A 43,897-nucleotide genomic window follows, 5' to 3' on the forward strand; every position below is an offset into this window, starting at 1 on the left:
CCCGGCGGGTGCTCGACCAGGTGCGCCACGCCTCCTCGACGACGGAGGTCGACCAGCTCACGGCCCAGGAGCAGCGGATCCTGCACCTGATCGGGGAGGGCATGACCAACCGGGAGATCGCCGACTCGTTGTTCCTGGCCGAGAAGACGGTGAAGAACTACGTGTCGTCGATCTTCGCGAAGCTGGGGCTGCACCGGCGCACGCAGGCCGCGGTGTTCGCCGTCAGGCACCCTGACTGAGCTGGTCGGGCGCTCGGTGCGACGCCGGCTCCCACGGCTCCCGGCGTTGCTCGATGAGCAGGCGCGCCAGCTGCTCGGCCCGGACGGGGAGCTCGTCCGGTGTCGGGTTGCCGACGCGGGCCAGGTGGACGGCCCGCGAGACGCACCGCAGCACACCACCCGCCGGCATGTCGCGGTACTCGCGCGCCAGTCGCTCCGCGAGCGCGAGCAGCTCCTCCCGCCGCTCGTCCGCGCGGCGCGAGGCCGCCACCAGGGATGCCGCCATGCATCGCCTCCGTCCATCGCGAGGTCGGACGACCAGCGTGGGATGCCGGGGGCGCGGCGGGCAGGGCCATAGGTCCCGTGTCGGGCAGGCCCCATGGGGTCGTTCCCTGGTCCGCGCCGGCGGTCGCGCCCGGGTGCCGCTCCCACCGTGTGGGCTGCTCGGTCGTTCTGACCAAGAACAGTTCTGGGTCAGATATATCCTGCGGGCATGAGCCCTGCCTCCGGCCGCTCGGTCGGCGACGCGACGACGCTCGCCGGTCTCGTGACCCGGCTGCGGCGCGCCTTGCGCTCCGGCGTCCGCAGCGAGATCCCGTGGGAGCGGCTGCCCATGGCACAGGTGGAGCTGCTCCAGCGGCTCGAGGAGGAACCCGGCCTGCGCGTGGGGGAGCTGGCCGGCCGCCAGCACCTGGCCACGAACACCGTGAGCACGCTGGTGCAGCAGATGGTCGAGGCCGGCCTGGTCGAGCGCAGTCCCGACGCCGCCGACCGGCGGGTGCTGGTGGTGACTGCCACGAGTGCCGGCCGGAGCGCGTTGCGCGACTGGCAGCGGGCGAACGCACGGCGGATCGAGGCCGGTCTTCGTGCGCTCGATCCGGCCGAGCGCGAGTCGCTCACCCGCGCCATCCCCGCGCTCACCCGGTTCGTCGAGGCGCTCGAGGCGCAGGGGGCGGACTCCTCGCCCTCCGCCACCCGCCCACAGCGCAGGCCGGTACCCGAGGCGCGAGGCACGGAGTCCTCGGCCTCCGCCGCCCGCACTCGGCGCGGATCCAGCCCGAGCTCGTGAGGGCGCGCATGCCGTGGGCGACAGGGCGAGAGCGCCACGCCGGCCCCGGACCCGGTCGTGACGGCCGGGCCGGGCGCCTCGCGCGACTCCTCGTCGGCGCGGTGCTCACGGGGATCGTGGCGGGCCTCGGCGGCGTGCTGCTGCTGTCGCTGCTGCACCTGGTCCAGCACGTGGCGTTCGGCTACACCGAGGAGTCGTTCCTCGCCGGCGTCGAGCAGGCGAGCGCGCAGCGGCGCATCGTGGCGCTGACGGTCGGCGGCGCCGTCGTCGGCATCGGCTGGTGGATCCACCGCAGCATCGTGCGGTCGACGGTGTCGGTCACCCACGCCCTGCACTCCGGCACGGCGCGCATGGCGATCGGCCCCGTCGCCAGCGACGGCGTGCTTCAGGTGGTGGCCGTCGGCGCGGGCGCCTCGCTCGGTCGCGAGGGTGCGCCGCGCGAGCTGGGGGCGGCCTTCGGCGGCAGGATCGGCGCCTGGCTGGGCGTGTCGCTCGCGGACCGTCGCCTGCTGCTGGCGGCCGGTGCCGGCGCGGGGCTGGCCGCCGTCTACAACGTGCCCCTGAGCGGCACGGTGTTCGCGCTCGAGGCGCTGCTGCTCAGCGCCCGGCCGCGCGCGGTCGTCGTCGCGGCGCTGAGCAGCGCCAGCGCCACCGCCACCACCTACGCGCTGCTGGGCCGGGAGCAGACCTACCAACTCCCCGCGCTCGCGCTCTCGCCCGGCCTGGTCGCGGCGGCCGTCGTCGTCGGAGTGCTCGCCGCCCTGGGCGCACAGCCGTTCCGCGCGTCGATGACCCATGCGCGCACCCACGCCCCTCGCGGCTGGCGCTCGGCGGTGGCCATCCCGGTCGCGTTCGCGGCGACCGGCGTCCTCGCGATCGCCTACCCCGAGATCCTGGGCAACGGCAAGGCGCTGGCCCAGGGCCTGTTCTCCTCGCCCGCGACGGCGGCCCTCGCGGCCGGGTTCGTGATCGCGAAGCCCACGGCCACCTGGCTGTGCCTGCGCGCAGGCGCCATCGGCGGCCTGCTCACCCCGGCGTTCGCCACGGGCGCGGCGCTGGGCGCGCTCGTGGCCGCGCTCTGGGGGATCGGCGACCGCGGCAGCGAGACGGCGGAGCTCGCGCTGCTGGGCGCCGCCGCGTTCCTCGCCGTCGCCCAGCGCATCCCCGTGACCGCAGGGCTGCTCGCCCTCGAGTTCACCCACATCGGGCTGGGCTTCGTGCCGCTGCTCGCGCTCACCGTCGCCGTCAGCTGGCTCGTCGGACGCGGCGCCCGGCGCGTGCACCCGCTCTCCTGGCCGCCCGTCACGCGCGTGCGCGCCGCCGTCGGCGCGCGCCGGCACACCGCGGAAGGGCCGGCGACGACCGACCAGCCCGACGACGCCGACCCGGCGTCCGGAACCGGTACGCACGGCCGCGCCTGACACCCAGTCCGGCTCCCGCAGCAACTGGTGACGCGGAGGAGCCCGCACGGCCACGCGAGATGCGCGGCTCGTGCGGGCTCCGTCCTCGTGAGCGAGGCGCCCGGATCCCCGACCAAGTCAGGGACCGGCGGGATCACACGTCGTAGTAGAGCTCGAACTCGTGGGGGTGCGGGCGCAGGGCGATGGGGGCGATCTCCGCGCTGCGCTTGTAGTCGATCCAGGTCTCGATGAGGTCCTCGGTGAACACGCCGCCCTCGGCGAGGTAGGCGTGATCGTCCTCGAGGCGGTCGATGACCGCGGCGAGGCTGCCCGGCACCTGCGGGATCGAGGCGGCCTCGTCCGGCGGGAGGTCGTAGAGGTCCTTGTCGACCGGCGCCGGCGGCTCGATCTTGTTCTTGATGCCGTCGAGGCCGGCCATGAGCATCGCCGCGAAGGCGAGGTAGGGGTTGCCCGACGGGTCCGGCACGCGGAACTCGATGCGCTTGGCCTTGGGGTTGGTGCCCGTCACCGGCACGCGCACGCAGGCGGAGCGGTTGCGCGCGGAGTAGACCAGGTTGACCGGTGCCTCGTAGCCCGGCACCAGGCGGTGGTAGGAGTTCACCGTCGGGTTGGTGAAGGCCAGCAGCGACGGCGCGTGGTGCAGCAGGCCGCCGACGTACCAGCGCGCGGTGTCGGACAGGCCGCCGTAGCCCAGCTCGTCGTAGAACAGCGGCTCGCCGCCCTTCCAGAGCGACTGGTGGCAGTGCATGCCCGAGCCGTTGTCGCCGAAGAGCGGCTTCGGCATGAAGGTCGCGGTCTTGCCTGCGCGCCAGGCGACGTTCTTCACGACGTACTTGAACAGCTGCACCTTGTCGGCGGAGCGGCTCAGCGAGTCGAAGCGGTAGTTGATCTCGGCCTGGCCGCCGGTGCCCACCTCGTGGTGCGAGCGCTCGACCTGGAGGCCGAGGGCGTCGAGCGCCACGCAGATCTCGTCACGCAGGTCGGCGTAGTGGTCGGTCGGCGGGACGGGGAAGTAGCCGCCCTTGTAGCGGGTCTTGTAGCCGCGGTTGCCGCCGTCCTCGATGCGCCCGCTGTTCCAGGCGCCCTCGATGGAGTCGATGTGGTAGTAGCCCTCGTTCTGCTTGGTCTCGAAGCGGACGTCGTCGAAGATGTAGAACTCGGCCTCGGGGGCGAAGAACGCGGTGTCGGCGATGCCGGTGGAGGCCATGTAGGCCTCGGCCTTCGCGGCGACCTGGCGCGGGTCGCGGCTGTAGGGCTCGTTGGTGTACGGGTCGACGATCGAGAAGTTCAGCGCGAGCGTCTTCTCCTTGCGGAACGGGTCGACGAAGGCCGTCGAGACGTCCGGGATGAGCTTCATGTCGGACTCGTTGATCGCCTGGAAGCCGCGGATCGACGAGCCGTCGAACATCTGGCCCTCGGTGAAGAAGTCCTCGCCGACGGACTGGGCGGGCACGTTGAAGTGCTGCTGCACGCCAGGAAGGTCGGTGAAGCGGACATCGACGAAGGCGACGCCCTCGTCCTTGATGAACCGCATGACCTCGTCAGCGTTGTTGAACATCCGTTCCTCCTCGAGGTGTCCCGGCTCTCCCGGTGACGTGGCGCCGCGCCGGCCGCGACGGGCTCGCCGCGGCGTCTGCGGGAAACCTAGGCCGCGGGGGTTTCCCGTCGGTGTCCCGTTTGTTTCCGCTGTGTTTCCGACCGTGACGCCCAGGCGTTGCGCCGCCCGAGCCCTGCTCCGACTGCTCCGACGTGGGCACCGTACTCCCGGCCGCCCGGCACGCCCCGACCGGGCACCCGGCCCGGGCGGCCGGCGCGACGGCTCCGCGGATCAGGGCCCGCCCGCCTCGAACCGGTAGCCGAGCCCCGGCGCGGTGATGAGGTAGCGCGGCCGGCTCGGGTCGGGCTCGAGCTTGCGCCGCAGCGTCGCGAGGTACACGCGCAGGTAGTTCGTCTGCGACTCGTACGCCGGCCCCCACACCTCGCGCAGCAGGTCCGCTCCCGGCACCAGCAGGCCGTCGGCCCGCACGAGCACCTCCAGCACGCCCCACTCGGTGGGCGTCAGGTGGATCTCCCGGCCCGAGGCGCCGGTGACCGTCTTGCGGCCCAGGTCCACCACGAAGTCGTCGGTGCGCACCAGCCCGGCGCCGCCCGCCGGCCCGGCGCGGCGCTGGGCGGCGCGCAACCGGGCGAGCAGCTCCTCCACCCCGAACGGCTTGGTGAGGTAGTCGTCGGCGCCGGCGTCGAGCGCCGTCACCTTGTCGCGCTGGTCGCGGCGGGCCGAGAGCACCACGACCGGTACGTCGCTGACCGCACGGATCCGCTCGAGCACGACCAGGCCGTCGAGGTCGGGGAGGCCGAGGTCGAGCACGACGGCGTCCAGGCGCGACCCCTGCACCCGGGTGACGGCGTCCGCGCCGGTGGCCACCGGGTGCACGGAGTAGCCGCGGGAGCGCAGTGTGAGCGTGAGCGCCCGGCGCAGCTGGTCGTCGTCCTCGACGACGAGCAGGTCGGTCACGGCGCACCGCCGGCCAGCGGGAGGCGCACGCGCACGGTCAGCCCGCCGCCCGGCGTCTCGAGGAACTCCAGCCCCGCGTCCATGGCCCGGCAGAACCCGCGCACGATGTCCAGGCCGAGCCCGGCGCCGGCGTCGGCCCGGCGCCGCGCCGTGGTGCGGTCCGGCACCGCGCCCGGCCCCGGCCCGTGGTCGACGACGTCGAGCTCGACACCGTCGTCGGACGCCGCGGCCCGCACGAGCACGGGTGCGCCGTCCGCAGGCGCGCCGTGGCGCAGCGCGTTGGACACCAGGTTGTCCACGATGCGCTCGAGCAGGACGGGGTCGCACTGCACGAGCGGGAGGGTGTCGCTCACGTCCACCTCGACCTCGTGGCCGGAGCGGCGCGCGAGCAGGGCCGCGGCCACGACGGCGTCCACCGCCGTGGGCTCGGCCACCACCGCGACGACGCCGGCCTCCAGACGGCTCATGTCGAGGAGGTTGGTGATGAGCTCGGACAGCCGCGACGTGGAGGCGTCCACGGTGTCGAGCAGCTCGCGGCGCAGGTCCTCGTCGAGCCGCCCGTCGGGCTCGAGCAGCGCGTCGACGGCCACCCGCAGCCCGGCCAGCGGGGTGCGCAGGTCGTGCCCCACGCTGGCGAGCAGCGCCGTGCGCGCCGCGTCGACCGCGGCGAGCTGCTCGGCCCGACGGCGCTCCACCTCCATGCGGTCGCCCTCGTAGGCGCGGACCACCGCCGAGGCCAGGCTGGCGACGTACTGGGGGTCCTCCGCGAGGCGCGCCGGCCCCTGCCCGACGAGCCGGTAGCCGCCCTGCACGGCGACGTCGAGCGTCGTGCGGTCCGGCGACGGTCCGCCGACGACCAGCAGGTCCGCGGGCGCACCGGCGTCGTCGCCCACGAGGGCCAGGTGGTCGAGCTCGAGGGCGAGCCGGAGCCGTTCGAGCGCGTCCCGCGCGCCGGTGGCGCTGTCCTTGGCCACGAGCTCGCCGATGAGGGCGGCGCGCTCCTCGCTGCGCGCGGCCCGCGCGCGCACCCGGGCGTTGACCTCCACGAGCACCGACGCGACCCCCGCGACGAGCGCGAACACCACGAGCGCCACGAGGTTGTCGGGGCTGGCCACCTCGAAGGTGCCGAAGGGCGGCACCAGGTACCAGTTCACCAGCACCACGGCGGCCAGCCCGGTGACGACGCCGAGCACCGGACCGGTCACGAGGGCCAGGGCCAGCACCACCGCCAGCAGGACGAGCAGCGCGACGGTGAGGTCCACGGGTGCCTGCGACTGGGCCAGGAGGACGGCCACCCAGATCAGCCCGATGCCAATCGTCGCCACGAGGACTCGGGTGCCCCGGGACGCGCGGATCCGCGACCACGGGCCGGCTCCGGCGCTCACGCGAGGGAGTGTGTCACCGCAGGGCCCCCGCAGGCGCCGCCGGAGTGCCGGCGGCGTCGTCGACGAGCAGCGGCACGGCCACGACGATGACGCCGCGCTCGCGCCGCAGCCGCACGTGCAGGCGCAGGGCGCTCTGGTTGTGCAGCAGCGCCTCCCACCAGTGCCCCGGCACGTACTCGGGGATGTAGACGGCCACCATGTCGCGCGGGCTCTCGCGCCGCACGCGTCGCACGTACTCGAGCACGGGCGCGGTGAGGTCGCGGTACGGCGACTCCAGCGACACCAGCGGCACCGGGATCCGCCGGTCGCTCCACGCCTTCTGCAGCGCCTCGGACTCCGCGTCGTCGGACTCGACGTGCAGCGCGACGAGCGTGTCCGGCCGCGACGCGCGCGCGAAGGCCAGCGCCTGCATCGCGGGCGCGTGCAGCCGGGAGACCAGCACCACCGCGTGGACGCGGCTGGGCAGCCGCACGCCGCCGGGGGAGGGGGCCAGGCGCTCGTCGGTGCGGCGGTAGTGCCGGTGGATCGCGACCATCATCGTGAAGAACAGCGGGATCGCGATGATGACGAGCCAGGCGCCGTGGGTGAACTTGGTGACCACAACGATGAGCAGCACCAGCCCGGTCACGAGCGCGCCGACGGCGTTGACCGCGCGCGAGCGCAGCATGGGCCCCCGCTCCTGCCCCGTGGCCGTGCGCAGCTGCGCCGTCCAGCGCTTCACCATGCCGGCCTGCGAGATCGTGAACGAGAGGAAGACGCCGATGATGTACAGCTGCACCAGCCGCGTGACGCTCGCGTCGAACGCCACGATCAGCAGCGCAGAGGCGGCGGCCAGCACGAGGATCCCGTTGCTGAACACCAGCCGGTCGCCGCGACGCCCGAACTGACGCGGCAGGTAGCCGTCGCGGCCGAGCACCGAGCCCATGATGGGGAAGCTGTTGTACGCCGTGTTCGCCGCGAGGACGAGGATCGCCGTCGTGAAGATCTGCAGGGCGTAGAAGCCCAGCGAGCCCGCACCGAACACCGCCTGCCCCAGCTGCGCCAGCACCGTGGGCTGCGCGGCGTCGGCCGGAAGCCCGAGCGTGGCGTTGTCCTCCGAGATGCGCACGCCCGTGCGCACGGCCAGGAACGTGACGCCGCCGAACATCGTGACGGCGAGGGCCCCCATGGCCAGCAGCACGCCGGCCGCGTTGCGCGCCTTGGGCGGGCGGAAGTAGGGCACGCCGTTGGACACCGCCTCGACCCCGGTGAGCGCGGTGCAGCCCGAGGCGAAGGCACGCAGCAGCAGGAACACTGCGGTCGCCCCCGAGACTCCGGCGGCGTGGACGTCGAGCGTCGAGGACTCCGCCACGACGTCCTGGCCGAGGGCCAGCCGCACCCCGCCGACGACGACGAGGAGCAGGACGCTGCCGACGAACAGGTAGGTCGGCGCGGCGAAGGCCCGGCCGGACTCGCGGATCCCGCGCAGGTTGACGACGGTGAGCACCACGACGAGCGCGAGGCTCAGGGCGACCGCGTGCGGCCCGAGCGCCGGGAAGGCGGAGGCGAAGTTGGCCACGCCGGAGGTCACCGACACCGCCACCGTGAGGATGTAGTCGACGACGAGCGCGCTTGCCGCCACCAGGGCCGTGCGCTGGCCGAACTGGTCGCGGGCCACGGCGTACGCCCCGCCGCCGCCGGGGTAGGCGTGCACGGTGCGCCGGTAGGAGGTGACGACCACGACGAGCAGGGCCACCACGGCGAGCGCGATCGTCGGCGTCCAGGCCAGGGCGGCCGAGCCGCCGAGGACCAGCACGAGCAGGATCTCGTCGGTGGCGTAGGCGACGCTCGAGAGCGGGTCGCTGCAGAAGACCGGCAGGGCCAGCCGCTTGCTGAGCAGGGTGTGGTCGGACAGGGCGGTGTCGATCGGCGTCCCCACGAGGGCGCGCTTGAGCAGGCTCACGGATCCGTCGTACGCCGGGGTCGGACCGCGGCGCCACGAGCCTTGACGCCGCCTTGACGAGCCCAGAAGGACGTTGACGCCGCCTTGACGCGGCGGGCCGGCCCCACGCCGCGGTGGCGCGAGCGGTGAGGCGGACGCCGCCGCGGCGCGGCGGGCCCGGCGGTGCCGGGCGCGGCGGCGGCGCCTAGCCTGGCCGGGTGGCACGCGAGGACGGCCCTGCGACGCAGGGGCAGGAGGGCACCGGCGACGGGCAGGACGCACCGCGGGTGCGGATGACGCGCGAGGACCTCGGCTCGTGGCTGTCAGGACCGTCGTCGGTGACGGGCATCGGCCAGGACTACCGCGGCCAGCGGCTCGGTCTGCCCGAGGAGGGCACGGGGTCGCTCGCGGGCTGGGGCCGGCGGCTGGCAGCGCTGCTCGTCGACTGGATCGCCTGCCTGCTGCTCGTCCGCCTGTTCGTGCCGGGCATCGACTACGGCACGTCGGCGTCGAGCCTGGTGACGCTCGGGTTCTTCCTCGCCGAGCTCACGCTCTTCACGTGGGTGGCCGGGGCGTCCTTCGGCCAGCGCCTGCTCGGCCTCGCCGTGGTGCGCCTCGACGGCGGCCGGGTGGGGCTGCTGCGGGCGTTCGCGCGCAGCGTGCAGATCTGCCTGCTCGTGCCGCCGCTGGTGTGGGACCGCGACGGCCGCGGCCTGCACGACCGCTCCGTGGGCACCGCGGTCGTCCGCCGCTGACCCGTCGGGCCGTCGCGTCATGTCACTGGTGAAACGGTCGTCTCCCGGGGCGGGAAGCGACCGTTTCACCAGTGACGTCGGTCAGAGGGGGAGCGTGGCGAGGTCGCGCTCGACCACCTCGCGGTTGTCCGGGTCGGGCTCGAGGGCCAGCTGCTCCACCGCGCGCGCCTTCCAGGCGGCGGCCGCCGCGCGGTCGCCGGCCACGACGTGGGCGCGGGCCAGCGCCTCGTACGCCGAGGCCGTCAGCCACGGCTCGTCGGCGAGCCGCTGCGCCCGGTCCCGGCAGCGCCGCGCGTGCACGAGCGCGGGCTCGGCGCGGCCGAGCACGGCGTAGACCCGGGCGAGCTGCCAGTCGCCGATGGCGAGCTCGCGCGCACCTCCGACCGAGCGCCAGTGGTAGCGGCTCGCGTGGGCGGCGTCGACGAGCTCCTCGTCGTCGTCGGCCGAGCGCGACGGCTGGTCGAGCAGCTCCCACACCCGGTTGAACAGCCCGACCGCCAGGGCACGCCGGGTGGCCTCGTCGAGCTCGCTGCCCGGGGTCGTGGTCATGGGCGTCTCCTCGTGGTCGTGAGGTGGGCGGGCACGAGCGGATTCTGCCCGCCACGCCGGCCCGAGGTCCCGGGTCTCCCGAGGGCGACCCGAGCCCACCCGCATCGGTCGGCGCCGGGCGCCTGAGAGGATCGGGGCGTGGCGGAGACGGCGGACACCGGCGACGTGCTGCTCGCCCCCCGGGTGGACGAGGCCGACGCCCTCACCCCGCGGGGCCGCCTGGCCGCCCGGATGCGCCTGGTGGCGCGCGAGGGCGACGTCGTGTGGCACCTCGGCGACACCGAGCAGGAGTGGACCCTGCCCGACCAGCCGCGGCGCGAGGGCACGCCGGTGCTGGCGGCCGTGGAGTACGCCGACACCTGGCGGCCCGGGCAGCGCGGCGTGCTCCTCCCCGAGGGCTACCTGCTGCTCGTCGCCGACGACGGCACCCCGCTGGCCCGGCTCGCCCGGGTGAGCACGTTCGACCGCGACCTGTACTCCGAGCGCGACCTGCGCCGGATCTGGCCGGACCCGGTGTTCGACCGCCTGCTGGCGCGAGGAGTGGTGCGCCGCACGGTGCAGTACGCCGACACCCGCGAGCTCAACCGGGCGCGGCCCGGAGCGGTGCCGCCCACGAGGTCGATGGTGTTCAGCGGCAGGTCCGTGGCCGTGGGCTGGGTGATCGCGCTGGTGGTGCTGCTCGTGGCCATCCTGATCGCCCGGCGCGGCTGACCGCCGCGACGGGTCACATCTTGGGGAGCCGGGCGCCCTTCGGCAGCGGGCCCTTGGGCACCGGGATCGGCGTGGCGGTGAGGGCGTCGAGGCGGCGGCGCACCGCGGTGACCTGCGCCGGCTTGAGGTTGCGCGGCAGCTTCATCACCTCGCGCTGCAGCTTGCGCAGCGGCACCTGGCCCGGCTCGTTGCCGGCCTGGATCTCGTAGATCGGCGTCTCCCCGACGAAGCGGGCGTGCCGCTTGTGCTCGTTGGCCAGCAGGTTGGCCGCGCGCGACGCGGGCGCCTCGGACACCAGGATCACCCCGGGCCGGCCGAGCACGCGGTGGACGAAGTCCTGGTTCTTGGTCACCGACACCGCGGGCGTGACGAACCAGCCGCTGCGCAGCGCGGTGAGCACGGACGCCGCGGCACCCACCTGGCCCTCGACGGAGTTGTACGCCGCGGTCTCGGCGCGCCGGCCGAACAGGTAGGTGGCCGCGAGGGTGGCGACGAGGATCCCGATGAAGGTCCAGAACCACACGAGGTGGCTCAGGACGCCGATGACGACGAAGACGGCGAGCGGGAGCAGGAAGGCACCCAGCAGCACCCACGGCAGGGCCGGGTCGGCCCGGCGGGTGAGCGAGTAGGTCTCGCGGATCTGGGCGATGCGGCCGCCGCGGCGCGGGGCTGGCGCGGAACTGCTCACGGGTGCGTGCTCCGGGGTCGGGGGAGGACCGGGGTCCTGACGTCGGGCCTCCACCCTAGGTTCTCCCGGTGCGCGGGCCCAACCGCAGCGGGACTCCGGCCGCGTCGGCGGGGCCCGTCGAGGGCCGACGTGGGCGGTTCCGCCGCGTGCGGGGCCGCCGACGCGGCGCGGGCGCCCTCCCGCGCACGGCGGGGGCGGCGTCCCGGGCGCCGCAGGGGTCAGCGGCGGATCTCGCAGACGTCGCCGACGCGCACCTCGCCCGGGTGCTCCACCCAGCCGGTCACCCCGCGCTTGTGGATCGCGGCCTTGGGGAAGGCGGTGGCCGGCGTGCCGTGCACCGCCTCCACCAGGGCGCCCGCCACCGTGCAGGGGTCGTTCTCGCCCCCGAGCACGAGCACGGCGCCGCCCCGCGGGAACACCAGACGCGTCATGGGCGGCAGCGCGGTGAGGCCGGCGGCTCCCGAGAGGTAGACGTTGTCGGCGATCAGGCCGGGTGCCAGCGCCTCGACGCCGAGCGCCGCGGCCACCTCCGCGAGCTCGGCGGCCTCCACGAGCGACACCTGGCGGTGGTTGCGGATCTCGGTGCCCCGCTCGTAGTGCGGGCGCTGGCGCGAGTCCGACCGCATGGTGAGGCCGTGGTGGCGGTCGCCCACCGGGCCGCCCCAGTCGAGCACGAGCGGGTCGACGGGCACGGGCACCTCGGCGTCCGCAGGCCACACGTGCAGGCCGACGACGGTGGCCTCGGGGTAGGGGCGCACGGGGGGCTCCTGACGGGATCGGGCCGCCGCCCGCGGGCGGACGGTCGGGCGCGGAGGAAGGGCGGGGGTCGGGCGGGACCGGACGTCGAGGTGCGGGCGACGGCCGTCCGGGGTCGGTCTCGATCCGGCGGGGGTCAGCCGCCGGCGGCCGACGCGCTCGCGCCGCCGGTGACGATGGCGGCGGTGCCCGTGCCTGCCTCGCGCGCCTCGAGCGCCTGGCGGTGCAGCCGGCCGGCGCGGTAGGACGAGCGCACCAGCGGACCGCTCATCACCCCCGCGAACCCGATGCGGGTGGCCACCTCGGCCAGGGCCACGAACTCCTCGGGACGCACCCACCGCTCCACCGGGTGGTGGCGCGGCGTCGGGCGCAGGTACTGCGTGATCGTCACCAGGTCGCAGCCGGCGTCGTGCAGGTCGTGCAGCGCGGCCACCACCTCGTCGATCTCCTCGCCCATGCCCAGGATCAGGTTGGACTTGGTGACCAGCCCCGCGGCCCGGGCCTGGGTCAGGACGTCGAGCGAGCGCTCGTAGCGGAACGCCGGCCGGATCCGCTTGAAGATGCGCGGCACCGTCTCGAGGTTGTGGGCCAGCACCTCGGGCGCGGCGTCGAACACCTCGCCGAGCAGGTCCGGGCGCCCGGAGAAGTCGGGGATGAGGATCTCGACGCCGGTGCCCGGGCTCGCGGCGTGGATCGCGCGGATCGTCTCCGCGTACAGCCAGGCGCCCTGGTCGGGCAGGTCGTCGCGGGCGACGCCGGTGACGGTGGCGTAGCGCAGACCCATGGTGGCCACCGACTCGGCGACGCGCCGCGGCTCGTCGCGGTCGAGCGGCTCGGGACGGCCGGTGTCGATCTGGCAGAAGTCGCAGCGGCGCGAGCACTGGGACCCACCGATGAGGAACGTGGCCTCGGCGTCCTCCCAGCACTCGTAGATGTTGGGGCAGCCGGCCTCCTGGCACACCGTGTGCAGGCCCTCGGAGCGCACCAGGCCGGTGATGCGCTGGAACTCCGGGCCGGTGCGCAGGGTGGTCTTGATCCACGACGGCTTGCGCTCGATCGGAACCTCGGAGTTGCGCGCCTCGATCCGCAGCATGCGCCGGCCGTCCGGCGCGGTGGCCACCACGGGGTCGGTGCCCTCGGCCAGCTCGGTCATCGTGTCGCCCACCTCTCGAGTCCGTCGGACAGCCGCTGCTCGACGAGCGGGAGGACGTCGGCCACGGTGACCGTGCGGCCGAGCTCCGCCGTCAGGGACGTGACGCCGGCGTCGCTGATGCCGCACGGCACGATGCGGTCGAACCAGGCCAGGTCGCAGTCGCAGTTGATCGCGAACCCGTGCATCGTGACGCCGCGCGAGACGCGCACGCCGATCGCGGCCACCTTGCGCTCGGGCCGCGTGCCCACCAGCGGCAGGTCGGCGGGCACCCACACGCCGCTGCGGCCCTCGACCCGACCGGTGGCCAGGCCGAGCTCGGCGCACACGTCGATGAGCATCGCCTCGAGCCGGCGCACGTGCTCGACGACGTCGACGGGCTCGGGCAGGCGGACGATCGGGTAGCCCACCAGCTGCCCCGGGCCGTGCCAGGTGATCATGCCGCCGCGGTCGACGTCGACGACGGGCGTGCCGTCGGTGGGCCGGTCCTCGGGCCGCGTGCGGCGTCCGGCGGTGTACGTGGGCGGGTGCTCGAGCAGCAGCACGGTGTCGGCCCGCTCGCCGGCGGCGACGTCGTCGAGCACGCGCCGCTGGAGGTCCCAGGCGTCCTGGTAGGGCACCGCCTCCGCGCCGAAGCCGAGCCGCACCACCTCGGTGCCCGACGCCCGCAGCGGGCGGTCGGCGTGGGTCGCGGTCACCGCACCAGCCTAGGCCCGCCGGTTGCGGCCCGCCGACCGCGTGCGCTGCGGGCGAACCCGGACGGGGTGCACCGGCCCCGGACACGCGGACGCCACGGGCTCCCGGTCCTGGAGTACGGGAGCCCGTGGCGCGTCTGCGGCGACCGTGCCGTCATCGACGGCACGGGCACGGATCAGGGGTGCGCGGGGTGCGCGGGGTGCGACTTGTGCCCGGCGTGCGAGGGGCGCGAGTGCGACGGGTGCCCGTGCCGCGTCGGCTCCGTGGTGGTGGTCGCGGCGCTCGGGTCGGTGCTCACGGACGGGTCGGGGGTGGAGCTGGGGCGGCCGTGGTGCGGGACCGTCGCGCAGTACTCCTCGATCGTGCCCGTGACGGTGCCGGGGGCCGCCGAGGCCGCGGCCGCGAGGTTGCGGTAGGCGATCGACTGCGGCGCAAGCCCGCCGTGCAGGTAGGCGTTGCACAGGCCGAAGGCCGCGGGGCCGGTCGCGTCCGGGCCCACCGGGCCGGCCGAGCCGGTCATGGTCGGGTCGGGGGCGTCGGACTGGTCGCCCGAGGCGCCCGTGGTGTCGCTGGAGCTGGTGCTGCCCGACGGGTCGGCGCTGGTGGGGTCCCCGCTGGTGGGGTCGCCGCTCGTGCTCGGGTCGGTCGTGGCGTCGTCGCCCTGGTCGCCCTGGTCGCCCCCCTCGTCGGCGGCCGGGGCGGGCGCACCCGCGAGGGTGTGCGCGACGGACTGGATGGGGGAGGGGAGCACTCCGGCGTAGGCAGCCGCAGCGCCGCCGCCGAGCACGATGGTGCTCGCTCCGACGACCCCGGCGAGGGCCTTGGCGGACAGGGCGGTGATGAGCATGGAGGTCTCCCTGGGTGGTCGGTCCGGTCCCCCGGGGAACGGCAGCCGGTCGCGCCCTGTTACGGGTTTGCCGGTTCTTGTACGGAATTGCGCCGTTCGGGTGACGGATCCCGACCGAGGCCGCCCGACCGCCGGTCAGGCCCGCTGGGCGAGCAGGTCGCGCAGCGTCGCCGCGGTGGGGACCCGCCCGGAGAGCACCACGTCGCCGTCCACGGCCAGGGCGGGAGTCCGCAGCACGCCCCACGCGGCGATCTCGGCCGGGTCGGTCACGTGCTCGACGGCGGCGTCGAGGCCGAGCGACTCGACGGCGTCGCGCGCGGCCTGCTCCAGCGCGCGGCAGTTGGCGCAGCCGGAGCCGAGGATCGTGATCTCCATGGTGGGCTCCCTCAGGTGAGCAGGGCGTTGAACAGGTAGCCGACGGCGACGATGCCCGTCGCGACGACGGCGACGTAGGTGACCAGCAGCGGCACCCGCAGCACCCGCCGGAGCAGGATCAGCTCGGGCAGCGAGAGCGCGACGACGCTCATCATGAACGCGAGCAGGGTCCCCATCGGGAGGCCCTTCTCGTAGAGGGCCTGCACCATCGGCATGATCCCGGCGGCGTTGGAGTAGAGCGGGACGCCGATGGCCACGGCCACCAGGACGCCGGCGGCGTTGCCGGGCCCGGCGTACTCGGCGAACAGGTCCGTGGGCACCCAGCCGTGGATGACCGCGCCGAGCCCGATCCCCAGCAGCAGGTAGGGCCAGATCCGCCGCAGGATGCTCGCGACCTCCTCCACCGACAGCTGCACCCGGTCGTCGAGGGTGAGCCCGGCGGCCGGGTCGACCGGCTGGCCGCGCAGGCGGGTCTCGAAGACGAACGGCTCCACCCACCGCTGCACCCCGAGCCGGCCCAGCACCCAGCCCGCGACGATCGCGACGAGCAGGCCGGTGGCCACGTAGGCGAGCGTCACCTGCCAGCCGAACAGGGTGAGCAGCAGCCCGATCGCGACCTCGTTGACCATCGGCGAGGCGATGAGGAACGACAGCGTGACCCCGATCGGGACGCCGGCCGCCACGAAGCCGATGAACGCGGGCACGGCGGAGCACGAGCAGAACGGGGTGACGACGCCCAGGCCCGCGGCCACCACGTTGCCGACGCCCTCGCGCCGGCCGCCGAGGATCGCCCGGGTGCGCTCCACGCTCATGTACGAGCGCAGGAAGGTGACCACGGCGATCACCAGCACCAGCAGGAACGTGATCTTGACGGTGTCGTAGAGGAAGAAGTGCAGGGTCTCGGTCACCCGCGAGGCCGGGTCCATCCCGGCGAGCCCGTGCAGGAGCCAGTCCCACACGTGCTCGTTGAGCAGGTAGAGCCCGAGCCAGACGACGCCGGCCCCCGCGAGGGCCAGGGCCCGGCCGCGGCGGCTGGCCGGCAGGTGCGGCACCCGCTCGAGCACGCTCATCGCGATCGGCCGCCGGTGGTCGGCAGCGCGGCGGTGAGCCGGTGGTGCGCGTCGGGGGCCAGCCGGTAGTCGACCCAGCGCCCGCGACGGGTCGCCTCGACCAGCCCGGCCTCGCGCAGCGCGCGCAGGTGATAGGAGAGCAGCGTCGGGGAGACGGCGACGTCCGCCTGGATCTCGCAGACGCAGCGCGGCTGTCCCGACAGGCCCGCGAGGATCTGCCAGCGCACCGGGTCGGCGGCGGCCGCGAGCAGCGGCGCCGACCCTCCCGCGCGGGACGATCCAGCCACGGTTGAAGCGTCCGCCCGTCCCGGGGGCGGTCGCGCGGCAGGGGAGCGCGTGTGGCGGACCAGACACGGCCGGCCGGCGGGACGGCGGCGCACGTTGCCGGTCCGCCGCGACAGAGCGGTCGAGGAGGGACGCCGGGGCAGCCTCAGACGGCGAGCCCGTCGACCACCTCGACGGCGGGCAGCTTGGTCAGCTCGCGCGGGTCGAGCAGCAGCTTGCTCGTGCGGTTGCCCCCGCCCATCACGACGCGCGGCCGGTCGAGCACGGCGGCGTCGACGTAGACGGGATGGCCCTCGAGCCCGACGGCCGTCACGCCGCCGATCATCATGCCGGTGACCGCGCGGGTGACCTCGGCGTCGGCGAACGAGAGCCGCTTGACGCCGAGCAGCCCGGCGACTCGGTGGTTGACGTCGAGGCGGGTGGTGCCCAGCGCGACGCACACGGCGTAGCGGACCGGCTCGACCTTCTTGGAGGCCACCAGGATCGTGTTGGCCGAGTCGTCGAGGGAGAACCCGTAGTGCGCGCAGAACGCGGCGGTGTCGGCGAGCTCCGGGTCGCACGCGAGCACCTCGTGCGCGATGCCGTGGGCCGCGAGGGCCGCGGCGACGGCGGGGTCGAGGTGGGGCGCGTCCACGTGCCGCTCAGTCCTCGTCGTCCGGGAACACCGAGCCGGCGCCGACGGGGGAGGCGTCGAGGCGGGCCACCTGCTCGGCGCTGAGCTCGACGTCGGCCGCCGCGGCGCTGGCGTCGGTCGTGGCGGCACGGGTCGAGCCCGGGATCGGCACGACGGTGGACCCGGCCGCCCTCAGCCATGCGAGCGCGACCTGCTGGGCGCTCACCTGGGTGCCGGAGGACGCCGACACCTCGGCGGCGACCGCGGCGAACTCGGGGTGGAGCCGGCCGAGGTCGCGGGCCTCGTCGCCGCCGCCGAGCGGCGACCACGGGAAGTAGGCGACGCCGTGCTCGATCGCCCAGCGCAGCACGTCGAGGTCCTCGCGGTAGCGGGGGCTGCGCTCGTTCTCGACCGCGGCCACCGTGCCCCCGCTCACGTCCCACGCCACGAGGCACTCGTCGAGGTGGACGTTGCCGATGCCGACCACCGGTGCGAACCCGGCCTCCCGGACTGCCAGCAGGTTCTCCACCGTGGTGGCGAAGGGCTGCTGCTCGCGGTTGACGCGGTGCAGCAGGATCGCGTCGGGCACGAGGCCCAGGCGCGAGACGCTCGCCTCGGCGGCGGCCAGCAGGTGCTCGCGGGAGCCGTCGCGGCCCCACACGTCGGGCCCGCCGTCGGCCCCCGGCGCTCGGGTGATGCCGATCTTGGTGACCACCACCAGCGCGTCCCGCCCGCCGGACCAGGTGCGCACGGCCTCGCCCACGAGCTCCTCGTTGTGGCCGTAGCCGTAGCCGTCGGGCGCGTAGATGTCGGCGGTGTCGACGAGGGTCAGGCCGACGTCGAAGGCGTGGTGCAGGACGCCGATCGCCTCGTCGCGCGGCCGGTCGGCGCGGCCCCCGGTGCCGTCGGACAGCGGCATAGCCCCGATGCCGACGGCCGGCACGGGCTTGGCGGTGAGCAGCGGGATCGACAGGTGGCGCACGGGTCCTCCAGGTCTGGGTCGGCCCCGGTGCGGCGGCTCGACCACGGGGTGGTGCGGGCGGTGTGCGGGAGCGGCGTCAGTCGATGCGGCCCGGTGCCAGGCGCGTCTCGACGACGCGGTCGCCGTCGCGCTCGACGCGGTAGGCCGCGGGGCCGGCGAGCGGGTCGACGTCGACGTCCGTGACGACCTCCACGGGCTCCTCGCCCTCGTAGAGGATCCCCACGCGGTCGTCCGTGGCGTAGGACAGCGGCAGCTCGCCCGAGGCGACGAGGGACTGCAGCAGCGGGCGGCGCTGCTCCTCGCTGTCGTAGTGAACGCCGTTGCCGTAGGGCAGCAGCCCGAGGGCCGGCTTGTGCAGGCGCAGCGTGGGGCCGAACGAGTCCGTCGGACCGCCCACGTGCCAGCAGATCGAGCCGGCGCTCACCCCCGCGAGGACGGTGCCGGACTCCCACGCGTCGCGCAGGGCGACGTCCACCCCGTGCAGGCGCCACAGCGCGAGCAGGTTGGCCACGGAGCCGCCGCCGACCCAGACGGCGTCGGCGCGGCCGACGGCCTCCTCGACGGGCTGGTTGGGCATGGTGAACAGGGACAGGTGGTCGACGTCGACGGACAGGCCGGAGAGCGCCTGGTAGTAGCGGGCGAGCCGGGGGCCGTCGTCGCCGCTCGCGGTGAGCACCAGCAGCAGGCGCGGGCGCTGCTTGCCGGTGAGGCGCAGCACCTCGAGGACGGTGCGGCCCGGCGCCGCCGCCTCGTAGCGCTCGGTCGGGAGGAACCCTCCGCTGGTCGCGAGGATGCGTCGCGTCGTCATGCCCGAGAACCTACGCGAGGGCCTCGGCGCGGCTCGTCGGGGTTCCTGGCCGGGTGCGGCGCGGGGCTGTGGACGACGCCGGCGGCGGCGGCGCGCGCCGACCCACCCTGGGCGCATGCCGCGATCCGACCCCGAGCTGCCCGTCGTCGAGCGCACGAGCGTTCCGGGCGGCGACCCCCCGCCCACCGAGCGGCTGGAGGCGCTGAGCCGCGTGCGCGCGCCGGGTCTCTGCCCGCTCGTGAGGGTCGGGTCGGCCGGGGCCGGCACCTGCCTCGTGCACGCCGTGCCGGCAGCTGCCGTCGAGGTGGCGGCGCTGCGCCGCGGCTGGCCGTGGCGCGCCGGCCACGTCGTCACCCTGGCCCTCGGCGTCGCCGACGCGCTCGCGGCGCTGCACGAGGCCGGGCTGGCGCACGGCGCGGTGTCGGCGTCCACGGTGCTGGTGGCGCCGGACGGCTCGGTCCACCTGGCCGGCACCGGGCTCGCGTGGTCGCCACCGCCCGGCGAGCCCGGTGGCCCGAGCCGGGCCGGCGACGTGGAGGGGCTCGGCGAGCTCGCGCGCGACCTGCTCGGCGCCGGCCCCGGCACCTCCGCGCTCGTGCTGACCGCCCTGCGGGCCTGCGACCCGGACCCGGCGCAGCGGCCCGATCTCGCCACGCTGCGCACCGCGCTCGGGCGCTGCGCCCGGCCCGACCCCCTCCTCGAGCTGCTCTGGGACGACGGGCCCCCGCCCGGGCCGGTGCCTCCCGGGGGAGCGGTCACCGCGCGTCCGGCCCGCCCTGCGGGTCGTGACGCCGGGCCCGGTGCAGCGCTCGCCTCGGATCCCGAGCCTCCCGAGCCTCCCGAGCCGTGGCGCCGTCGCCGCGAGCCCTCCCCGCTCCCGCGGCCCGTCCCGCCGGCGCGGCGCACCGCCTCCCGGGGGATCCGCGCCGTCGCCGCGGACGGTGAGCCCCGTGCGGTGCGCGACCCCAGCCGTGCGGGTGCCCGGCGGCCGGCCCGCGCCCCGGCCCCGCCCCGGGCCGGGGGGCGACGAGCACGGCGGTCCCGCGGGCCCGGACGCATGTCCGTCGTGACCGTGGCGGCCGCGGCGGTCGTGTCCCTGCTGCTGCTCGCGGCGCTGCGCGTGCAGAACGGCGCGCTCGCCTCCGACCGTGCCCTCGCGCCGCCGACTGCGTCGGCCCCGGTCCCGCTCCTCTCCGCGCCGTCACCGCCGGGCTCGGCCGCCTCGTCCGGCTCGGCGACCCCGGCCGCGTCCACCGCGTCCACCGCGTCCACCGCGTCCACCGCGTCCACCGCGGGCCCGGCCGCCGCCGCCCCGACCGGGTCCGGGGCACGCGCCTCCGCGGGGCCCGCAGGTGGCGGTGCAGCGGGGGTCCCCGGGCCGTCGGGCCCCGGGCCGGCCGGGCTCGTCGTCGACCGGGCCGACCCGGGGTGGGAGCCCGTGCTCGCGGCGGTGGACGCCGGCCGCCTCGCCGCGCTCGCCACCGGGTCCGTCGAGCGGCTCGCGCTGTGGGTCGACCCGCACGGCTCGGCGTGGGCGGCCGACTCGGCCCTGGCCCGGCGCGTGCACGACCTCGGCGCGGTGCTCGAGGGCGGCGCGCTCGAGGTGATCGAGGTCCGGCCGGTCCGCACGTCGCCCGGCACGGTGGTGCTGCTGGTGCGCGACCGCCGCGACCCCTACACCGTCGAGGTCGACGGCGTGCGCACCGCGGTGCCCGAGCGGGCGGCGCGCTGGTGGCGCGTCACGCTGCGCGCCGAGCAGGACGCGTGGCGGATCGCGGGGGCGGTGCCGGTCGACGCGCCGTGACGCGGCCGGTCGAGCCCGGGTCGAGCCCCGGCCGGGCGGCGTCAGCCGGCGAGGAGGTCGCGCACGATGTCGTCGACGGTCGGGTCCGCGAACTCGAAGCCGGTGTCGAGCAGACGCCGCGGCTCGAGGCGCTGGTCGATGAGCAGCTCCTCGGCGAACTCGCCGAGCACGGCCCGCAGGGCCACCCCCGGCACGAACGCGAGGGTGGGGCGGTGCAGCGCCGACCCGAGGCGCGAGGTGAGGTCGGCGACGGTCACCTGCTCGGGGGCGGCGAGGTTCACCGGCCCGTCGAGCCGCTCGTCGTCCATGAGGTGGCGCAGCGCGGCGACCTCGTCGCGCAGCGAGATCAGCGACCACCACTGCCGTCCGCTGCCGAGCCGGCCGCCGATGCCGGCCCGGAGGATCGGCAGCCAGCGGCCGAACGCGCCGCCGTCGGGGTCGGCCACGACCGCGGTGCGCGGGTGCACCACGCGCACACCGCGCTCGCGCGCGGGCCCGGCGGCCTTCTCCCACGCCGCCGCCACGGTCGCGAGGAACGTGGCGCCCCGGGGCGCCGTCTCGTCGACCGCGCTCGGGCCGGTGTCGCCGTAGTAGCCCCCGGCGCTGCCGGACACGAACACGCGCGGCGGCTGCTCGCACTCCGCGATCGCGGTGGCCAGGCACGTCGTCGACGCCACCCGCGAGTCGAGGATCTGCGCGCGGTAGCGGTCGTCCCAGCGGTGCTCGCCCACGCCGGCGCCGGCGAGGTTGACGACCGCGTGCGCGCCGGACACGGTCGCCCGCAGCGCCGGGGTGGCCCCGCTGCCGCCGAGCGAGGGGTTCCAGGTGACCTCGTCGTCGGCGCGCGCCTCCCGGCGCACGAGCCGCACGACGTCGTGGCCGTCGGCGCGCAGCGCCTCGACGAGCGCGGTGCCGATGAGCCCCGACGAGCCCGCGACGACGACGGTCATGACGGTGCGCCGGCCGACCGTGGCCGGGCGGAGCCGGCGCGTCGCTGCGTCATGTCAGCCCAGGCCGAGCTCGGCCTCGAAGCTGCCGTCCTCGAGCCGGGTCTTCATGGCCATGAGGAAGCGGGCGGCGTCGGCGCCGTCGACGAGGCGGTGGTCGTAGGAGAGCGCGAGGTAGACCATCGAGCGCACGGCGATCGAGTCCGAGCCGGTCTCGTCGGTGACCACCACCGGCCGCTTCACGACCGCGCCGGTGCCGAGGATGGCGACCTGCGGCTGGTTGATGATCGGCGTGTCGAACAGCGCGCCGCGGCTGCCGGTGTTGGTGAGCGTGAACGTGCCGCCGGACAGCTCGTCGGGGCTCACCTTGTTGGTGCGGGTGCGCTCGGCGAGGTCGGCGATCTTGCGCGCGATGCCGCCGATGTTGAGGTCGCCGGCGTCGCGGATCACCGGCACGAGCAGGCCGCGCTCGGTGTCCACGGCGATGCCGAGGTGCTCGCCGTCGTGGTAGGTCACCGTGCCGGCGTCCATGTCGATCGAGGCGTTGAGCTGCGGGAACTGCTTGAGCGCCTCGACGGCGGCCTTGGCGAAGAACGGCAGGAACGACAGCTTGACGCCCTCGGTGGCCTCGAACTGGCCCTTCGCGCGGGAGCGCAGCACCGAGATGCGCGTGACGTCGACCTCGACCACGGTCGTGAGTTGGGCCGAGGTCTGCAGCGACTCGACCATGCGCTCGGCGATCACCCTGCGCAGCCGGCTCATCTTCTCGGTGCGCCCGCGCAGGGGCGACGCCGAGGCCGCGGGTGCGGACGGCGCGGCAGGAGCGGCGGCGGCCGGGGCGCTGGGCGCCGCCGCCTCGCGGGCGCGCGCCGCCGCCTCGAGGACGTCGGACTTGCGGATCCGGCCGCCCACGCCGGTGCCGGTGACGGTGGCGAGGTCGACGCCGTTGTCGGCTGCGAGCTTGCGAACCAGCGGCGTCACGTACGCGTCCGACGGCGCCGCGCTGCCGCTCGCCGCCGGAGCGGGGGCGGCCGGAGCCGGGGCAGCGGGAGCCTGGGCGGCGGGCGCGGGAGCCGGGGGAGCGGCGGGGGCGGGCGCCGGTGCCGCGGGTGCGGCGGGAGCAGGCGCGGGGGCTGCGGGAGCCGGCGCGGGAGCCGCGGCCGCCGGGGCGGGAGCGGCCGGGGCGGGGGCAGGGGCGGCGCCGGCGGCGCCGATGACGCCGAGCTGCGCGCCGACCTCGACGGTGGCGTCCTCGGGCACGGTGATCTCGAGCAGCACGCCGGCGACGGGTGCCGGCAGCTCGGTGTCGACCTTGTCGGTGGAGATCTCCAGCAGCGGCTCGTCGGCCGCCACGGTGTCGCCCACCTGCTTGAGCCAGCGCGTGACGGTGCCCTCGGTGACGCTCTCGCCGAGCGCCGGGAGCACGACCGGGGTGCCGGTGCCGGCACCGGACGTGCCGGGCTCGGGGGCGGCGGGCGCGGCCGGAGCGGCGGGCGGAGCCGCCGGCGCGGGGTCCGCCGCGGCGGGAGCGGGGGCGGGAGGGGCGGGAGCGGCTGGGGCGGGCGCGGCCTCGGCGGCGGGGGCCGCGGGCGCGGCCGGAGCGGCGCCGCCTGCCTCGTCCGCCGAACCGATCACGCACAGCTCGCCGCCGACCGGCACGACGTCGTCCTCAGCCACGGTGATCGAGAGCAGCACCCCGGCCGACGGCGCGGGGATCTCGGTGTCGACCTTGTCGGTGGAGACCTCGAGCAGCGGCTCGTCCACCGCCACCGTGTCGCCGACCTGCTTGAGCCACCGGGTGACCGTGCCCTCGGTGACGCTCTCGCCGAGCTGGGGCATCGTGACGGAGACCGACATGGCCTGGGTGACTCCTTCGGATCGTCGTGCTGCGGAGATCGGGGCTGCGGCGCGGGTCCCATCCTCGCGCCGCGGGCCGCGGCCCGCCGCCCGGTTGGGCGGGTCGGGCCCCGGTGCGGTCAGGAGTGGGAGTGCAGCGGCTTGCCGGCCAGCGCCAGGAAGGCCTCGCCGAACGCCTCGTTCTGGGTGGGGTGCGCGTGCACCAGGCTCGCGACGTCCTCGGGGTAGGCCTCCCAGTTGACGACGAGCTGGCCCTCGCCGATCAGCTCGCCCACGCGGGCACCCACCATGTGGACGCCGACGACGGGACCCTCCTTGTGGCGCACGAGCTTGACGAAGCCGGCGGTGCCGAGGATCTGGGACTTGCCGTTGCCGCCGAGGTTGTACTCGTAGGTCTCGACCGCGTCGGCGCCGTACTTCTCGACCGCCTGCGCCTGGGTGAGGCCCACCGAGGCGACCTCGGGGTCGCAGTAGGTCACCCGCGGGATGCCCGCCTCGTCGATGACGTGCGGCGCGAGGCCGGCGACCTCCTCGGCCACGAAGATCCCCTGCTGGAAGCCGCGGTGGGCCAGCTGGAGGCCGGGCACGATGTCGCCGACGGCGTAGACGCCGTGCACGTTGGTGCGCAGGCGCTCGTCGGTGAGCACGAAGCCACGGTCCATCGCGACGCCCACCTCCTCGTAGCCCATGCCCGACGCGCTGGGCCCGCGGCCGACCGCCACCATGAGGTAGTCGGCCTCGAGGGTGGTGCCGTTCTCCAGCGACACCACGACGCCGCTGTCGGTCTGCTTCACGCCGGCGAACCGGGCGCCCACGTGCGAGGTGATGCCCCGCTTGCGGAACGCGCGCTCGAGCGCCTTCGAGCAGGCCTCGTCCTCGTTGGGCACCAGCCGGGGCAGCGCCTCGACGATGGTCACCTCGGCGCCGAAGGAGCGCCACACGCTGGCGAACTCCACGCCGATGACGCCCCCGCCGAGCACCACGACGCTCGACGGGACGTGGTCGAGGTTGAGGGCCTCGTAGGAGGTGATGACCCGCCCGCCGATCTCGAGGCCGGGAAGGGTGCGGGCGTAGGAGCCGGTGGCGAGCACCACCGCACGGGTGGCGGTGTAGGTGGTGCCCTCGACGTCGACCGTGGTGGGCGAGGTGAGCCGCCCGGCCCCGGCCACCACCGTGATGCCGCGCGACTTCACCAGGCCCTGGAGGCCCTTGTAGAGCCGCGCGACGACGCCCTCGCGGTACGTCGTCACCTGCGGGACGTCGATGCCCTCGAGCGTGGCCCGGACGCCGAACTGCTCGCTCTCGCGGGCGGCGTCGGCCACCTCGGCGGCGTGCAGCAGCGCCTTGGTGGGGATGCAGCCGTAGTGCAGGCAGGTGCCGCCGACCTTGTCCTTCTCGATCAGGGCCACCGACAGGCCGAGCTGGGCGCCGCGCAGGGCCGCGGCGTAGCCGCCGCTGCCGCCGCCGAGGATGACGAGGTCGAACTGGGTCCCGGACACGGGCGCTCCTCGTGGGTGCGTGTGGTCGGACGGCGCCGCGGCACGGCCGGCGGCACGCACGCCCCGTGGTCGGGACGCGGCGTCCATCCTTCCACCACCGCGCGCCGGGCGTGACCACGGGTGAGCACGCCGGCTGCGCCCGCCGCGAACGCCCGCGCGCGCGGGCCGGGCTCAGACCTCGCCGGCGGCGAGCTCCTCGGCCAGGCGCACGAGGGTGCGCACGGCGACGCCGGTGGCCCCGCGCGGGGTGTAGGCGTGGGCCGAGAGCGAGTTGTACGACGGCCCGGCGATGTCGAGGTGGGCCCAGCGCTGGCCCTCCTTGACGAACTCGCGGAGGAAGATCGAGGCCGAGAGCATGCCGCCGTGGCTGCGGCCCACGAGCCCGATGTTGGTGAGGTCGGCCACCAGGCTGTCGAAGTTGGAGCGCAGCTCCTCCGGCTGCGGCATCGGCCACATGGTCTCGCCGACGCGCTTGCCCGCCTCGTGGATCGCGGTGCGCAGCGCCTCGTCGTTGGACATGACGCCGGTGGTGCGCAGGCCCAGCGCGATCACCTGCGCGCCGGTGAGGGTGGCGATGTCGACGAGCACGTCGGGCTTGGGGGAGTCCTCCTGGGCGCGGGCCAGGCCGTCGGCCAGCACGAGGCGGCCCTCGGCGTCGGTGTCGAGCACCTCGACCGTGGTGCCGTTGCGCGTGGTGAGGACGTCGCCGGGCTTCTGCGCCGAGCCGCTCGGCATGTTCTCGGCCAGGCAGAGGTAGCTGGTGAGCGCGACCGGGACGCCGAGCCGGGCCGCGGCCACGATCGTGCCCAGGGCGGCGGCGGCGCCGCCCATGTCGCCCTTCATCTCGTGCATGTTCAGCGACGGCTTGATCGAGATGCCGCCGGTGTCGAAGGTGATGCCCTTGCCCACCAGCGCCAGGTGGCGCTCGGCGTTCTCGGGCCGGTAGGCCAGCCGCACCAGGCGCGGCGGGTTGACCGAGCCGCGGCCGACGCCGAGGTGGCCGCCGTAGCCGCCCTCGGCGAGCGCGACCTCGTCGAGCACCTCGATCTCGATGGGCAGGCCCGCGGCCGCCTCGATCGCCCGCTCGGCGAAGGCGGCCGGGGTGAGGTCGGCCGACGGGGTGTTGACCAGGTCGCGGGCCAGCGTGACGCCGCCGGCCACCGCCCGGGCGTGGTTGGCGGCGGCGACCGTCGCGGCGTCCTTGGCGTCGGGCACCACGAGGGTGACGCGGTCGGCGGGGGACTTGTGGGCGGCCTTGCTCGTGGTGCGGTAGGTGTCGAAGGAGTAGGCGCCGAGCAGCGCGCCCTCGGCGACGGCGGCGACCGCCTCCTCGGTGTCGGCGGGCAGCGCGACGGCGACGCGGCGGCGGCCGGCGAGCGAGCGCAGCGCGCTGCCCGCGCCGCGGCGCAGGGCCTCGTGGTCGTAGGGGCCGGCGCCGAGGCCGACGGCGAGCACCACCGGCGCAGTGACGATGCCGGTGCCCGGCACCGTGACGACGTCGCCCGGCTTGCCGGTCGCGTCGAGGGCCGCGAGCGACTCCTCGAGCTTGCGGCGGGCGGCGGCGCGCAGGCCCGTGGCGGGCCCGACGAGCACCGCGCCCTTGCGCCGGCCTCCGGCCGGGGCGGTCGCCACCACGAGGGCGTCGGCGGACAGGGTCGCGATGTCGGCCGACGAGAGGGCCAGGGTGGTCACGGTGTCTCCTCTGCACGAGAGCTGGTGCGAGCAACCTAGCGCCCGCGGGGCCGCGGGGCCCGCCGCGAGGTGCTCACGGATCGTGCCCGCCCGGCGCCCGCACCGGCGCCGTGGCCGCTAGGTTGGCGCGCATGAGCGACCCGTCGCCGCAGCTGTCCCCCCTCCACACCCGGCACGAGGCCCTGGGCGCCAAGCTCGGCGACTTCGGCGGCTGGTCGATGCCGCTCGAGTACGCCGGGGGCGGCGTCGTCGCCGAGCACACCGCCGTGCGCGAGCGGGTCGGCGTCTTCGACGTCTCCCACCTCGGCAAGGCGTCGGTCACCGGCCCGGGCGCCGCGGCCTTCCTGGACTCGGTGCTCACCAACTCCCTCGACCGGATCGCGCCGGGCAAGGCGCAGTACACGATGCTGTGCGCCGAGACCGGCGGGGTCGTCGACGACCTCATCGCCTACCTGCGCGGCCCGGACGACGTCTTCCTCGTGCCCAACGCCGCCAACACCGCCGAGGTGGTGCGGGTGCTGCGCTCGGCCGCGCACGAGGGCCTGCGCGTGGTGGACCGCCATCGCGAGCACGCGGTGCTCGCGGTGCAGGGGCCGCAGTCGCGCGCCCTGCTCGACGCGCTGGGCCTCCCGTCGGACATGGAGTACATGGCCTTCGCGGACGCCGACCTCGACGGCGGCCCGGTCGTGGTGTGCCGCACCGGCTACACGGGCGAGCACGGCTACGAGCTCGTCGTGCCGTGGGACGACGCCGGCCACGTGTGGGACGAGCTGCTGCGCCGGGGCGCCCAGTTCGGCGTCCTGCCCTGCGGGCTCGGCGCGCGCGACACGCTGCGCACGGAGATGGGCTACCCGCTGCACGGGCAGGACCTCTCCCTCGACATCACCCCCGTGCAGGCGCGCGCCGGCTGGGCGGTCGGCTGGAAGAAGCCGGCGTTCCACGGCCGCGAGGCCCTGCTCGCGGAGAAGGAGCGCGGCCCGTCGCGGCGCAGCGTGGGTCTGGTGTCGCTCGAGCGCGCGATCCCGCGCCCGCACATGCCGGTGTCCTCGACCGAGGGCGCGCCGCTCGGCGAGATCACCAGCGGCACCTTCTCGCCCACCCTCAAGGTGGGCATCGCGCTCGCGCTGCTCTCCACCTCGGCGGGGCTCGCCGACGGCGACGAGGTGCTCGTCGACGTGCGCGGGCGGCCGGCGCGCTTCGCGGTCACCACGCCGCCGTTCGTCGACCGCTCCACGCGCTGACGGCGCGCGGACGCGCCGCGCGTCCGCGATCTCGCCGGGCCGAGCCGGCTCAGGGACGCGTCGTCCGGGTCCCGGGTGCGGTGTCCCGGGAGCGGCGTCAGGGGGCGGCGGGGGCGTGCACCGGCACCGGGTCGGCGCCCGCGGCGGCCGAGTCGTGCCAGGCGATCGACGCGAAGCAGCCGAGCGAGATGAGCAGCCCCGCGAACAGCGCGACCCACGCGGCGCGCATCTGACGGCGCTCGCGCCGCTGCCCCCGGGCCCGGTCCTGGGCGAGGGCCGCGGCGGTGGCCTCGTCGGCCGCGGTGAGCGCGGCGAGCTCGGCGTCGAGGTCGAGCAGGTCGGTCTGCCCCGTGGTCACCGCGGGGGCGGTGGGGTCGGTCGGGTCGGTCGTCGTGGCGTCGCTCGCAGTCATGAGGACAGCCTCACCTGGCCGCGGGAGTGCTCCGGCCGGCGGAGCATGTGATCTCGTTCACGAACAGCCCGCGGAGGGCGTGACGTTCGCCACGTCGCGAGGGGGAACGCTGGCCCGGGGTCAGCCGGCGGCGGCCAGCGCGAGCGCGACGGCCACGAGGGCGGCCGTCGTCGCGGTCTCGACGACAGCGCCGAGCACGTCGCCGGTGACGCCGCCCAGCCGCCGCAGGCAGGTGCGCAGCACCACGAGCCCGGCCGCCACGCCCACGGCGAGCGCCGCCGGCGCGGCCACCGCGCCCGCGGGCCCGGCCACGCCGGCGCCGAGCAGGCCCGCGCCGACGAGGCAGACCAGGGCCAGGGCACCGGCCGCGCCTCGGCCCACCGATCCGGCCACGGCCGCCCCGAGCCCGTCCGGCCGAGCCGCGGCCACCCCGCGCACGCAGCACCACGTGGCCGCCAGCCGGCCGGTGGCGCAGGCCAGCACGAGCGCGCCGGTGCCGGCCCCGGCTCCCCACGCGACCGCCAGCGCGCTCGCCTGGAGCAGGAGCGCGAGCACCACCGCGGCCACGCCGAACGCCCCCACGTCCGGGGCGCGCATCACGTCGAGCCGGCGCGCGCGCACGTCGGCGTCGATCCCCTTGACGCCGAGGCCGTCCGCGGTGTCGGCCAGCCCGTCGAGGTGCAGGCCGCGGGTGAGCAGCGCGAGCGCGCCCACCGCCAGCGCGGCGAGCAGGAGGTCGGCCGAGGGCGTGGTGCGCCGGTCCGGCGCGGCCAGGCCGACGAGGTCCGGCAGGGCGCAGGCCAGCAGCGCCAGCACGACGCCGACCGCGGGCGCGAGGAGCAGGGCCCGGCCGGCGGTGCGCGGCGTGACCGCCCTCGGGGGCGGGACGCGCACCGCGGTGAGCGTGCCGAGCGCGAGGCGCAGCGCGTCGGGCATCAGGCCTCGCGGTCCGAGACCCCGGCCTCGTCGAAGGTGGCCATCTCGCGCAGCGTCGCGCCCGCCGCGGCGAGCACCGGCAGGGCCACCAGGGCGCCGGTGCCCTCGCCGAGGCGCAGCGAGAAGTCCACGACCGGCTCGAGCGCCAGCCGCTCGAGCGCCGCCCGGGCCGCCGGCTCGGTGGACCGGTGCCCGGCCGCCCACCAGTCGCGGCACCGGAACGCGACCCGGTGCGCCACGAGCGCGGCGGCGAGGGAGACGACGCCGTCGAGCAGCACCGGCGTGCGCCGGGCCGCCGCGCCGAGCAGGAAGCCGGTCATCGCGGCGACGTCCGCGCCACCCACCGCGGCGAGCAGGGCGACCGGGTCGCCCTTGAGCGGCCGGCCCCGGCGCATCGCGTCGCGGACCGCGGCGGTCTTGCGCATCCACGTGTCGTCGTCGATCCCGGTGCCGCGGCCCACGACCCGGGCCGGCTCCACGGCGTCGAGCAGGCCGACGAGCACCGCGGCCGGGGTCGTGTTGCCGATGCCCATGTCGCCCGGGATGAGGAGGTCGGCGCCGGCGTCGACCTCCTCGTCGGCGATGGCGAGGCCGGCCAGCAGCGCCTGCTCGCACTCCTCGAGGGTGAGCGCGTCCTCGCGGTCGATCGAGCCGGACGACCGCCGGACCTTGTGGCGCACGACGTCCTCGGGGACGCTCGCGCCGAGCGCGGCGTAGTCGGCGTCGACGCTCATGTCGACCACGCGCACGCTCGCGCCCGTCTGCCGCGCGAGCACGTTCACCGCCGCGCCGCCGGCGAGGAAGTTGAGCACCATCTGCGCCGTCACCTCCGGCGGGTAGGCGCTCGTGCCCGCGGTGCGCGCCACGCCGTGGTCGCCGGCGAAGACCACCACGCGCACCCGCTCGAGCCGGCGCGGCGGGCACGTGCCCTGCACCGAGCACAGCCACGCCGAGAGCTCCTCGAGCCGGCCGAGCGACCCCGCAGGCTTGGTGAGCCGGGCCTGGCGCGCGAGCGCGGCGTCGCGGGCCGCGGCGTCGGGCAGGCCCACCCGCTCGGCGAGGGCGGCGAGGTCGAGGGAGGGGGTCACGGCTGCTCCGGGTCGGGGGCGGGCAGGGGCGGGGCGGCTGACGGCGGTGCCGGGGCGGCCGCCACGAGGGGGAGCACCCGCCCGGCCACGACGAGGTCGACCTCGTCGCACACGGCGGACACCCGCGCGTTGAGCGTCCCGAGCAGGTCACGGTAGAGCCTGCCGGACGCGTGCGCCGGGACCACGCCGCTGCCCACCTCGTTGCTCACCAGCACCACGTGCGCGGCGGTGGCCGCGACCGCGTCGACGAGGTCGTCGACGCCGCGCTGCGCCCCGGCCAGCGCCTCGGCGTACGCCGGCGTGCCGGGCTCGGCGTCCCACACGCGGGCCCGGTCGAGGACGCCGGCCAGCCACAGCGCGAGGCAGTCGACCAGCACCGGCGCGCCGCGCGGCGCCCCGCGCAGGACCGCGGCCACGTCGCCGGTCTCGACGGTGGTCCACGACAACGGCCGGCGCGCGCGGTGCACGGCCACCCGGGCCCGCCACTCCGGGTCGTCCTCGCGGTCGGCGCCCGTGGCGACGTAGGTGACGTCCGCGCGGTCGAGCAGGCGGCGCTCGGCCTCGGCGGACTTGCCCGAGCGCGCCCCGCCCACGAGCAGCGTGCGCCGGGCCGCGGGCTGCGGCGCAGGGGCGGCACCGGCCACGACCACCTCGCCGTCGCGGCCGGCCCGGGCACCCCAGGCGGCCAGCACGCGGTCGAGCTCGGGACCCGGGGGGTTGTGGTGGCCGAGGTGCACGGCCAGGACCGTCGTCGCACCGGTGACCGCGCCCGCCTCGCGCAGCCTCCGCAGCTGCACCGGGAAGGTGGCGAGGTCGAGGTGCCCGGTCCCGTGGTCGTGCCGGTGGCCGAAGGTCTCCTCCAGCAGCACCACGTCGTACGCCGCGCCCCGCACGGACGCGAGCGTGGCCTCGGGCAGCGGGCCGGTGTCCCACGCGCACAGCACGCGCCGGCCCTCGGGCGAGGTGACGTCGTGCAGCACGGCGTCGGCGGTGAGGCCGTCGCGGCCCACGTCGTGAGCGGCCGCGTGCACGCGCAGCCGCCAGCCGGGCAGCCCGTGCTCGCCGAGGTCGACGTCGTCGCCCGCCGCCACGACGTGCAGGCGCACCGGGTCGTGCGGCCCCACCCACGGGCGGCAGGCCTCGATCGCCGACGCCGGCCCCAGCACGTGCAGCGGGCCCGCGCCCAGGGCCCACGAGCGCGAGAGCAGCGCGCCCGGCGCGAGGTGGTCGTGGTGGGCGTGGGTGAGCAGCAGGACGCGGACCCCCGTGAGGTCGGCGCCGCAGCGGACGGCACCGCGCTCGGTGTCCGGGCCGCAGTCGACGAGCACGACGTCGTCGAGCAGCGCCGAGGTGGTGCCGCGCACGTCCCCGCCGGCCCGCGCCGCGGCGCACGACGCGCAGGAGCACCAGGCGTTGGGCCAGCCGTCGGCCGACCCGGTCCCGAGCAGCCGCACGCGCATCAGCGGTCGCCGGGGTCGAACACCACGGGGACGGCGAACGCGGCACGGCGCGAGGCCCGGCGCAGCGCCAGCAGCACGGCCCGCCCGGCCACCAGCACCAGCGCCACGGTGAGGGCCGCGCGGGGCAGGTCGAACCCGAGCGAGGTGGTGAGGTCGAACAGCAGCCAGTGGCGCAGGTTCTCGGCCAGCGGCGCGCCGGGCACGTAGGACATCGACGGCGGGAACCCGCCGTCGGAGGTGAGGAACGGCCAGAACCACAGGTTGAGCAGGAACCCGTAGGCGACGGCGGCCACCGCGGAGTACGCCGCGAGCAGTCCGATCTCGCGCCGGCCCCCGGCCCGGGGCAGCAGCCCCGCGCCCAGCCCCACCCAGGCGGCCCCGAGCATCTGGAACGGCAGCCAGGGCCCCACGCCGCCGGTGACGAGGGCGGAGGCGAACATGCCGATCGCGCCGAGGCAGAAGCCGAAGCCGGGGCCCAGCGCGCGGCCGCCCAGCACCACGACCACCCACATCGGCTCGAAGCCCGCGTGGCCCGAGCCGAACGGCCGCAGCGCCGCGGCCACGGCGGAGAGCACGCCCAGCAGCGCCACGCCCTTGGCGTCCAGGCCTCCGTCGGCGACGTCCGCGAGCAGCACCGCGATCACGAGCGGGACCACGAGCGCGAACAGCCACGGGGCGTCGGCGGAGTGGGCGACGACGACCGAGCCGGACGACGCGAGCAGCGGCCAGCCGAAGGCGACGACCCCCACGAGGGAGACCGCGACGAGGATCGCCGTCGTGCGCGGGCCCAGGCGCACGGCGCGGCGGCGGTCCGCCCGGCCGTCGCGGTCCGATCCGGGCGCCGAGAGCGGGGCGGTCGTCGGGCCGGGGTCGACGGCGCGCGGGCCGGTGGTCGCGGTCACGAGGCGGCCACCAGCGCGGCCTCGACGGCGGCTACGGTCAGCCACGCCTGCGGCGCGAGCACCTTGCTCACCTGGGGCGCGAACATCGGCGAGCCCACCACGACGTCGGCCGCGGGGCCGTCGGCGACGGCCTCGCCGTCGGCGAGCACCACCACCCGGGAGGCCACCTCGGCGACGAGCTCGACGTCGTGGGTGGCGAGCACCACGCACCGGCCGGCCTCGGCCTGCTCGCGCAGGGTCGCCACCAGGCGCTGCTTGGCGGCGTAGTCGAGGCCGCGGGTGGGCTCGTCGAGCAGCAGCACGGGCGGCTCGGCGGCCAGCACCACGGCGAGCGCGAGCGCGAGGCGCTGCCCCTCGGACAGGTCGCGCGGGTGCGTGGCGGCGTCGACGTCGGGCGCGAGGCGGTCCAGCAGCCGGCGCGTGGTGCCGGGCGCGAGCCCCGCGTCGCGGTCGGAGGCCGCGCACTCCTCGCCGACGGCGTCGGCCACGAGCAGGTCGGTCGGCTCCTGCGGCACCAGCCCCACCCGGCGGAGCAGGTCGCGACCGCGCAGGCGCGACGGCGCGGAGCCGCCCACGGTCACCTCGCCGGAGACGGGCTCGTGCAGCCCGACGAGCGTGGCCAGCAGCGTCGACTTGCCGGCGCCGTTGCGGCCCATGACGGCGACGATCTCCCCGCCGTCGGCGGTGAGGGACACCCCGCGCAGCGCCGGGACCGTCCCGTGCCGCACCACGGCGTCGCGCACGCGCAGCGCGGTCCCACCGGCGACGACGTGCAGGGCCGCCCTCGCGCGGCGGGCCGCGTCGTCCACGAGGGGCTCGAGCCGCTCGCGCAGCGGGCCGGCGGCGCGGCGCGCGTCGCGCACCGACAACGGCAGCGGGTCCCAACCGGCGAGCCGGCCGAGCTCCACCACCGGCGGGGCGACCGGGGCCGTGGCCATAACCTCGGCGGGCCGGCCGACCTGGAGCGGCACGCCGGGGCCGCCCACCACCACGACGCGGTCGGCGTACTGCACCACGCGCTCGAGGCGGTGCTCGGCCAGCAGCACGGTGACGCCGAGGTCGTGCACGAGCCGCTGGAGGGCGGCCAGCACCTCCTCGGCCGCGCCGGGGTCGAGGGCCGAGGTGGGCTCGTCGAGCACGAGCACCCGGGGGTGCGTCGTGAGCACCGCGCCGATCGCCACGCGCTGGCGCTGCCCGCCGGAGAGCGCCCGCAGCGGCCGGTGCCGCAGGTCCGCGAGCCCCAGCAGGTCGAGGGTCTCCTCCACCCGGCGGCGCATGACGTCGGGGGCCAGCCCGATCGACTCCATGCCGTAGGCCAGCTCGTCCTCCACGACGTCGGTGACGAACCCGGACATCGGGTCCTGCGGCACGACGCCGACGACGTCGGCCAGCTCGCGCGGCGGGTGGAGCCGGGTGTCGCGGCCGGCGACGGTGACCCGGCCCTGGAGCGTGCCGCCGGTGAAGTGCGGCACCAGCCCGTTGACGCAGCGCAGCAGCGTCGACTTGCCGCTGCCCGTGCGCCCGACGACGAGGACGAGCTCGCCCTCCGGCACGTGCAGGTCCACGTGCGCGAGCACCGGTGCGGTGGCGCCGTCGTAGGTGACCGTGACGTCCTCGAAGCGGATCACGCGGCCACCTCCTCGGCCGCGGCGCCGACGGTGACGTCGACGACGCGTGCCGGCAGACCGGCGCCGGGCGGCCGGGGGGCGACCCAGCCGGGCAGCGCGCCGAGCAGCACCGCGACCACGACGGCCAGCGGCAGCGCCGGCCAGCCGAGCGGTGCCGTCGGGCCGGTGAGCGACTCGGGGTCGAGCACCGAGAGGGCGACGACGACCGCGGCGGGCACCAGGCCGCTGGCGGCCACGAGCCACTCCGGCAGCGCCCACGGGTCCGGGCGGTACCGGGTGCGCACGCTGCGCCGGCCGGAGAGCACCAGCCCGACGGCGGCGGCGCCGAGCCCGAGCCCGAGCAGCGGCAGCGCGACCGGGCCCGGCGTGCCGGCGTCGAGCAGCCCGTAGACGCCGACGGTCACCCCCACGACGCCGAGCAGCAGGAGCAGCGAGGCCGCGCGCCGGGTGGCCGCCGGCACCGGGCCGGTGCGGCCGTAGCCGCGCGAGTCCATCGCCGCCGCGAGGTCGACGGCGCGCTCGAGCGCGCCCTCGAGCACCGGCATCACCGAGCCGGCCAGGGCGCGCACCCCGCGGTCGGGCCGCCCGCGCAGCCGGCGCGCGGTGCGCACCCGGTCGACGTCGCCGACGAGCTGCGGCGCGAAGGTCATCGCCACGACGACGGCCACGCCCACCTCGTAGAGCGCGGCGGGGACGCTGGCCAGCAGGCGGGCGGGCGAGGCCAGGGAGTTCGCGGCACCGATGCAGGCGAGCATGGCCGCGAGCACCAGGCCCTGGTAGACGGCGAGCACGACCTCCTCGGCGGTGACCGGGCCGCCGATGCCCACCCCCTCGGCCCAGCCCGGCAGCGCCACGCTCGGCAGCGTGACCACCACGTGCGAGCCGATGCCGGTGCCGAACACCACCGTGAACGCCACCCGCACGGCGATCACGACGAGGCCGAGCCGGAGGAAGACGGCGTACGAGCGCGACCACGGCGCGTCGGGACGGCGTCGGGCCACCACGAGGCCGGCGACGGCGACGAGCAGGCCGAGCAGCAGCGGGTTGGTGGTGCGGCTCGCGGCGGTGGCCAGGCCCAGGGCCCACAGCCACCACGCGCCCGGGTGGGTCCAGCGGGGGAGGGCGCGCTCGCCCAGGGCGTGCGCGGTCCGGCGGCTCACGGCGCGCCGCCCGGGCGCCGGGTGCTCCACCAGGCGGCGAGCCCGACCCCGCCGACGAGCACCACCCCGGCGACGACGCCCAGCGGCCCGGCGCCCGAGGTCGAGCCGGCGGAGCCCTGCGGCGCGCCGGCCACGGCCGGCAGCGTGGCGCTCGGTGCCGGCTCGCCGCCGGTGAGCGGGACACCGGCAGCCGTGGCGGCTGCCGTCGCGGCCGGCGCGGCGGTGCCGGTCGCTCGTGCGGTCGGCGAGGTGCTGCTGCGCGCCGGCGACGAGGCGGCCGTCGTCGGGGAGCGGGACCCCGCGGGCGAGGACGCCGGGCGGGCCGAGGCGGTGGGCGAGCGGCCGGCGGCGGTGCCTGCGCCGCCCGCGGTGGGCGCCGGCGTCGCGGTGCGGGTGGGGGTGGGGGCCGGGTCCGGGATGACCGGCGCGCACTCCGTGCGGGGGTAGCCGTCCAGGCCGCAGATCAGCCCGTTGCCGTCGGTCCGGACGACCACGGGCGGCGTGGCGTCGGCCAGCGCCGTGCCCCCGGTGGGGCGGGGCGAGGCCGGCAGCACGAGGCACTCGCGCCGTACGGCTGTCGTCGTGGGCGGCTGCTCGCCGGGCGGGGCGTCGGCCGCGGTGCCGTAGTCGATCACCAGCGCGACGCGCACGGAGCCCTGCTGCGGGCTCGTGCCCGGGCAGAGGTCGGCGTACCCGGGCAGCGCGCGCGGCGGCGTGCCGCCCCGGGTGGTGGACGTCGCGAACCGCCAGCCGAGCACCCACGTGTCGGCCACGCCGTGCGACGCCGGGCCCTGCGGGGCGAACATCCAGCCGGTGTGCGCGGGCCCGGTGCCGCTGCCCCACCAGTACGTCCAGTACCGGTAGGTCGCCGCCTGGGCCGGCGCGGCCCAGACCGCGGGCAGCAGCAGCGCCGCGATCGCGGCGAGCACGCCGACGAGGGCCGGCCGGCGCGCGGCGGCGGCCCTCGGTCGGCGGGTGGCGCTCACGAATGCGCCCCCCGGCGGCGGCCGTAGGCCAGCACCAGCGCGCCGAGCCCCATGAGGCCGAGGCCGCCGACGCCCAGGGGCACGGTGAGCGGTGTCGCCCCCGTGGGCGGCAGCGAGGCCGCGTCGCCCGGGTCGTCGTTGGGGGAGGCGTGGGTGCCCGACGCCGAGGGCGAGGGCGAGGCGGTGGTGCCGCTCGGGGTGGGCGTCGCCGTCGCCGCGGCGGTGCGCATGGTCGCGCCGATGCGGGTGACCGCGGCGTCGACGGTGGTGCTCGCGGCCCCGGCCGCGTGCGCGGCGAGCGCGACCACGCCGAGCAGCCCCGGCTCGTCGGAGGAGGCGGTCGCGGTCCTCGCGTGCGGAGCAGCGAGCGCCGCGGCGGTCGACGAGCCGGACGCGGTCGAGGGCGCGGCGGACCCGCTGGCCAGGCCGGCGGCGGGCAGCCCCGTCGCCGTGGTCAGCGTGGCGATCGCCGCGTCGAGCTGCGTGCGGCCCACGCCGGCCGCGGCCAGCGACAGGGCGGCCCAGGCGGTGTCGCCCGCCGACACGGTGCCCGGCCGGCGGGCGCCGGTCGAGTAGTCGAACTGCGGGATCGCGCCGCCGAAGGCGTCGAGCACCCGGGCGATGTGGCCGGCTCCCAGCGCGGCGGGGGAGTCGCTCGTGGCGACGGGTGCCGGGGTGCAGGTCTGGCGGGGGACGTCGGTGCTCACCGTGGCGGCAGCCAGCGGCAGCGCCGCCCCGGTGAGCGCGAGCGTGGCCTGCACGCTCGCCGCGTCGTTGTCGGTCAGCCCGGCGCCGTAGTCCTGGAACGCGAACCCGCCGTCGTCGTCGGTGGCCGCGCCGTCGCAGCCGATCTGGAGCGAGGCGAGGAAGTCCGCGGCCGACGGCCCGCCGCTCGCGACGGCCGACGGCGTGCGACCCGCCGAGCCCGTCGCGAACAGGACCACCGCGGTGGAGTTGGCGTCGGAGTCGCCGCCGGCGAAGTAGGGGAACCCGCCGTCGGGCCGCTGCGCGGCCAGCGCCCAGCCGAGCGCGCGGTCGGCCTCGGCCCCGTGCCCGAGGGCGCGCAGCGCCACGGACGCCATGCCGGTGGAGTTGGTGTCCTCCCCGGAGTAGGTCGCCGGGTCCGACGGGGAGCAGGCGGCGGCGGGGTCGGCCCGGAAGGCCTCGAACCCGCCGTCGGCGCACTGCTGGGCCAGCAGCCAGTGCACCGCGTCGGCGGGCGGGGTGGTGCCGGCGGCCGCGTAGGCCAGCAGGGCCAGCGACTGGCGGAACACGCCGTCGTAGGTGGGGTCCTGGCTGCCGAACAGGCCCACCTGCACGGGGGCGGCGGAGCGGGTGGCCGCCTGCGCGGCGGGGGCGAGCGGGAGCGACGCCGCGAGCGCGACGGCTGCCGCGGCCGTGAGCACGGCTGCGGCGGAGCCGGCGCGGTGCCGGCCTCGGGTGACGACCACAGGGGGTCCTTTCCGGTGAGCGGTTACGAACCAGACGGTCCGGACAGCTCCCCGGGGTGGCACGTGCGACGCCCCCCGACCCGGTCGAGGACCGGAGCGAGGGGCGCGAGACGGGTGGACCGGGAACGGTCCGGGCTCCTGCCGTAGACCTCGACGGGGTGAGCCTCTCGCGCCCGCCAGGTGCTCCGGCTCGCCGTCGCCGCACGGGTGTCCGCGCGGAACGGCCTACGGTTGCGGGTTCAGCGCCGGGTTCGGACCGGCTTCCCCTGGACGTCAGGCACGTGATGTTCAGTTGTGGGCCTCACCGTACACGCGCGGGACCCCCCGGCGGACCAGGGTCGGCCAGGGGGTCCCGGGGACGGCGTCAGGCCGGCGGGTGCAGGCTCATCGGGCCGTAGACCGCGCGGTCGTCCTCGAGCAGGCTCACGGCGTCGACGCCGGCGTCGAGCAGGGTGCGCCACTCCTCGCCGATCCAGCTCTCCGCGTCGGACTGCGCGGGGAAGCCCTCGGGCAGCCCGGGCGGCAGCGCGGTTGCGGGCGAGCCGTCGGCCCGCTCGTAGCGCCAGGTCCAGGTGCTCACGGCCGCGTCGCCGGCGAGACGGTGCGCCGGGGGTCGGTCAGCACGACGTCGCCCAGCACGCCGTCGATCGCGGCCATGAGGTCGTCCTCGAGCCGCACCCCGCTGGCCTTCACGTTGTCGAGCAGCTGCTCGGGACGCGTGGCGCCCACGATCGCCGAGGAGATGAAGTCGTGCTGGAGCACCCACGCGACGGCGAGCTGGGCCATCGTGAGGCCGGCCTGCTCCGCGAGGGGGCGCAGCCCCTGCACCGCGGTGAGGATCGGCTCGGTGCGCAGCCGCTCGGTGAACTGCCCGCCGTTGGGGTCGGTGGCGCGCGAGCCCTCGGGCGGGGGCTGGCCCGGGAGGTACTTGCCGGTGAGCACGCCCTGGGCGATGGGGCTCCACACGATCTGGCCGAGGCCGAGCTCCACGCTGGTGGGCACGACCTCCGCCTCGATGACGCGGTAGAGCATGGAGTACTGCGGCTGGTTGGAGATCAGCCGGTCGAAGCCCATCCGGTCGGCGATCTCGACGGCCTCGCGGATCTGCGCGGCGTCCCACTCGGAGACGCCGACGTAGAGCACCTTGCCCGCGCGGACGAGGTCGTCGAACGCGCGCAGCGTCTCCTCGAGCGGGGTCTCGTGGTCGTAGCGGTGGGCCTGGTAGAGGTCGACGTAGTCGGTGCCCAGCCGGCGCAGCGAGCCGTTGATGCTCTCGTGGATGTGCTTGCGCGACAGGCCGCGGTCGTTGGGCCCGGGACCGGTCGGCCAGTAGACCTTGGTGAAGATCTCGAGGCCCTCGCGGCGCTGGCCCTTGAGCGCCCGTCCGAGGACCTCCTCGGCGCGGGTGGCGGCGTAGACGTCCGCGGTGTCGAAGGTCGTGACGCCGGAGTCGAGCGCCGCGTGCACGCACGCGACGGCGGCGTCCTCCTCCACCTGCGACCCGTGGGTGATCCAGTTGCCGTACGAGATCTCGCTGACCTTGAGGCCGCTGCGGCCGAGGTATCGATGCTCCATGGCCGCGACCCTATGCCGGGTGCCCGACGACGGCTCGCGGGGCTCGGCGCGGCCGAGCCGTCCGGCGGCGGGCGGGTCGCCGGGTCAGGCCTTCGCGGCCTTGGGCGGCTTGGGCTGGCCGTTCCAGCGCACCTTGGGCGGGGGCAGCCGCAGCTTGCGGATCTGGAGGCCGCGCAGCACGCCGTAGAGCGCCGTGCCCTTGGTGCCGTAGACCTCGCGCCCGCGGTCGTCGCGCGTCGCGGTGACCTTGGGGTCGGCGTCGGGGAACTCCGACTTCAGCGTGCTGCGGACCCGCAGGGCGATCACGGCGGAGTCGACGACGACGCCGATCATCATGAACAGCCACACCCAGATCAGCACGACCTGGAGCACCTCGACCCGCACGAACCCGAGGACGAGCACGAGCACGGCGACCGGGATGAACAGCTCGCCCAGGCTGATCCGCCCGTCGACGAGGTCCCGCACGCGGGCCTTGATGGGTCCGCGGTCGCGCGAGGGCAGCCGCCGCTCGTCGCCGGACCGAAGCGCGGCCTGCGCCTCGAACCGGATCTGGCGCTCCGCGTCGCGGGCCGCCTTGCGCGCCGACTTGGGGTCGGTGGTGCCGGCCAGCGCGGCCTTGCGGGCGGCCTCGGCCTCCTTGCGCGTGGGCGTCGGACGGCCCTTGCCCGCGGTGACGGTGGCGGTGTCGGTGGGGGAGGCCTCGGTCGGCTTGCGGCGGAACACGGGCCCCACCCTACGGCCGGCGCCCGGGCCGTCCGACCGGAGAGGCCGGGCCCGGCGGCCCGGATGCCGGGCGACAGCCGCACGCGCGGCGGATAAGTTGGAGGCGCACGGCAGGGCAGCCGTGCCACCGACGCCGACGAAGGGGGCGCCCGCGATGGGCCTCTGGCAGCGCTTCACCCTCATCTTCAAGTCCAAGGCCAACAAGGTGCTGGACAAGGCGGAGGACCCGCGCGAGACGCTCGACTACTCCTACGAGAAGCAGCTCGAGCTGCTTCAGAAGGTGCGCCGCGGCGTCGCCGACGTGGCGACGAGCCGCAAGCGCCTCGAGCTCCAGCTCACCCAGCTCCAGCAGCAGAGCGACAAGCTGGAGGGCCAGGCGAAGGCCGCGCTCGCCGGCGGTCGCGAGGACCTCGCCCGCGAGGCGCTCACCCGCCGGTCCGGGCTGGCCACCCAGATCACCGACCTGCAGGCGCAGCACGCCCAGCTCGCCGACCAGGAGGAGAAGCTCGTCCAGGCCAGCCAGCGCCTCCAGGCGAAGGTGGAGTCCTTCCGCACGAAGAAGGAGACCATCAAGGCCACCTACTCGGCCGCCGAGGCGCAGACGAAGATCAACGAGGCGTTCTCCGGGATCTCCGAGGAGCTCGGCGACGTCGGCATGGCGATCCAGCGCGCCGAGGACAAGACCGCGCAGCTCCAGGCGCGCGGGCAGGCCATCGACGAGCTGCTGGCCTCGGGCGCGCTCGAGGACGCCACCGGCACCAGCAAGGACTCCATCACCCTCGAGCTCGAGCGGATGGCGAGCGGCAACGACGTCGAGACGCAGCTGGCCGCCCTGCGGGCCGAGGTCTCCGGGGCCGCGCCGGCCCCGGCCATCGAGGCTCCCGCCGAGGCACCCGCGCCGCCGGCGGGCGAGTCGCAGGCCTAGTCCGCGAAGGGGGTTCCCATGCTCATCCGGATCCTGGGCGAGGGGCAGTTCGAGGTCCCCGACGACCAGCTCGACGAGATCAACCGGCTCGACGGCGAGCTCGAGAGCGCGCTGCGCAGCCCGGACGGCGACGTCCGCGGCGCGCTCGACGCGCTGCTCGAGCGCGTCCGCAGCGTCGGCGTCCGGCCGCCCGAGGACAGCCTCGAGGAGTCGGCGGTGATCCTGCCGTTCGCCGACGCCACCGAGGAGGACATCCTCGCGATGCTCAACGAGGACGGCCTGATCCCGGGCTGACCCCCGGGCCGGCGACGCCGCCCGACTCGGCCCGTCCGGCTCGGCGGACCCGTCCACGAGCCGGGCGGGCCGCCGGTGCGGCGCGTGTTCGCTCCGGGCGAGGTTTCGCGCGCGGGGGCGCACGGAACGATCGGCCGGTCCGTCGACGTTGACGGGGGAGAGGACCGGGCGCAGCCCCGGCCCAGAGGGAGGACTGCACCGTGGCCAGGACGCGGTACGCCGCAGACCGGGGTCTCGTCTCGCGCATGGTCGGGACGATGTTCGGCCTGGGGCTGCTCTACGTGGTGCTCGCCGCGGTGCTCATCGCCCTCGGCGTCCAGACCTGGTTCGTCCTGCTCATCGCGGGCGGCGGGCTGTTCTTCCAGTGGTACTTCAGCGACACGATGGCGATGGCCGCGATGCGCGCCGTCGAGGTCACCCCCGAGCAGGCGCCCCAGCTGCACGCCGTCATCGACCGGCTGTGCGCGCTCGCGGACATGCCCAAGCCGCGCGTCGCGGTCGCGCAGACCGACATCCCCAACGCGTTCGCCACCGGGCGCACGCCCAAGCGCGCCGTCGTGTGCGTGACCACGGGCATCCTGCGCCGGCTCGAGGTCGAGGAGCTCGAGGGCGTGCTGTCCCACGAGCTCTCGCACATCGCGCACCGCGACGTCACCGTCATGACCGTCGCGTCCTTCGCGGGCGTGCTCGCCGGGCTGCTCACCCGCATGTGGATGTGGGGCGGCATGACGCGCGGGCGCGACAACCGCGACCAGAACGCCGCGGTGGTCTTCGCCGTCGTGATGCTCGTGAGCATCGCCGTCTACGTGATCTCGTTCCTCCTCACGCGCGCGCTCTCCCGCTACCGCGAGCTGTCCGCGGACCGCACCGGCGCGCTGCTCACCGGCAACCCGACCGCCCTGGCGACCGCGCTGCAGAAGGTCACCGGCGACATCTCCGGCATCCCGGACCGCGACCTGCGCTCGATGGAGGCCGTCTCGGCGTTCGCGTTCGCCCCGGCCGTCGCCGGCAAGATGTCGATGGCGACGCTGTTCTCCACGCACCCGCCGCTGGAGCGGCGGCTCGAGCAGCTGGCCCAGATCGCCACGCAGCTCGGCCAGCGCTGAGCCCCGCGTTGTGAGCGGGGGCACCGGGACGTCGGGCGGCGTCGACGTCGAGCTCGTCCCCGTCGACGACCGGTCCTGGCCGGTCCTCGAGCGGCTCGTGCAGCTCGAGCGGCACGACCTCTCGGAGGTCACCGGCGAGCTGCCCGACGACGACGGCGGCTTCGCCGACCGGCGCATCGAGCGGTGGCGGTCCGAGCCCGGGTTCGAGGCGCTGCTGGTTCTGCACGACGGGCTGCCGGCCGGGTTCGTGCTGACCCGGCCCTTCGACGACGGCTCCTCGTTCGTGCACTCGTTCTTCGTGATGCGGGGCCTGCGCCGCCTCGGCGTCGGGCGGCGCGCGGCCCTCGACGTGCTCCGCTCGCGCCCCGGCCGCTGGTCGATCTCCTTCCTCGAGGAGAACCCCGGTGCCTCGCCGTTCTGGCGCGAGGTGGTCCGCGAGGTCGCGGGCCCGGCGTACGAGGAGAGCCGGCGGACCGCGCCGGACGGCCGCGAGTTCACCTTCCTCGTCGTCGACGTGCCGTGAGCCCTCGCGCGGGTCGCCTGGGCACGAGCCGGATGCCGGCCCGCCGGGTGCTCGCAGGGCGGCCGGGTCGTCGGCGCCGGTCCGGATGAGGCACCCTGGGCGCGTGGGGTTCCTCGACTCGATCCTCGGGCGCAGCAAGCCGGTCAAGCCCGACCTCGACCAGCTCTTCGCGCTGCCCTCGGCGGCCATCACGCTCCAGGCCTCGATGGACTTCCTGCCCACGGGCACCGGCTCGGTCGCGTTCCGCGCGCCGGAGGGCCGTGCGTTCGCCGACGTCCAGGCCGAGGTGCAGCAACTGCTCGACGTCGACGGCGGTCCCCGCGTGGAGGCCGAGGTCGACTCGTTCGGCTACACCTGGCTCGTCGTGCGCACCGACCCGCCCGACGTCCCCGGCCTGGTGACCGACCTGCACGCGGTGAACTCGACCCTGGCCGACTCCGGCTTCGGCCCCACCCTGCTCTGCTCGCTGGTGTCGTTCACCGACGGCACGCGCACCCTGGGCCTGGTGTACCTGTTCAAGCAGGGCACCTTCTACCCGTTCGCGCCGCAGGCGGGCACGGGCAGCACCCTCGAGGGGACGCCGGTGCAGCGGCGCGACAACCTGCTCGAGATCCAGGTGCGCGACCTGGTCAAGAACGACCTGCGGATCGAGCCGGAGACCTCGCGCTGGTTCGCCGTCTGGGGCGCCCCCGGACTCTGACTCGTCGTTACTGCCCGAACGCGCGGATCCGGCGCGGCGGGTTCAGGCGGCTGTTGCACCGAGCACTCGGTCGAGTGCCTGTCGGGGAGTCTTCCAGCCGAGGGTCTCGCGTGGGCGGGTGTTGAGCTTGAGGGCGACCTCGTCGCAGTCGGCCTGGGTCAGGTCGCGCATGTC

45 protein-coding genes and 1 riboswitch (1 of these 46 running past the window's edge) are annotated in these 43,897 nt (G+C 76.2%); of the genes, 13 read left to right on the forward strand and 32 right to left on the reverse strand.

What is annotated here, in order from left to right:
• A protein-coding gene (locus GC157_05305; protein ID MBI1376884.1) for a response regulator crosses the window boundary here: on the forward strand, positions 1 to 239 show its final stretch. The gene continues 412 nt to the left of window position 1, outside the view; 239 of the gene's 651 nt are visible here — the last part of the coding sequence; its start codon lies beyond the left edge, outside the window; its stop codon occupies positions 237 to 239.
• Here GC157_05305 and GC157_05310 read toward each other — a convergent pair.
• On the reverse strand, positions 223 to 504 hold the full coding sequence (locus GC157_05310; GenBank protein MBI1376885.1) for a hypothetical protein: 282 nt from the start codon (positions 502 to 504) through the stop codon (positions 223 to 225). The two genes, GC157_05305 and GC157_05310, sit on opposite strands and share 17 nt — an antisense overlap.
• A gap of 207 nt (positions 505 to 711) precedes the next feature.
• Here GC157_05310 and GC157_05315 point away from each other — a divergent pair, with 207 nt between their 5' ends.
• Positions 712 to 1,287: a MarR family transcriptional regulator gene (locus GC157_05315; GenBank protein ID MBI1376886.1), complete on the forward strand. Its 576-nt coding sequence runs from the start codon at positions 712 to 714 to the stop codon at positions 1,285 to 1,287.
• A gap of 8 nt (positions 1,288 to 1,295) precedes the next feature.
• Complete coding sequence (locus GC157_05320) at positions 1,296 to 2,708, forward strand: chloride channel protein (GenBank protein MBI1376887.1); 1,413 nt, start codon at positions 1,296 to 1,298, stop codon at positions 2,706 to 2,708.
• 133 nt (positions 2,709 to 2,841) lie between these two features.
• On the opposite strand, the gene glnA is transcribed toward GC157_05320, so the two are convergent.
• The 4 genes from glnA to GC157_05340 form a co-directional block, all read right to left on the reverse strand.
• On the reverse strand, positions 2,842 to 4,266 hold the full coding sequence (gene glnA / locus GC157_05325) for a type I glutamate--ammonia ligase (protein ID MBI1376888.1): 1,425 nt from the start codon (positions 4,264 to 4,266) through the stop codon (positions 2,842 to 2,844).
• 270 nt (positions 4,267 to 4,536) lie between these two features.
• Positions 4,537 to 5,223 carry a response regulator gene (locus tag GC157_05330; GenBank protein ID MBI1376889.1) on the reverse strand — a complete coding sequence of 229 codons (687 nt, stop codon included), beginning with the start codon at positions 5,221 to 5,223 and terminating at the stop codon, positions 4,537 to 4,539.
• Positions 5,220 to 6,608 (reverse strand): DUF4118 domain-containing protein, encoded by a 1,389-nt coding sequence (locus GC157_05335; protein ID MBI1376890.1) that lies wholly within the window; start codon positions 6,606 to 6,608, stop codon positions 5,220 to 5,222. The genes GC157_05330 and GC157_05335 overlap by 4 nt, the downstream gene beginning before the upstream one ends.
• 13 nt (positions 6,609 to 6,621) lie before the next feature.
• Entirely contained in the window at positions 6,622 to 8,550 is a 1,929-nt protein-coding gene (locus GC157_05340; protein ID MBI1376891.1) for an amino acid permease, read from the reverse strand.
• Between the two features lie 272 nt (positions 8,551 to 8,822).
• On the opposite strand from GC157_05340, the gene GC157_05345 reads away from it, so the two are divergent.
• On the forward strand, positions 8,823 to 9,284 hold the full coding sequence (locus tag GC157_05345; GenBank protein ID MBI1376892.1) for an RDD family protein: 462 nt from the start codon (positions 8,823 to 8,825) through the stop codon (positions 9,282 to 9,284).
• Positions 9,285 to 9,365: 81 nt separating this feature from the next.
• On the opposite strand, the gene GC157_05350 is transcribed toward GC157_05345, so the two are convergent.
• Positions 9,366 to 9,833 (reverse strand): hypothetical protein, encoded by a 468-nt coding sequence (locus tag GC157_05350; protein ID MBI1376893.1) that lies wholly within the window; start codon positions 9,831 to 9,833, stop codon positions 9,366 to 9,368.
• A gap of 138 nt (positions 9,834 to 9,971) precedes the next feature.
• Here GC157_05350 and GC157_05355 point away from each other — a divergent pair, with 138 nt between their 5' ends.
• Positions 9,972 to 10,544: a hypothetical protein gene (locus GC157_05355; protein ID MBI1376894.1), complete on the forward strand. Its 573-nt coding sequence runs from the start codon at positions 9,972 to 9,974 to the stop codon at positions 10,542 to 10,544.
• Between the two features lie 13 nt (positions 10,545 to 10,557).
• On the opposite strand, the gene GC157_05360 is transcribed toward GC157_05355, so the two are convergent.
• The 11 genes from GC157_05360 to GC157_05410 form a co-directional block, all read right to left on the reverse strand.
• Positions 10,558 to 11,232 (reverse strand): DUF4191 family protein, encoded by a 675-nt coding sequence (locus tag GC157_05360; protein MBI1376895.1) that lies wholly within the window; start codon positions 11,230 to 11,232, stop codon positions 10,558 to 10,560.
• Between the two features lie 218 nt (positions 11,233 to 11,450).
• On the reverse strand, positions 11,451 to 11,990 hold the full coding sequence (locus GC157_05365; GenBank protein MBI1376896.1) for a hypothetical protein: 540 nt from the start codon (positions 11,988 to 11,990) through the stop codon (positions 11,451 to 11,453).
• Positions 11,991 to 12,124: 134 nt separating this feature from the next.
• Positions 12,125 to 13,111 carry a lipoyl synthase gene (gene lipA, locus GC157_05370; GenBank protein ID MBI1376897.1) on the reverse strand — a complete coding sequence of 329 codons (987 nt, stop codon included), beginning with the start codon at positions 13,109 to 13,111 and terminating at the stop codon, positions 12,125 to 12,127.
• Between the two features lie 26 nt (positions 13,112 to 13,137).
• A complete protein-coding gene (lipB, locus tag GC157_05375; GenBank protein MBI1376898.1) occupies positions 13,138 to 13,836 on the reverse strand; it encodes a lipoyl(octanoyl) transferase LipB in 699 nt (232 codons plus the stop codon).
• Between the two features lie 173 nt (positions 13,837 to 14,009).
• Complete coding sequence (locus tag GC157_05380) at positions 14,010 to 14,681, reverse strand: hypothetical protein (protein ID MBI1376899.1); 672 nt, start codon at positions 14,679 to 14,681, stop codon at positions 14,010 to 14,012.
• A gap of 135 nt (positions 14,682 to 14,816) precedes the next feature.
• The gene (locus GC157_05385) at positions 14,817 to 15,056 is read right to left on the reverse strand and encodes a thioredoxin family protein (GenBank protein ID MBI1376900.1); all 240 of its coding nucleotides are present in this window, start codon (positions 15,054 to 15,056) and stop codon (positions 14,817 to 14,819) included.
• Between the two features lie 11 nt (positions 15,057 to 15,067).
• The gene (locus tag GC157_05390) at positions 15,068 to 16,126 is read right to left on the reverse strand and encodes a permease (GenBank protein MBI1376901.1); all 1,059 of its coding nucleotides are present in this window, start codon (positions 16,124 to 16,126) and stop codon (positions 15,068 to 15,070) included.
• Positions 16,123 to 16,377, reverse strand: coding sequence for a metalloregulator ArsR/SmtB family transcription factor (locus tag GC157_05395; GenBank protein ID MBI1376902.1), 255 nt, complete (start codon positions 16,375 to 16,377; stop codon positions 16,123 to 16,125). The genes GC157_05390 and GC157_05395 overlap by 4 nt, the downstream gene beginning before the upstream one ends.
• A 179-nt stretch (positions 16,378 to 16,556) precedes the next feature.
• On the reverse strand, positions 16,557 to 17,045 hold the full coding sequence (locus GC157_05400; GenBank protein MBI1376903.1) for a hypothetical protein: 489 nt from the start codon (positions 17,043 to 17,045) through the stop codon (positions 16,557 to 16,559).
• Between the two features lie 7 nt (positions 17,046 to 17,052).
• On the reverse strand, positions 17,053 to 18,006 hold the full coding sequence (locus GC157_05405) for an aldo/keto reductase (protein ID MBI1376904.1): 954 nt from the start codon (positions 18,004 to 18,006) through the stop codon (positions 17,053 to 17,055).
• A gap of 76 nt (positions 18,007 to 18,082) precedes the next feature.
• A complete protein-coding gene (locus GC157_05410; GenBank protein MBI1376905.1) occupies positions 18,083 to 18,814 on the reverse strand; it encodes a peptidase E in 732 nt (243 codons plus the stop codon).
• Between the two features lie 115 nt (positions 18,815 to 18,929).
• On the opposite strand from GC157_05410, the gene GC157_05415 reads away from it, so the two are divergent.
• Positions 18,930 to 20,618, forward strand: coding sequence for a hypothetical protein (locus GC157_05415; protein MBI1376906.1), 1,689 nt, complete (start codon positions 18,930 to 18,932; stop codon positions 20,616 to 20,618).
• Positions 20,619 to 20,659: 41 nt separating this feature from the next.
• On the opposite strand, the gene GC157_05420 is transcribed toward GC157_05415, so the two are convergent.
• From GC157_05420 to GC157_05435, 4 genes are all read right to left on the reverse strand, one after another.
• Entirely contained in the window at positions 20,660 to 21,568 is a 909-nt protein-coding gene (locus GC157_05420; protein MBI1376907.1) for a TIGR01777 family protein, read from the reverse strand.
• 54 nt (positions 21,569 to 21,622) lie between these two features.
• Positions 21,623 to 23,422 carry a 2-oxoglutarate dehydrogenase, E2 component, dihydrolipoamide succinyltransferase gene (gene sucB, locus GC157_05425; GenBank protein ID MBI1376908.1) on the reverse strand — a complete coding sequence of 600 codons (1,800 nt, stop codon included), beginning with the start codon at positions 23,420 to 23,422 and terminating at the stop codon, positions 21,623 to 21,625.
• 119 nt (positions 23,423 to 23,541) lie between these two features.
• Entirely contained in the window at positions 23,542 to 25,008 is a 1,467-nt protein-coding gene (lpdA, locus tag GC157_05430; GenBank protein MBI1376909.1) for a dihydrolipoyl dehydrogenase, read from the reverse strand.
• An 84-nt stretch (positions 25,009 to 25,092) separates the two neighbouring features.
• Positions 25,093 to 26,613, reverse strand: a complete 1,521-nt coding sequence (locus GC157_05435; GenBank protein MBI1376910.1) for a leucyl aminopeptidase — start codon at positions 26,611 to 26,613, stop codon at positions 25,093 to 25,095.
• Positions 26,614 to 26,744: 131 nt separating this feature from the next.
• Here GC157_05435 and gcvT point away from each other — a divergent pair, with 131 nt between their 5' ends.
• The gene (gcvT, locus tag GC157_05440) at positions 26,745 to 27,854 is read left to right on the forward strand and encodes a glycine cleavage system aminomethyltransferase GcvT (protein MBI1376911.1); all 1,110 of its coding nucleotides are present in this window, start codon (positions 26,745 to 26,747) and stop codon (positions 27,852 to 27,854) included.
• A 97-nt stretch (positions 27,855 to 27,951) separates the two neighbouring features.
• Here the strand turns inward: gcvT and GC157_05445 are convergent, their stop codons facing one another.
• From GC157_05445 to GC157_05475, 7 genes are all read right to left on the reverse strand, one after another.
• A complete protein-coding gene (locus tag GC157_05445; GenBank protein MBI1376912.1) occupies positions 27,952 to 28,266 on the reverse strand; it encodes a hypothetical protein in 315 nt (104 codons plus the stop codon).
• Positions 28,267 to 28,386: 120 nt separating this feature from the next.
• Positions 28,387 to 29,205 (reverse strand): adenosylcobinamide-GDP ribazoletransferase, encoded by an 819-nt coding sequence (locus tag GC157_05450; protein MBI1376913.1) that lies wholly within the window; start codon positions 29,203 to 29,205, stop codon positions 28,387 to 28,389.
• Positions 29,202 to 30,290 carry a nicotinate-nucleotide--dimethylbenzimidazole phosphoribosyltransferase gene (gene cobT, locus GC157_05455; GenBank protein MBI1376914.1) on the reverse strand — a complete coding sequence of 363 codons (1,089 nt, stop codon included), beginning with the start codon at positions 30,288 to 30,290 and terminating at the stop codon, positions 29,202 to 29,204. Before cobT ends, GC157_05450 begins: the two co-directional genes overlap by 4 nt.
• On the reverse strand, positions 30,287 to 31,750 hold the full coding sequence (locus GC157_05460; GenBank protein MBI1376915.1) for an MBL fold metallo-hydrolase: 1,464 nt from the start codon (positions 31,748 to 31,750) through the stop codon (positions 30,287 to 30,289). The genes cobT and GC157_05460 overlap by 4 nt, the downstream gene beginning before the upstream one ends.
• The gene (locus tag GC157_05465; protein ID MBI1376916.1) at positions 31,750 to 32,652 is read right to left on the reverse strand and encodes an ECF transporter S component; all 903 of its coding nucleotides are present in this window, start codon (positions 32,650 to 32,652) and stop codon (positions 31,750 to 31,752) included. Before GC157_05465 ends, GC157_05460 begins: the two co-directional genes overlap by 1 nt.
• Positions 32,649 to 34,280, reverse strand: a complete 1,632-nt coding sequence (locus GC157_05470) for an ATP-binding cassette domain-containing protein (GenBank protein ID MBI1376917.1) — start codon at positions 34,278 to 34,280, stop codon at positions 32,649 to 32,651. Before GC157_05470 ends, GC157_05465 begins: the two co-directional genes overlap by 4 nt.
• A complete protein-coding gene (locus GC157_05475; protein MBI1376918.1) occupies positions 34,277 to 35,872 on the reverse strand; it encodes an energy-coupling factor transporter transmembrane protein EcfT in 1,596 nt (531 codons plus the stop codon). Before GC157_05475 ends, GC157_05470 begins: the two co-directional genes overlap by 4 nt.
• A 237-nt stretch (positions 35,873 to 36,109) precedes the next feature.
• Here GC157_05475 and GC157_05480 point away from each other — a divergent pair, with 237 nt between their 5' ends.
• Positions 36,110 to 36,304, forward strand: coding sequence for a hypothetical protein (locus tag GC157_05480; GenBank protein MBI1376919.1), 195 nt, complete (start codon positions 36,110 to 36,112; stop codon positions 36,302 to 36,304).
• Positions 36,305 to 36,422: 118 nt separating this feature from the next.
• Here GC157_05480 and GC157_05485 read toward each other — a convergent pair whose 3' ends face one another.
• The 4 genes from GC157_05485 to GC157_05500 all read right to left on the reverse strand — a co-directional run bounded on the left by GC157_05485 (position 36,423) and on the right by GC157_05500 (position 40,358).
• Positions 36,423 to 37,877 carry a hypothetical protein gene (locus GC157_05485; protein ID MBI1376920.1) on the reverse strand — a complete coding sequence of 485 codons (1,455 nt, stop codon included), beginning with the start codon at positions 37,875 to 37,877 and terminating at the stop codon, positions 36,423 to 36,425.
• Between the two features lie 157 nt (positions 37,878 to 38,034).
• A riboswitch (cobalamin riboswitch) is annotated at positions 38,035 to 38,174 on the reverse strand.
• A gap of 67 nt (positions 38,175 to 38,241) precedes the next feature.
• Entirely contained in the window at positions 38,242 to 38,457 is a 216-nt protein-coding gene (locus tag GC157_05490; GenBank protein MBI1376921.1) for a hypothetical protein, read from the reverse strand.
• The gene (locus tag GC157_05495) at positions 38,454 to 39,452 is read right to left on the reverse strand and encodes an aldo/keto reductase (GenBank protein ID MBI1376922.1); all 999 of its coding nucleotides are present in this window, start codon (positions 39,450 to 39,452) and stop codon (positions 38,454 to 38,456) included. Before GC157_05495 ends, GC157_05490 begins: the two co-directional genes overlap by 4 nt.
• Before the next feature lie 84 nt (positions 39,453 to 39,536).
• Complete coding sequence (locus GC157_05500; protein ID MBI1376923.1) at positions 39,537 to 40,358, reverse strand: DUF3043 domain-containing protein; 822 nt, start codon at positions 40,356 to 40,358, stop codon at positions 39,537 to 39,539.
• On the opposite strand from GC157_05500, the gene GC157_05505 reads away from it, so the two are divergent.
• The 5 genes from GC157_05505 (at position 40,330) to GC157_05525 (ending at position 43,723) form a co-directional block, all read left to right on the forward strand.
• Entirely contained in the window at positions 40,330 to 41,100 is a 771-nt protein-coding gene (locus tag GC157_05505; protein ID MBI1376924.1) for a PspA/IM30 family protein, read from the forward strand. The genes GC157_05500 and GC157_05505 overlap by 29 nt on opposite strands.
• 18 nt (positions 41,101 to 41,118) lie before the next feature.
• Positions 41,119 to 41,394: a hypothetical protein gene (locus GC157_05510; protein ID MBI1376925.1), complete on the forward strand. Its 276-nt coding sequence runs from the start codon at positions 41,119 to 41,121 to the stop codon at positions 41,392 to 41,394.
• A gap of 200 nt (positions 41,395 to 41,594) precedes the next feature.
• Positions 41,595 to 42,500: a zinc metalloprotease HtpX gene (gene htpX, locus GC157_05515; protein MBI1376926.1), complete on the forward strand. Its 906-nt coding sequence runs from the start codon at positions 41,595 to 41,597 to the stop codon at positions 42,498 to 42,500.
• A 10-nt stretch (positions 42,501 to 42,510) separates the two neighbouring features.
• Complete coding sequence (locus GC157_05520) at positions 42,511 to 43,023, forward strand: GNAT family N-acetyltransferase (protein ID MBI1376927.1); 513 nt, start codon at positions 42,511 to 42,513, stop codon at positions 43,021 to 43,023.
• A gap of 103 nt (positions 43,024 to 43,126) precedes the next feature.
• Entirely contained in the window at positions 43,127 to 43,723 is a 597-nt protein-coding gene (locus tag GC157_05525) for a hypothetical protein (GenBank protein MBI1376928.1), read from the forward strand.
• Positions 43,724 to 43,897: the final 174 nt, after the last annotated feature.

The organism is Frankiales bacterium, assembly GCA_016125335.1.
Classification (GTDB): Bacteria; Actinomycetota; Actinomycetes; order S36-B12; family CAIYMF01; genus Longivirga.

Bases quoted from the DNA above. Each gene is read 5' to 3' on its own strand.
- lpdA (MBI1376909.1), bottom strand. From the start codon at position 25,008: ATGGACGCCGCGTCCCGACCACGGGGCGTGCGTGCCGCCGGCCGTGCC.
- GC157_05310 (MBI1376885.1), bottom strand. From the start codon at position 504: ATGGCGGCATCCCTGGTGGCGGCCTCGCGCCGCGCGGACGAGCGGCGG.
- GC157_05505 (MBI1376924.1), top strand. From the start codon at position 40,330: ATGGGCCTCTGGCAGCGCTTCACCCTCATCTTCAAGTCCAAGGCCAAC.
- GC157_05345 (MBI1376892.1), top strand. From the start codon at position 8,823: ATGACGCGCGAGGACCTCGGCTCGTGGCTGTCAGGACCGTCGTCGGTG.
- GC157_05495 (MBI1376922.1), bottom strand. From the start codon at position 39,452: ATGGAGCATCGATACCTCGGCCGCAGCGGCCTCAAGGTCAGCGAGATC.
- glnA (MBI1376888.1), bottom strand. From the start codon at position 4,266: ATGTTCAACAACGCTGACGAGGTCATGCGGTTCATCAAGGACGAGGGC.
- gcvT (MBI1376911.1), top strand. From the start codon at position 26,745: ATGAGCGACCCGTCGCCGCAGCTGTCCCCCCTCCACACCCGGCACGAG.
- GC157_05410 (MBI1376905.1), bottom strand. From the start codon at position 18,814: ATGACGACGCGACGCATCCTCGCGACCAGCGGAGGGTTCCTCCCGACC.
- GC157_05415 (MBI1376906.1), top strand. From the start codon at position 18,930: ATGCCGCGATCCGACCCCGAGCTGCCCGTCGTCGAGCGCACGAGCGTT.
- GC157_05500 (MBI1376923.1), bottom strand. From the start codon at position 40,358: ATGAGGGTGAAGCGCTGCCAGAGGCCCATCGCGGGCGCCCCCTTCGTC.
- GC157_05510 (MBI1376925.1), top strand. From the start codon at position 41,119: ATGCTCATCCGGATCCTGGGCGAGGGGCAGTTCGAGGTCCCCGACGAC.
- GC157_05380 (MBI1376899.1), bottom strand. From the start codon at position 14,681: ATGCTCATCACCGCCCTGTCCGCCAAGGCCCTCGCCGGGGTCGTCGGA.
- GC157_05420 (MBI1376907.1), bottom strand. From the start codon at position 21,568: ATGACCGTCGTCGTCGCGGGCTCGTCGGGGCTCATCGGCACCGCGCTC.
- sucB (MBI1376908.1), bottom strand. From the start codon at position 23,422: ATGTCGGTCTCCGTCACGATGCCCCAGCTCGGCGAGAGCGTCACCGAG.
- GC157_05350 (MBI1376893.1), bottom strand. From the start codon at position 9,833: ATGACCACGACCCCGGGCAGCGAGCTCGACGAGGCCACCCGGCGTGCC.
- GC157_05315 (MBI1376886.1), top strand. From the start codon at position 712: ATGAGCCCTGCCTCCGGCCGCTCGGTCGGCGACGCGACGACGCTCGCC.
- GC157_05385 (MBI1376900.1), bottom strand. From the start codon at position 15,056: ATGGAGATCACGATCCTCGGCTCCGGCTGCGCCAACTGCCGCGCGCTG.
- GC157_05445 (MBI1376912.1), bottom strand. From the start codon at position 28,266: ATGACTGCGAGCGACGCCACGACGACCGACCCGACCGACCCCACCGCC.
- GC157_05320 (MBI1376887.1), top strand. From the start codon at position 1,296: ATGCCGTGGGCGACAGGGCGAGAGCGCCACGCCGGCCCCGGACCCGGT.
- GC157_05390 (MBI1376901.1), bottom strand. From the start codon at position 16,126: ATGAGCGTGCTCGAGCGGGTGCCGCACCTGCCGGCCAGCCGCCGCGGC.
- GC157_05460 (MBI1376915.1), bottom strand. From the start codon at position 31,750: ATGCGCGTGCGGCTGCTCGGGACCGGGTCGGCCGACGGCTGGCCCAAC.